51 protein-coding genes (2 of these 51 only partly in view) are annotated in these 56330 nt (G+C 70.9%); 19 read left to right on the top strand and 32 right to left on the bottom strand.

The window, feature by feature from the left end; genetic code table 11:
• A protein-coding gene (locus tag ACIOMQ_RS18815) for a crotonase/enoyl-CoA hydratase family protein (protein WP_362198889.1) crosses the window boundary here: on the bottom strand, positions 1–461 show its 5' portion. The gene continues 340 nt to the left of window position 1, outside the view; only the first 461 of its 801 coding nucleotides appear in the window; its start codon is at positions 459–461; the stop codon falls past the left edge of the window.
• 167 nt (positions 462–628) lie between these two features.
• On the opposite strand from ACIOMQ_RS18815, the gene ACIOMQ_RS18810 reads away from it, so the two are divergent.
• The 3 genes from ACIOMQ_RS18810 to ACIOMQ_RS18800 all read left to right on the top strand — a co-directional run bounded on the left by ACIOMQ_RS18810 (position 629) and on the right by ACIOMQ_RS18800 (position 4853).
• On the top strand, positions 629–2257 hold the full coding sequence (locus ACIOMQ_RS18810; protein ID WP_402189554.1) for an acyl-CoA synthetase: 1629 nt from the start codon (positions 629–631) through the stop codon (positions 2255–2257).
• Between the two features lie 398 nt (positions 2258–2655).
• Positions 2656–3726, top strand: a complete 1071-nt coding sequence (locus tag ACIOMQ_RS18805) for a right-handed parallel beta-helix repeat-containing protein (RefSeq protein WP_362198883.1) — start codon at positions 2656–2658, stop codon at positions 3724–3726.
• A 35-nt stretch (positions 3727–3761) separates the two neighbouring features.
• Complete coding sequence (locus tag ACIOMQ_RS18800; protein WP_401940208.1) at positions 3762–4853, top strand: methyltransferase; 1092 nt, start codon at positions 3762–3764, stop codon at positions 4851–4853.
• A gap of 73 nt (positions 4854–4926) precedes the next feature.
• Here ACIOMQ_RS18800 and ACIOMQ_RS18795 read toward each other — a convergent pair whose 3' ends face one another.
• The 7 genes from ACIOMQ_RS18795 to ACIOMQ_RS18765 form a co-directional block, all read right to left on the bottom strand.
• Positions 4927–5259 carry a TcmI family type II polyketide cyclase gene (locus tag ACIOMQ_RS18795; protein WP_362198877.1) on the bottom strand — a complete coding sequence of 111 codons (333 nt, stop codon included), beginning with the start codon at positions 5257–5259 and terminating at the stop codon, positions 4927–4929.
• Between the two features lie 76 nt (positions 5260–5335).
• Entirely contained in the window at positions 5336–5815 is a 480-nt protein-coding gene (locus ACIOMQ_RS18790; protein ID WP_362198874.1) for an SRPBCC family protein, read from the bottom strand.
• Between the two features lies 1 nt (position 5816).
• On the bottom strand, positions 5817–6074 hold the full coding sequence (locus ACIOMQ_RS18785) for an acyl carrier protein (protein WP_362198871.1): 258 nt from the start codon (positions 6072–6074) through the stop codon (positions 5817–5819).
• Positions 6075–6089: 15 nt separating this feature from the next.
• The gene (locus ACIOMQ_RS18780) at positions 6090–7340 is read right to left on the bottom strand and encodes a ketosynthase chain-length factor (RefSeq protein ID WP_362198868.1); all 1251 of its coding nucleotides are present in this window, start codon (positions 7338–7340) and stop codon (positions 6090–6092) included.
• Positions 7337–8605, bottom strand: coding sequence for a beta-ketoacyl-[acyl-carrier-protein] synthase family protein (locus tag ACIOMQ_RS18775; RefSeq protein ID WP_362198865.1), 1269 nt, complete (start codon positions 8603–8605; stop codon positions 7337–7339). The genes ACIOMQ_RS18780 and ACIOMQ_RS18775 overlap by 4 nt, the downstream gene beginning before the upstream one ends.
• The gene (locus tag ACIOMQ_RS18770) at positions 8602–9054 is read right to left on the bottom strand and encodes a cupin domain-containing protein (protein ID WP_362198862.1); all 453 of its coding nucleotides are present in this window, start codon (positions 9052–9054) and stop codon (positions 8602–8604) included. Before ACIOMQ_RS18770 ends, ACIOMQ_RS18775 begins: the two co-directional genes overlap by 4 nt.
• A 76-nt stretch (positions 9055–9130) precedes the next feature.
• Positions 9131–10252 carry a SchA/CurD-like domain-containing protein gene (locus tag ACIOMQ_RS18765; RefSeq protein WP_362198859.1) on the bottom strand — a complete coding sequence of 374 codons (1122 nt, stop codon included), beginning with the start codon at positions 10250–10252 and terminating at the stop codon, positions 9131–9133.
• A gap of 266 nt (positions 10253–10518) precedes the next feature.
• Here ACIOMQ_RS18765 and ACIOMQ_RS18760 point away from each other — a divergent pair, with 266 nt between their 5' ends.
• Positions 10519–12147: an FAD-dependent oxidoreductase gene (locus ACIOMQ_RS18760; RefSeq protein ID WP_402189604.1), complete on the top strand. Its 1629-nt coding sequence runs from the start codon at positions 10519–10521 to the stop codon at positions 12145–12147.
• 25 nt (positions 12148–12172) lie between these two features.
• Here ACIOMQ_RS18760 and ACIOMQ_RS18755 read toward each other — a convergent pair whose 3' ends face one another.
• On the bottom strand, positions 12173–13690 hold the full coding sequence (locus ACIOMQ_RS18755) for an alpha/beta fold hydrolase (protein ID WP_402189601.1): 1518 nt from the start codon (positions 13688–13690) through the stop codon (positions 12173–12175).
• Between the two features lie 189 nt (positions 13691–13879).
• Between ACIOMQ_RS18755 and paaK the strand changes: the two genes are divergently transcribed.
• Complete coding sequence (gene paaK / locus ACIOMQ_RS18750) at positions 13880–15169, top strand: phenylacetate--CoA ligase PaaK (protein ID WP_362198856.1); 1290 nt, start codon at positions 13880–13882, stop codon at positions 15167–15169.
• A gap of 76 nt (positions 15170–15245) precedes the next feature.
• Here the strand turns inward: paaK and ACIOMQ_RS18745 are convergent, their stop codons facing one another.
• The 16 genes from ACIOMQ_RS18745 to ACIOMQ_RS18670 form a co-directional block, all read right to left on the bottom strand.
• A complete protein-coding gene (locus ACIOMQ_RS18745; protein WP_362198853.1) occupies positions 15246–16745 on the bottom strand; it encodes an acyl-CoA synthetase in 1500 nt (499 codons plus the stop codon).
• A 108-nt stretch (positions 16746–16853) separates the two neighbouring features.
• Positions 16854–18146: an MFS transporter gene (locus tag ACIOMQ_RS18740; protein WP_401756660.1), complete on the bottom strand. Its 1293-nt coding sequence runs from the start codon at positions 18144–18146 to the stop codon at positions 16854–16856.
• A 264-nt stretch (positions 18147–18410) separates the two neighbouring features.
• On the bottom strand, positions 18411–19400 hold the full coding sequence (locus tag ACIOMQ_RS18735; RefSeq protein ID WP_401756462.1) for a hypothetical protein: 990 nt from the start codon (positions 19398–19400) through the stop codon (positions 18411–18413).
• A 53-nt stretch (positions 19401–19453) separates the two neighbouring features.
• Positions 19454–19960, bottom strand: a complete 507-nt coding sequence (locus ACIOMQ_RS18730) for an MOSC domain-containing protein (protein ID WP_362198847.1) — start codon at positions 19958–19960, stop codon at positions 19454–19456.
• Positions 19961–19991: 31 nt separating this feature from the next.
• Positions 19992–20255 (bottom strand): acyl carrier protein, encoded by a 264-nt coding sequence (locus ACIOMQ_RS18725; protein WP_362198844.1) that lies wholly within the window; start codon positions 20253–20255, stop codon positions 19992–19994.
• Positions 20231–21250 carry an NAD(P)H-dependent flavin oxidoreductase gene (locus ACIOMQ_RS18720; RefSeq protein ID WP_401269171.1) on the bottom strand — a complete coding sequence of 340 codons (1020 nt, stop codon included), beginning with the start codon at positions 21248–21250 and terminating at the stop codon, positions 20231–20233. The genes ACIOMQ_RS18725 and ACIOMQ_RS18720 overlap by 25 nt, the downstream gene beginning before the upstream one ends.
• The gene (locus ACIOMQ_RS18715) at positions 21247–22110 is read right to left on the bottom strand and encodes a hypothetical protein (protein WP_401269173.1); all 864 of its coding nucleotides are present in this window, start codon (positions 22108–22110) and stop codon (positions 21247–21249) included. The genes ACIOMQ_RS18720 and ACIOMQ_RS18715 overlap by 4 nt, the downstream gene beginning before the upstream one ends.
• Entirely contained in the window at positions 22097–23011 is a 915-nt protein-coding gene (locus ACIOMQ_RS18710) for a diiron oxygenase (RefSeq protein ID WP_401269175.1), read from the bottom strand. The genes ACIOMQ_RS18715 and ACIOMQ_RS18710 overlap by 14 nt, the downstream gene beginning before the upstream one ends.
• A complete protein-coding gene (locus tag ACIOMQ_RS18705; RefSeq protein WP_402189551.1) occupies positions 22999–23913 on the bottom strand; it encodes an inositol monophosphatase family protein in 915 nt (304 codons plus the stop codon). Before ACIOMQ_RS18705 ends, ACIOMQ_RS18710 begins: the two co-directional genes overlap by 13 nt.
• Complete coding sequence (locus ACIOMQ_RS18700) at positions 23910–25178, bottom strand: aspartate aminotransferase family protein (RefSeq protein WP_401269178.1); 1269 nt, start codon at positions 25176–25178, stop codon at positions 23910–23912. Before ACIOMQ_RS18700 ends, ACIOMQ_RS18705 begins: the two co-directional genes overlap by 4 nt.
• A gap of 132 nt (positions 25179–25310) precedes the next feature.
• The gene (locus ACIOMQ_RS18695; RefSeq protein WP_362198825.1) at positions 25311–25883 is read right to left on the bottom strand and encodes a hypothetical protein; all 573 of its coding nucleotides are present in this window, start codon (positions 25881–25883) and stop codon (positions 25311–25313) included.
• Between the two features lie 285 nt (positions 25884–26168).
• Positions 26169–27170 (bottom strand): phosphotransferase family protein, encoded by a 1002-nt coding sequence (locus tag ACIOMQ_RS18690; protein WP_402189548.1) that lies wholly within the window; start codon positions 27168–27170, stop codon positions 26169–26171.
• 30 nt (positions 27171–27200) lie between these two features.
• Positions 27201–28184: an ROK family protein gene (locus ACIOMQ_RS18685; protein WP_362198819.1), complete on the bottom strand. Its 984-nt coding sequence runs from the start codon at positions 28182–28184 to the stop codon at positions 27201–27203.
• Positions 28181–29254 (bottom strand): zinc-binding dehydrogenase, encoded by a 1074-nt coding sequence (locus tag ACIOMQ_RS18680; RefSeq protein ID WP_401756470.1) that lies wholly within the window; start codon positions 29252–29254, stop codon positions 28181–28183. Before ACIOMQ_RS18680 ends, ACIOMQ_RS18685 begins: the two co-directional genes overlap by 4 nt.
• Positions 29255–29588: 334 nt before the next feature.
• Positions 29589–31139, bottom strand: a complete 1551-nt coding sequence (locus ACIOMQ_RS18675; RefSeq protein ID WP_362198813.1) for an acyl-CoA synthetase — start codon at positions 31137–31139, stop codon at positions 29589–29591.
• The gene (locus ACIOMQ_RS18670; protein WP_362198810.1) at positions 31136–32245 is read right to left on the bottom strand and encodes a nitronate monooxygenase family protein; all 1110 of its coding nucleotides are present in this window, start codon (positions 32243–32245) and stop codon (positions 31136–31138) included. Before ACIOMQ_RS18670 ends, ACIOMQ_RS18675 begins: the two co-directional genes overlap by 4 nt.
• A 192-nt stretch (positions 32246–32437) precedes the next feature.
• Here ACIOMQ_RS18670 and ACIOMQ_RS18665 point away from each other — a divergent pair, with 192 nt between their 5' ends.
• The 3 genes from ACIOMQ_RS18665 (at position 32438) to ACIOMQ_RS18655 (ending at position 36786) form a co-directional block, all read left to right on the top strand.
• A complete protein-coding gene (locus ACIOMQ_RS18665) occupies positions 32438–34288 on the top strand; it encodes a serine hydrolase (RefSeq protein WP_402189544.1) in 1851 nt (616 codons plus the stop codon).
• 126 nt (positions 34289–34414) lie between these two features.
• Positions 34415–35290, top strand: coding sequence for a phosphotransferase (locus ACIOMQ_RS18660; RefSeq protein ID WP_401269190.1), 876 nt, complete (start codon positions 34415–34417; stop codon positions 35288–35290).
• A gap of 344 nt (positions 35291–35634) precedes the next feature.
• On the top strand, positions 35635–36786 hold the full coding sequence (locus ACIOMQ_RS18655) for an MFS transporter (RefSeq protein ID WP_402189598.1): 1152 nt from the start codon (positions 35635–35637) through the stop codon (positions 36784–36786).
• A 44-nt stretch (positions 36787–36830) separates the two neighbouring features.
• Here the strand turns inward: ACIOMQ_RS18655 and ACIOMQ_RS18650 are convergent, their stop codons facing one another.
• The 6 genes from ACIOMQ_RS18650 to ACIOMQ_RS18625 all read right to left on the bottom strand — a co-directional run bounded on the left by ACIOMQ_RS18650 (position 36831) and on the right by ACIOMQ_RS18625 (position 42873).
• Positions 36831–37730, bottom strand: coding sequence for a MurR/RpiR family transcriptional regulator (locus tag ACIOMQ_RS18650; RefSeq protein WP_362198798.1), 900 nt, complete (start codon positions 37728–37730; stop codon positions 36831–36833).
• Positions 37731–37798: 68 nt separating this feature from the next.
• Complete coding sequence (locus ACIOMQ_RS18645; protein WP_402189541.1) at positions 37799–39010, bottom strand: M20/M25/M40 family metallo-hydrolase; 1212 nt, start codon at positions 39008–39010, stop codon at positions 37799–37801.
• Positions 39010–39762 (bottom strand): amino acid ABC transporter ATP-binding protein, encoded by a 753-nt coding sequence (locus ACIOMQ_RS18640; RefSeq protein ID WP_401756478.1) that lies wholly within the window; start codon positions 39760–39762, stop codon positions 39010–39012. Before ACIOMQ_RS18640 ends, ACIOMQ_RS18645 begins: the two co-directional genes overlap by 1 nt.
• A 14-nt stretch (positions 39763–39776) precedes the next feature.
• Entirely contained in the window at positions 39777–40763 is a 987-nt protein-coding gene (locus ACIOMQ_RS18635; RefSeq protein ID WP_401756480.1) for an amino acid ABC transporter permease, read from the bottom strand.
• Between the two features lies 1 nt (position 40764).
• Positions 40765–41721: an ABC transporter substrate-binding protein gene (locus ACIOMQ_RS18630; RefSeq protein ID WP_401269206.1), complete on the bottom strand. Its 957-nt coding sequence runs from the start codon at positions 41719–41721 to the stop codon at positions 40765–40767.
• Positions 41722–42018: 297 nt separating this feature from the next.
• Entirely contained in the window at positions 42019–42873 is an 855-nt protein-coding gene (locus ACIOMQ_RS18625; protein WP_402189538.1) for a MurR/RpiR family transcriptional regulator, read from the bottom strand.
• A 62-nt stretch (positions 42874–42935) separates the two neighbouring features.
• On the opposite strand from ACIOMQ_RS18625, the gene ACIOMQ_RS18620 reads away from it, so the two are divergent.
• Positions 42936–43802: an EamA family transporter gene (locus ACIOMQ_RS18620; protein ID WP_362198780.1), complete on the top strand. Its 867-nt coding sequence runs from the start codon at positions 42936–42938 to the stop codon at positions 43800–43802.
• Positions 43803–43944: 142 nt separating this feature from the next.
• Here ACIOMQ_RS18620 and ACIOMQ_RS18615 read toward each other — a convergent pair whose 3' ends face one another.
• Positions 43945–45042 carry a LacI family DNA-binding transcriptional regulator gene (locus ACIOMQ_RS18615; RefSeq protein WP_362198777.1) on the bottom strand — a complete coding sequence of 366 codons (1098 nt, stop codon included), beginning with the start codon at positions 45040–45042 and terminating at the stop codon, positions 43945–43947.
• A gap of 226 nt (positions 45043–45268) precedes the next feature.
• On the opposite strand from ACIOMQ_RS18615, the gene ACIOMQ_RS18610 reads away from it, so the two are divergent.
• The 10 genes in view from ACIOMQ_RS18610 to ACIOMQ_RS18565 are tightly spaced (at most 44 nt apart) and all read left to right on the top strand, a layout consistent with a single transcriptional unit that may run on beyond the window.
• The gene (locus ACIOMQ_RS18610; RefSeq protein WP_401269212.1) at positions 45269–46537 is read left to right on the top strand and encodes an ABC transporter substrate-binding protein; all 1269 of its coding nucleotides are present in this window, start codon (positions 45269–45271) and stop codon (positions 46535–46537) included.
• Positions 46538–46549: 12 nt separating this feature from the next.
• Entirely contained in the window at positions 46550–47518 is a 969-nt protein-coding gene (locus tag ACIOMQ_RS18605; RefSeq protein ID WP_401940243.1) for a carbohydrate ABC transporter permease, read from the top strand.
• A complete protein-coding gene (locus tag ACIOMQ_RS18600; RefSeq protein WP_401269216.1) occupies positions 47505–48428 on the top strand; it encodes a carbohydrate ABC transporter permease in 924 nt (307 codons plus the stop codon). Before ACIOMQ_RS18605 ends, ACIOMQ_RS18600 begins: the two co-directional genes overlap by 14 nt.
• Positions 48429–48472: 44 nt before the next feature.
• Positions 48473–49237, top strand: a complete 765-nt coding sequence (locus tag ACIOMQ_RS18595; protein ID WP_362198765.1) for an SDR family NAD(P)-dependent oxidoreductase — start codon at positions 48473–48475, stop codon at positions 49235–49237.
• Positions 49225–51015: a heparinase II/III family protein gene (locus tag ACIOMQ_RS18590; RefSeq protein ID WP_362198762.1), complete on the top strand. Its 1791-nt coding sequence runs from the start codon at positions 49225–49227 to the stop codon at positions 51013–51015. Before ACIOMQ_RS18595 ends, ACIOMQ_RS18590 begins: the two co-directional genes overlap by 13 nt.
• Before the next feature lie 3 nt (positions 51016–51018).
• Complete coding sequence (locus ACIOMQ_RS18585; protein WP_402189535.1) at positions 51019–53004, top strand: hypothetical protein; 1986 nt, start codon at positions 51019–51021, stop codon at positions 53002–53004.
• Between the two features lie 2 nt (positions 53005–53006).
• A complete protein-coding gene (locus ACIOMQ_RS18580; protein WP_362198756.1) occupies positions 53007–53609 on the top strand; it encodes a DUF624 domain-containing protein in 603 nt (200 codons plus the stop codon).
• Positions 53606–54685, top strand: a complete 1080-nt coding sequence (locus ACIOMQ_RS18575; RefSeq protein ID WP_402189532.1) for a DUF1565 domain-containing protein — start codon at positions 53606–53608, stop codon at positions 54683–54685. Before ACIOMQ_RS18580 ends, ACIOMQ_RS18575 begins: the two co-directional genes overlap by 4 nt.
• Positions 54673–55827: an SGNH/GDSL hydrolase family protein gene (locus ACIOMQ_RS18570; protein ID WP_362198750.1), complete on the top strand. Its 1155-nt coding sequence runs from the start codon at positions 54673–54675 to the stop codon at positions 55825–55827. The genes ACIOMQ_RS18575 and ACIOMQ_RS18570 overlap by 13 nt, the downstream gene beginning before the upstream one ends.
• 10 nt (positions 55828–55837) lie before the next feature.
• A protein-coding gene (locus ACIOMQ_RS18565; protein WP_402127894.1) for a polysaccharide lyase 8 family protein crosses the window boundary here: on the top strand, positions 55838–56330 show its beginning. The gene runs 1931 nt beyond the window's last position; only the first 493 of its 2424 coding nucleotides appear in the window; the start codon lies at positions 55838–55840; its stop codon lies beyond the right edge, outside the window.

The following is a 56330-nucleotide window of genomic DNA, read 5'->3' as shown; positions in this document are numbered from 1 at the left end:
CGCACCGTCGACCCTCCGATGGGGAAGAGGCCGCGGGCGACCTCGAAGAGCCCGAAGGTGGCGCTCGCCCCGGCGATGCGGATGTCGGTGCCCTGCAGGATCTCGGTGCCGCCCGCCACGCAGTGGCCCTCGACGGCGGCGATGACCGGTTTGCGGGGGCGGTGGTGGCGCAGCATCGCCTTCCAGTGCAGATCGGGATCGGCGGTCATCCGGTCGCGGTACTGCTCGCCCTCCATCCCCTTGCCGGCCAGGGCTTTGAGGTCCATGCCGGCGCAGAAGCAGCCGCCCGCGCCGGTGAGGACGACGGAGCGGACCGCATCGTCCTCGTCCGCGGCCAGCCAGCCGTCGTACAGCCCGACCAGCATCGGCAGCGAGAGAGCGTTCTTCGCCTCCGGCCTGTTCAAGGTGAGCACCAGCGTGGCGCCCTCGCGCCGCACGGTGAGGTGTTCCGTACCACCCATTGCCTGCCTCCCGTCTCAAGACCTAGAACAGGTTGCAGTAGGCGGGGGTCCAGTTCAATAGTTTTCTGACAGGTAGTCAGATTTCTTCGGCGGCCCCTCTTCCCACTTGTGCCTCCCGGCGCTCTAATGACCGCCGAGCCAGTCAGCATCCGGGGTCAGGAGGAACGGTGGAGTACAACCTTGCCGACCTGTTCGAGTCGGTCGTCGACGCGGTCCCGGAACGCGAGGCGCTCGTCTACCTCGACCACCCCGGTACGGGTGCGGAGCGCCGGCTGACGTACGCGGAGCTGGACGCGGCCGCCAACCGTATCGCCCACCATCTGATCGAGGCGGGCATCGCCCCCGGCGAGCACCTGGGGCTGCACCTCTACAACGGGGTCGAGTACCTCCAGACGGTGCTGGCCTGCCTCAAGGCCCGCATCGTCCCCGTCAATGTCAACTACCGCTACGTGGAGGAGGAGTTGGCCTACCTCTACCGGGACGCGGATCTGGCGGCGCTGGTCTTCGACGCCGAGTTCGACGAGCGGGTCTCGGCCGCCGCGCCGAAGGCGCCGACGCTCCGCCACCTGGTACGGGTGGGGGTGCCGGCGGCGGGTGCCTCCGGTCCGGACGCCGTGGCGTTCACGGACGCCGAAGCGGCCGGGAGCCCGGAGCGCGGCTTTCCCCCGCGTTCGGCCGACGACCAGTTCATCATCTACACCGGCGGCACCACGGGAATGCCCAAGGGCGTGATGTGGCGTCAGGAAGACCTCTTCTTCTCCGGTCTCGGCGGCGGTGCGCCGACCGGTGAGCCGGTGAAGTCACCGCAGGAGCTGGCCGAGCGGGTGGCCGCCGGCGGTGACGGGATCACCTTCTTCCCCGCTCCCCCGCTGATGCACGGCACGTCGACGCTCACCGCGTTCATCGGGTTCAACTTCGGGCAACGAGTGGTGGTCCACCGCAAGTTCGTGCCCCAGGAGGTGCTCCGTACGATCGAGAAGGAGAAGGTCACCAGCGTGTCCCTGGTGGGCGACGCGATGCTGCGGCCGTTGGTCGACGCACTGAGGGGACCACTGAAGGGCACCGACTGCTCGTCGATGTTCTCCATCTCCAGCTCGGGCGCTATCATGTCGGACTCGGTGCGTGCGGAGTTCCAGGAACTGGTGCCGACGGTGATGCTGCTGAACAACTTCGGCTCGTCGGAGTCCGGATTCAACGGCACGGCGACGGCCGACTCCGGACCGGAGAAGGGCTTCCGGCTGCGGGTCAATTCCCGTACGGCGGTGGTCGATCCGGTGACCCACGACCCGGTGGCTCCGGGCGAGCCGGGGCGGATCGCGCAGCGCGGCCATGTGCCCCTCGGGTACTACAACGACCCGCACAAGACGGCGGAGACGTTCTTCCACAGGAACGGTGAGCGCTGGGTCCTGCTCGGCGACATGGCGACCGTCGACGCGGACGGCATCGTCACGGTCCTCGGCCGGGGCTCGCAGTGCATCAACACCGGGGGCGAGAAGGTCTATCCCGAGGAGGTCGAGCAGGCGCTGAAGGCCCATCCGGATGTGTACGACGCGCTGGTCGCCGGGGTGCCCGACGAACGGTGGGGAAACCATGTCGCGGCGGTGGTGCAGCTGCGCGAAGGTGCGGTCGCACCCTCGCTGGACGACGTCCAGGCGCACTGCCGGACGCGCCTGGCCGGCTACAAGATCCCCCGCCGGCTGGTGATCGCCGGGCAGATCCGGCGTTCGCCGAGCGGCAAGGCCGACTACCGATGGGCCCGCTCGGTCGTCGCACCCCGACGCGGGCCCGAGGACTGAGACCGGGCCCCCGGCACCGAGGGCCGGGGCCTGAGGCTGGGAGCCGGCGCCGGGGGCCGGTGCCGAAGGCCGGGAGCCGGGAGCCGGGGGCCGGTGCCGAAGGCCGGGAGCCGGGAGCCGGGGGCCGGTGCCGAAGGCCGGGAGCCGGGAGCCGGTGCCGAGCGTCGGGGGCCGGTGACACCCGAACGGCGGCGGGGCCGGCTTCCCCGAGGAACACCCGAACAGCGGCCGGAGCGGTACACCCGCGGCAGTGCCCTTCCGGATCACCCGGGTGCGACGTTGCGCGTCCGCCCCCGGCGCCTGGCGGCGCGCCCCGGCGCTAAGCCATTCGGGCACGCCGGGTACGCGTCCACTCACCCTATGTGGCAAAGGGGGGAAATTGCCCATAGCTTCGGTTCATGAGGAAACGACACATCAAGAGCCTTGTCCCGGTCGCGGTCGTCTCCGCCGCTGGACTCGGCGCGGCGATCCCCGCCGCCTCAGCCACGAGCGCCCATGTGGTGCGGCCCGGCCAGTCGATCCAGAAGGCGGTGGACGCCGCTCGGCCCGGTGACACCGTCGTCGTCATGCCCGGCACGTACCGGGAGACCGTCCTGATCACCAAACCGAACCTCACCCTGCGCGGCTTCGGAGGCCGGACCGTCGTCCGGCCGGCGGCGAAGGCCCCGCGGTCCCCCGACGCCTGCGCGAAGACCGGCAGCGGAGTCTGCGTCCTGGGCCGGAAGGGCCGGACCGTCGACGGCGTGAGCGTCGACTCGCTGACCGTCTCCGGATTCAAGAAGAACGGCGTCTGGGCCTCCTGGACCGACCGGCTGTCCGTGCGGCGGGTGACCGCCGAACACAACGGCGTCTGGGGCATCGCCCAGGAGCGCTCGACCCGCGGCACGTTCATGGGCAACACCGCCCGCGCCAACGGCGACGCGGGCATCTTCGTCGCGAACAGCGTCGACGAGGAGGGCGGCGCCACCGACACCCGGGGCACCGAGCTCCAGGACAACACGCTGTCGGACAACCGGATCGGCTTCACGGCCAGGCGCGTCAGGAACCTCTCCGTCCACGACAACACCTTCACCGCCAACTGCAGCGGTGTGTTCATCGTGGGCGACGAGGGCAGGCCGCAGGCCGGAGCCATGACGATCCGGTCCAACCAGATCACCGACAACAACAAGTTCTGTGCCAAGACCGAACGCCTGCCCGCCATCCAGGGCTCCGGCATCGTGCTCACCGGCGCCGCGGACACCCAGGTGCGCTCGAACACGATCAGCAACAACGTGGGCGCCACGCCGCTCTCCGGCGGCGTCGTGCTGTTCAAGAGCTTTGTGGGCACGAAGAACACCGGCCACACCATCAGCGGCAATGTCGTGCTCGGCAACAAGCCGGCCGACCTGGCCAATGGGGACACCGCCGGCAAGGGCAACACCTTCGTCGCCAACGTCTGCACGAAGTCCACACCGGCCGGGATGTGCTGATCGGCGCACCCCCGCACGAGGAGAAGCGAAACAGCATGACCACTGTGAGTCCCACCCCCGCCACCACCCCCACCCCACCGACCTCCGTCCACGCCGCCGTCCCCCACCCCGTCACGCCCCCCCAGCCGGCCATGCAACTGCGCGAGATCGTCTTCGGGGCGGCCCGCGCGGCCGCCGTGCGCGCGGCGGCCCGGCTGGGCGTCGCCGACGCACTGGGCGAGACGCCCGCGACCGCACAGGAACTCGCGGCACTGGTGAAGACCGAGCCGGTGCCCCTGCGCCGGCTGCTGCGCGCGCTGTCCTGCTACGGGATCTTCACCGAGACCCCGGACGGGGACTTCGCCCACACCGAGATGTCCCGCCTGCTGCGCGAGGACGACCCGAACAGCCTGCGCAACATCTCCCTGTGGTGCACCGAACCCTGGACCTGGGACGTCTGGCCGCGCCTCGACGAGGCGGTGCGCACCGGCAAGAGCGTCTTCGCGGACGTGCACGGCAAGGGGTTCTTCGACTACCTCCACCAGGACGCCCACGAGTCGGCCCAGATCTTCAACCGGGCCATGACCACCTCCAGCATGCAGTCCGCGCTGGAGGTCGCCGAACTCCTCGACCTCACCGGGGTGTCCGCGGTCGCGGACATCGGCGGCGGCCAGGGGCACGTACTGGCCAGTCTGCTGGAGAAGCACCCGTCGGTCCGCGGCACCCTGATGGACCTGCCCGGCGTGGTGGCGCGCGCCGACGCCCGGCTGCGGGACGAGGGGCCGCTCGTCGACCGGACCCGTATCGTGGCCGGGGACTGCCGCGAGGCCATCCCTGTCGAGGCCGATCTCTACATCATCAAGAACATCCTGGAGTGGGACGACGACAGCACGCGCAGGACCTTGCGCAATGTCGTCGCCGCGGCCCGCCCGGGAGCCAGGGTCGTCGTCATCGAGAACCTCGTCGACGACAGCCCCTCGATGCGGTTCACCACCGCGATGGACCTGCTGCTGCTCCTCAATGTCGGCGGCGCGAAGCACACGCGGGAGAGCCTGGTCGGCCGGATCTCGGACGCCGGACTGCTGATCGGCAAGGTCGTACCGGTCAACGCCTACCTCCACGCCTTCGAATGCGTGGTCCCGGACTGACTCCACTTCCCCGGGAGCAACGGAGACCGCCCCGGGTCCGGCCGACTGGCCGGACCCGGGGCGGTCTCCTGTCTCAAGCGGTGGCGCCGCGTTCCCACCGGTAGAACTCGTGGGCCATGGCGTCCTTGGGGCTGCGCCAGGTCTTCGGGTCGTACGCGCTCACATACGCGGTGAGCTTGTCGCTGATGTCCTTGAACTCCGGGTGCTCCGTCACCTTGGCGATCTCGGGGCCCGGCGGGCGCTCCGATTCGATCAGGTGCAGGTAGACGTCGCCGAACTGGAACAGCTTGCGCCTGGTGACGCCGACGAGGTGCGGCAGTTCGGTGCTGTCGGAGGCCGCGAACAGGTCGGCGATGTCCGGCGCCGAACCGGGCGCCATCCGGGCGACGATCAGAGCGTGGTGCATCGTGGGATGCCTTTCTGGTTCCCGGCCCGGCACCCGGCCGGACGGCGGGGTGCCGGGCCGCGGGGCGGACGGCGGGTCAGCGGGCCGAAGCCGAGGCGGTACGGCGCTCCCGGTCGCGCTGTTCGATCTTGTCCCGGATGAGCTCCATCTGGACCTTGGAGTTGCGGTTGATGTTGTCGGTCATCCACGCGTCGTCGACGGGCGCGTCGGGACGCATCGCGAACTCCTGGGTCCAGCGCATCTTCGTACCGCCGGGCGCCTCCGAGTACTCCCAGTGGATGTTCATGTGCTGGAACGGGCCCGGCTCGACCCGGCGGGCGCGGACCGTGCGGCCGGCGCGGTCGACGGTCCGCTCGGAGACCCAGCTCCATACCTTGTCGTTCTCGTCGGGGTGCATGGTCAGGCGGAACTTCGTCCTGTCGCCGTCCCGTTCGATGACCTCGACCGCGGCGTACTCGCTGAACAGCCGCGGCCAGTTCTCCAGATCGTTCGTCACGTCCCAGACGAGATCCAGGGGGGCGGCGATGGTGATCTCGTTCTCGGTGCGTCCAGGCACGTCAGGCTCCTTGCATGAGGGTGTTGTTGACGAGGTCCAGGAATTCCTGGGGCGTCTTGCAGCGGTCGGCGTCGGTCGGCAGCGCCCTGCCGTGCCGGTTCTCCAGCACGCCCACGATGCCGAGCAGGCCCAGCGAGTCGAGGCCGAACTCGTCGAAGGCGGACCCGGGGCGCTTCTCCATTTCGTGCGGGTCCACGGTGAGCCCGGCGCCCTTCTTCATCAGGACGGCGAGTTCCGCGTAGGTCAGTCGATCGGTCATGAGGACTTCTCCTTCTCACATGTGGGTGTCGGTGGAGCGCCGCAGCACCATCGCCGCGTTCGAGCCCATGAGCCCGCGGCTGAGCACCAGCGCCGTCCGCAGGTCGGCGGGGCGCGCACTGCCGGTGACGACGTCGAGGTCGTGGCACACCTCGAAGACGTTCGGCGTCGGCGGTATCAGCGCGTTCTCCATGGAGAGCACGGCAGCTGCCGCGTCCAGCACCGGTGCCCCGCAGTAGGCGCGCCCGATGCCTGTCTTGGGCGCCGTCACCGGTACCTGCCGGCCGTGCGCACCGAGTGCGTCCGCGATCGCGAGCGCCTCGGCACGGTCGGCCGCCGGTACGCCGAGGGCGTCCGCGAAGACGACGTCGATCTCGTCCGGAGCGCAATCGGCCTCGCGCAGGGCGCCGATGATCGCCTGGGCGAGGCCCTCCCGGGACTCCTCCCACCGCGACGCTCCGGTGAACGTGGCGGCGTGCCCGGCGACTTCGGCCCGGACATGGGCCCCGCGCCGACGGGCCGACTGCTCCTCCTCGACCACCAGCATGGCGCCGCCCTCGGCCGGCACGAAGCCGCAGGCGTCCGAGGTGAACGGCCGGTAGGCACGGGCGGGGTCGTCGCCGGTGCTCAGATCCTCGTACCCGAGCTGGCAGACCACCGAGTAGGGTGCCAGCGGGGCCTCGGCCGCACCGACCACCACCGCTTCGGTTCCGCTGCGGATCGACCGGGCGGCATGCGCCAGCGCGTCCAGACCACCGGCCTCGTCGCTGGCCACGACCGCGCACGGCCCCTTGAAACCGCCGCGGATCGAGATCTGGCCGGTGCTGGCGGCGTAGAACCAGGCGATGGACTGGTACGGACCCACATAGGTGGATCCCTGTCCCCACAGCCGTTGGAGTTCACGCTGACCGAATTCGCCGCCGCCGGATCCGGCCGCGGTCACCACGCCGACGTCGAACGGTGAGTTCTCGTAGTCGGCCCGGCCCAGCCGGGCGTCGTCCAGTGCGATGTCCGCGGCGGCCATCGCGAAATGTGTGAACCGGTCGGTCTGGACGATGAAGCGCTCTTCGATCAGCTCGGCCGCCTCGAAGCCCCGCACCTCGCCCGCGACCCGCAGCGGAAGGTGCTCACACCCCTCGCGGGTGATCCGGTCGAGGACACTGACGCCTTCGTGCGTCCTCTTCCAGAAGGCCTCCGTGTTGGTTCCGTTGGGAGCGACGACACCGATGCCGGTGACGACGGCGCGCCGGGCTCTACGGGTTCTCATGGTGTCCTCCCACCTGTTCGTGTCAGGGCCACCGCGGACTGGAAGCCGCCGAATCCGCTGCCGACCGAGAGGACGCTGCGCAGCTTCAGGGGGCGAGCGGTCCGCGGCACGTAGTCGAGGTCGCACTCCGGGTCCGGGCTCTCGTAGTTCGCCGTCGGCGGCACCGTCTGATGGACCAGGGCGAGTACGCAGGCCGCGATCTCTATGGCCCCGATCGCCCCCAGCGAGTGGCCGACCATGGACTTGATGGAACTCATCGGTACGTTGTAGGCGTGCGCGCCCAGCGCCCGTTTCACTGCGGCCGTCTCGTGCCGGTCGTTCTGCTTGGTGCCCGAGCCGTGCGCGTTGACGTAGTCGATCTGCGCGCCGTCTATCCGGGCGTGGTCGAGGGCCCGGTTGATCGCCTCGGCCATCTCCAGTCCTTCGGAGGTCAGCCCGGTCATGTGGTACGCGTTGCCGAAGGTCGCGTAGCCCGCGATCTCGCAGTAGACGGTCGCGCCGCGGGCGCGGGCGTGCTCCAGCTCCTCCAGGACGAGCACCGCTCCGCCCTCGCCCATGACGAAGCCGTCGCGGCGGGAGTCGAACGGCCGGGAGGCGTGCTCCGGGTCGTCGTTGTTCGCCGAGGTGGCCTTGATCGCGTCGAAGCACGCCACCGTGATCGGGGTGATCGGCGAGTCGGAGGCCCCGGCGACGCAGACGTCGACGCGGCCCTCCTCGATGGACTGGAAGGCGTACCCGATCGCGTCCAGGCCGGAGGTGCAGCCCGTGGAGACGGTCTGCACCGGGCCGTGCGCGCCTACCTGTTCGGCCACCGCCGAGGCGAGGGAGCTGGGTGAGAAGGCCCGCTCCAGATGCGGGCCGGCCGGCCGGTGGTCGACGTCCCAGCGGGCGCCGCTGCCGCTGACGGCGACGTAGTCGTGCTCCAGTCGGGTGGTGCCGCCGACCGCGGTGCCCAGCGACACCCCCATGCGCCAGGGGTCCACCTTCTCCGGGTCGAGGCCCGCATCCGCGAGGGCCTCCCTGGCGGCCACCAGCGCGAACTGGACGTACCGGTCCGACCTGGCCACCTGGTCCGCGTCCAGTCCGTGTGCCGCCGGGTCGAAGTCGCACTCGGCGGCGATACGGGAGCGGAAGCCGGCAGGGTCGAAGAGGGTGATGCCCCGGGTCGCGGTGCGGCCGTTCGCGAGGAGGTCCCAGAAGGCCGGTGCACCGATGCCGCCGGGGGCGACGACACCGACGCCGGTGACCCCCACGCGGCGGGTCATGAGACGGCCTCCGTTCGTTCCGGCGGCGCGACGCGTCCGGCGGACTGCGTGTGCTCGGCGGACTCCGTGTGCTCGGTGTCGACGTGGCCGAGTTCCGGGCGCGGGGCGAGCGGGCCGAGGTGGAAGACCATGCGTGCCTCGACGTCGCCGACGTTCCGGAACCGGTGGCGTACATGGGGAGGGATCAGCAGGCCCTGGTCGGGCTGCATCCGGTGCGTTTCACCATCCAGATCCACCTCCAGGAGGCCGTTCACCACGTACACGAACTCCTCGGAGTAGGGGTGGTAGTGCTCGCCGATGCGGTCGCCGGGCTGAACGATGGCCAGCCCCATGAAACCGCTGGTGGCTCCCACCGCTGTGGGCGTGAGCATGGCGCGAAGGTCGCCTCCGCGCCTGCGGTTGGGCTGCGTCTCGCTGAGGTCCACAATGCGTGGCCGGTGCATGGTCATGACTGGTTTCCTCCTGGCGCGTTGCGCGTTGTATTGACGGGTTGAGCGAGAACCCCCCAGGGTGCGGATGCGCGGTTCAGGACTCCGTGGACCGCCGATCGGTGATCAGGGTCATCTCGGACTGCGCGAGGAACTGCGCGATCCCCCGGTCGTCCGTGGGCACGGCGTTCGCGCCGCTGTCGAGGAGGCGTCCGAGCCTGGCCACCTTGCCGGGGCCGTCGATGCCGACCGCCTGAGCCGCCTGGGCGTCGATGGGTTCGACCGCTTCGAGGAGGCGGACGACGACGTCGTCGCGCTGGAAGATGGTGCTGCTGTCGATGATGCTCGCGGGGTCGTCGGCCGCCTCCTCGTCGTGGCCGGCGAGCAGCCGGGCGAGTGCCATGCCGCACCCCTCCTTGGCCTGGTAGAAGAGCGCGTGGCGGCGGATGTCCTCGGCCTTGTGCCGGCCCGCGGTCACGTGGTGGACGGTGGGGAGCGCCGCTCGGGTGAAGAACATCCGGGCGGAGTCCGGGTCGCTGAGGTCCCGGTCCTGCTCCAGGTAGGGGTTGATGGCCTCTTCGACGGCTCTGACCTCGGGCTGACGGGCGACGTGGCGCAGGGCCGCGAGGAGGTCGCCCTCGACCTCGACCGCCCGCACGACGCGGTTGCCGTGCATGAAGAGCGAGGTGCGGCGCAAACGGGTGTCTTCGTCGACACGGGCGTTCGGTGACTCGTAGTCGGCCAGGATCTTCGCCACGATGTCCTCGGTCCCGGGCTTGACAGTGAAGGTCAGCGCGTGGCGCACCACTCCGTCGCCGAGACGGGGTGACGTCTGGAGCCTGCCCTTGGCCGCCTCGACCGCCGACTCGAATGCCTTGCCGGTCTCCCGCAGGACGCTGAACCGGAGCGAACGGGTGTCGCGCACGCAGTTGTGCAGCGGCTGCACCGTCGCGACGTGCTCCTCGCTGTTCACCCAGGCGAGGAACGGAGGTGCGCTCTCCCATTCGCTCGTGATCAGCCACTGCGAGGGGTTCTCGATGGACTGGCACAGCTGGTCGCTGATGTGCCCGGGAACGGATGCCACCTGATTGCGCAGGTGCTCATACGCCTCCAGGAACTGTTTCTGGGCACCGTCGTACAGGTCCAGCAGCAGGACGACCCGCAGCCTGGAGCCGTCGAAGGCGGACTGGGAGATCCGTTCCGAGAGGGTGGTGGTCATCTTTCGGTCTCCTTCGAGACGGTGTCGTGGACAGGCCGGATGGCATGCCGTCAACCGTCGGTTGGCGAGTGGTTCGGAGCGGGGACTCTTCCGGCGGATGCGAGCGGTCCGCCCCCGTTACCGCGGGCATCGTCTCCGTGACCGATCGTGAAACGCTGGTCCGGGCGGCGCGAGATTTATGAACCGTTCAGGTGAGCGGCCGTCCGAACCTCTCCGACAAGGGCATGGAACAAGGCAACAGAACAGCGTCCGAGCTGGAGCAACTGATGAACGAGAACGTCGACATTCGCGTACCGGTCCTCATCGTGGGCGGCTCCTTGGTGGGCCTGTCCACCTCACTTTTCCTCGGCCGGCTCGGCATCGAGCACCTGCTGGTCGAGAAGCACCGTTCCACCTCGACGCATCCGCGCGGGCGCGGCAACAACGTGCGCACGATGGAGGTCTTCCGCACGGCGGGTGCCGAGCCGGGCATCCGGGAGGCGGCTTCGGTACTCGCCGACAATCACGGCATCCTGCAAGCCGGCTCCCTCACGGGGGAGGACCAGGAGTGGCTGTTCAAAGAGATCGACCCGGGTGGCGGGCTCGCCCGTTTCAGCCCGACCGGCTGGTGCCTGTGCAGCCAGAACGATCTGGAACCCGTACTGGTGAAGCTGGCCCGCGAGCAGGGCGGTGACCTGAGGTTCTCCACCGAGATGCAGAGCTTCGACCAGGACAGGTCAGGGGTGGAGGCGACGCTCAAGAACCGGGAGACCGGAGAGCACATCGGTGTGCGCGCGGACTACCTCGTCGCGGCCGACGGGCCGCGCAGCCCCATCCGTGAGCAGCTGCGCATCGACCGGACGGGGCCCGGTGATCTCTTCCACAACGTGAGCATCACCTTCCGTTCCCATCAGCTCGCCGATGTGCTGGGCGACCGGCGCTTCATCGTCTGCTATCTGACCAACCCCGCAGCGGACGGTGCCCTGTTGCCGGTGGACAACAAGAAGGAGTGGGTGTTCCACGCACCGTGGCAGCCCCAACTCGGCGAAACCCTGGAGGACTTCACCGACGAGCGGTGCACGGAGCACATCCGTGCGGCGGTCGGCGCTCCGCACATCGATGTCGAGATCACCGGCAAGGCCCCGTGGCATGCCGCGGAGCGGGTCGCGCAACGGTACTCGTCCGGCCGGGTCTTCCTCGCCGGGGACTCGGCCCACGAGATGTCCCCCACCGGGGCGTTCGGTTCCAACACCGGCATTCAGGACGCGCACAACCTGGCCTGGAAGCTCGCCGCCGTGCTGCGGGGCGAGGCGGGCCCGGGACTGCTGGACACCTATGGGGCGGAGCGGCTGCCGGTGGCGCAGGCGACGAGTGCGCGGGCTTCGGCGCGTTCCAGCGAGCACAGCCACCCGGGATACGCCGCGGCGCCGGGTGCGGGCCGCGGGAAGCAGGGCGGCATGCTCACCGTGGCCCTGGGCTACCGCTATGTCCGCGGCGCCGTGCTGGGCACCGACCCGGAGCAGCCGGTGGTGCCGGAGGGAATGCAGCTGAGCGGTCAACCAGGCAGCAGGGCACCGCATCTGTGGGTGCGTCAGGCCGGTGATCGCAAGTCCACTCTGGATCTCTACGAGCGTACCTTCGTACTGCTCACCGACGGTGAGGACGTGGTGTGGCGGCAGGCGGCGGCACAGGTTGCCGGCCGGCTGTCGGTACGGCTCCCGGCGTACGGCATCGGCCCGGGGGCCGATCTGGAGCCGGAGGACGGGGCCGACTGGGCCGAGCTCCACGGCACGACACCCGAAGGCGCCGTCCTGGTGCGACCCGACGGATTCGTGGCCTGGCGGTCGACGGGGTCCGTGGCCGATGCGGAGGCCACTCTCCAGGAGGTCCTGACCTCGCTGCTGCATCGGTCCTGACCCGCCGCCGGCGTCCGGGGGTTGTTCAGGCCAAGCCGAAAGCCCGCAGCTCCGCGAGGAATTCGTCCGGTCGCCCGGTGTGCACGAGGTGTCCGGCGTCGATGGTGACGAAGCGGCCACGGGGTATCCGTTCCGCCATCCGGGCGAGCCCCCGCTGGGCGATCCGGCCGGCGGGACCGCCGCCGATGACGAGGGTCGGGGCCGTGATCGAACCGATCCGCCCCCACCACTCCGGGTCCGGTTCGTTCAGCTGGGCGTCGGTGGACGGCACCACCGGCCAGTCGAAGTCCAGCTCCTCGTCGGGGCGTTCCGCGGGGCCGCGCGGCGGATCGAGCGGGAACGGCGGCGGGGGCTCCTCCAGGACGAGCCGGCCGATCAGTCCGGGTTCGCGCTCGGCGAGCAGACAGGCGGCAGCGGCACCCATGGAGTGCCCGACCACAGTGGCGCCGGCCAGATTGCGGGCCTCCAGGAAGGCGTGCAGATCGTCCCGGAACAGCTCGAAGGAGTAACGGCCGGGCCAGTCGCTGAGGCCGTGCCCGCGGAAGTCGAACGCGTACACCCGGTGCGCGTCGGCGAGGTGTCCGGCGATCCGTGTCCAGGTCCTGCTGTCGCCGCAGCGGCCGTGGACGAGCACGACGGGCGGCGCGGACGGATCGCCCCACGCCCGGTGTGCGAGCCGGATGCCGCCGGCCTGCACGCTGAGCACGTCCGGGTCGAGGAAGGCCTCGACCGTCCGGACGAAGGCGCCCGGGTCGTCGAGCCACGGGTAGTGCGCGGCGCCTCGCTGCACGGCGAACTCGGCGTTCGGGAAGAGCGCGGCCAGTTCGGCGGCCCGGTCGAGGGTCGGTCCTCCGTCGCACTCCCCCGCGAGGACGAGCACCGGCGCGGTCACGTCCCTCAGCGCGGCGGCGGTGGCGGTGGGGTCGAACGCGCCGTCCCGGCAGTGGACCCGCGCCGCTCCGGAGTCCGTCTGCCCGGATGTGGTGGCGGCGTGGACGCGGGCGTCCCGGCGCCCTTGGGTGAACGGCTCGGCGGCGGAGGTGACTTCACCTGCGTCGCGCCCCGGCCGGGTGGCCTCCGGGGCGTCCCGTCCGGCCGCGTACCGCGGTTCGTCGCGGCGCAGTTCACCGGCGCCGCGCCGGTCCTTGCCGGTGACCTCGGTGCCGACGGCCCGGGTGCCGGGTGCGATGAGCACGAGCGAACGCAGCCGCTGCGGATGGCGGGCGGCGTACAGCGCGGCCAGGCCGGCGGACGCGGAGTGGGCGAGCAGGTCGACACGCTCCTGGCCGAGGTGCTCGCGCAGCGCCTCGACGTCGTCCACCAGCCGGTCGCGGCGGTACGTCGACGGGTCGTCCGGCACTGCGGACTCCCCTGTCCCGCGCAGATCGAGGACCACGAGCTGCCGGCGGGCCGAGAGGCCGCCGAGATCACCGAGGTACCCGCCGGCCCCCATCGGCCCGCCGGGCAGACAGATCAGCGGTACCCCCTCTCCCAGGAGGCGGTAGGCGAGTTCGGTCCCGTCGTATGCGTGGAGGATCGGCATGCAGGTCATCCGAACAGGGTGGGCCCGGCGGCGCAGCGCTGTTCGGTGTGGGCGTATCCGCGCGATGCGGGATGCTCGCGAGGGGGTGGTGTGCGTCACCCCTCTTGCCAGGAGGCGGAACATCCTGAATTACTGCTACCGAAAGATCGACCGAATGATCGGTCGCCTGCTCGTAAGAGGGAGATCCGGATGACGGCTCTGCTGGACGCGGCGGAACAACTGGGCCGGGACGAGCTGGAGGCACTCCAGCTGAAGCGGTTGCGGACCACGTTGCGCCACGCGTACGAGAACGTCGGCCACTACCGGGCCGCATTCGACAAGGCCGGGGTGCACCCGGACGACTGCCGTACGCTCGCCGATCTCGCCCGCTTCCCCTTCACGACCAAGGCGGACCTGCGGGACAACTACCCCTTCGGCATGTTCGCCGTCCCCGAGGAGCGTGTGCGCAGGATCCACGCGTCCAGCGGGACGACGGGCCGTCCGACCGTCGTCGGCTACACCGAGCGGGACCTCGACACCTGGGCGGACGTCGTCGCCCGCTCGATCCGGGCGGCCGGCGGCCGACCCGGCCAGAAGGTCCATGTGGCGTACGGATACGGGCTGTTCACCGGCGGACTCGGCGCGCACTACGGAGCGGAACGGCTCGGCTGTACGGTCATTCCCGCCTCCGGTGGCATGACGTCCCGTCAGGTCCAGCTGATCCAGGACTTCCGGCCCGAGATCATCATGGTGACTCCGTCGTACATGCTGACGCTCCTCGACGAGTTCGAGCGGCAGGGCGTCGATCCGCGGACGACCTCCCTGAAGGTCGGGATATTCGGTGCCGAGCCCTGGACGGAGGAGATGCGGCGCGAGATCGAGGAGCGGTTCGCGATCGACGCGGTCGACATCTACGGCCTGTCGGAGGTGATGGGGCCCGGTGTCGCACAGGAGTGCGTGGAGACCAAGGACGGGCTGCACATCTGGGAGGACCACTTCTATCCCGAGGTCGTCGACCCGTTCACCGGTGAGGTGGTGCCGGACGGCGAGGAGGGCGAACTGGTCTTCACCTCGCTCACCAAGGAGGCCATGCCGGTGATCCGCTACCGGACGAGGGACCTGACCCGGCTGCTGCCGGGCACGGCCCGGGTGTTCCGGCGGATGCAGAAGGTGACCGGGCGCAGCGACGATCTGGTGATCCTGCGCGGGGTGAATCTCTTCCCGACCCAGATCGAGGAGATCGTGCTGCGCACACCGGGGGTGGCACCGCACTTCCAGCTGCGGCTGACCCGTGAGGGCCGCCTCGACGCGCTGACGGTGCGGGCGGAGGCCCGCGCGGGGGCCACGCCGGAGCAGCGGATGGCCGCCGCGGAGTCGATCACGGCGGCCGTCAAGGACGGGATCGGGGTGTCGGTCGGGGTCGAGATCGTCGACCCCGAGACGCTGGAGAGGTCCCTGGGCAAGTTCAAGCGGATCGTGGACGAGCGCGGCGGCCGGTAGCGCCTCCCCCGCCCGGCTCGTGCCGGGCGGGGCCCGTTCACCCCGGTCGGGCGCCGCCGCGGGGCCCGGACAGCCCTTACGCGAACCGTTCGCGCAGCTCCCGCTTGAGGATCTTTCCGCTCGCGTTGCGGGGCAGTTCGTCCACGAAGAGGACCCGCTTCGGGGCCTTGAAGTGTGCGAGCCGCTCGCGGGCGTGGCGGATGAGTTCGGCCTGCGTCGCCTCGCCGCGCAGGACGACCACGGCGGTGACCGCCTCGATCCAGCGGCCGTCGGGCAGGCCGACGACTGCGGCCTCGGCGACGGCGGGATGAGTGTAGAGGGCGTCCTCGACCTGCCGGGAGGCGACGAGGACGCCGCCGGAGTTGATGACGTCCTTCACCCGGTCGACGACGGTGAAGAATCCCTCCGTGTCGCGCACGGCGAGATCCCCGGAGTGGAACCAGCCGTCGCGGAAGGCCTCCGCGGTCTCCTCGGGCTTGTTCCAGTAGCCCTCGCACAACTGGGGCGAGCGATAGACCACTTCACCGGCCGTGCCGTCGGGGAGCTCCGCGCCGTCCTCGTCGACGACCCGGGCCTCGACGAAGAGGACGGGCCTGCCGCAGGAGTCCATGCGGCCCTCGTGCTCGTCCGGTCCGAGCACGGTGGCGAGCGGGCCGATCTCGCTCTGCCCGAAGCAGTTGTAGAAGGCGAGCGCGGGCAGCCGCTCCCGGAGCCGTTCCAGTACGGGCACGGGCATGATCGACGCGCCGTAGTACGCCTTGCGCAGCCCGCCGAGTTCGCGGGTGGCGAGAGCGGGGTGCCGGGAGATGCCGACCCAGACGGTCGGCGGCGCGAAGAGGCTGTCGGCCTGCCCCGTCTCGACGAGTTCGAAGATCCGGTTCGCATCGGGTGCGTCGAGGACGATGTTCTGTGCGCCGACCGCGAGACAGGGCAACAGGAACACGTGCATCTGCGCGGAGTGGTAGAGCGGCAGTGAGTGGACCGGCCGGTCGGTGGCGCGCAGATCGAGCGCCGTGATCGCGCTGACGTACTCGTGGACGAGCGCGCCGTGGGTCATCATCGCGCCCTTGGGGAGTGCGGTGGTGCCCGAGGTGTAGAGCAGCTGGACGAGGTCTCCGGCCTCCGGTTCGCGCTCCGGGGCGAAGGGGCGGGGCGTGGCGGTGGCGTCGAGGAGGGAGTCCGGTGCGTCGCGCAGCGGGCGTACGGAGAACGCGGCCGGAATACGGCCGGTGAGGTCCGGGTCGGTGAGGACGAGGCTGCTGCCGGACTGTTCGAGGATGTAGGCGAGGTCGTCGCCGGTGAGGTTCTGGTTGACCGGCACGTGGACCAGGCCCGCGCGGGCGCAGGCGAGAAAGCCGATCAGATACGCGTCGGAGTTGTGCGCGTAGCAGGCGACCCGGTCGCCGGGGCGCAGCCCGTGCTCACCCGTGAGGAACGCCGCCGCGGTACTGACGGCCGCGTCGAGTTCCGCGTACGTCCAGGACCTCTCCGCGTACCGCAGGGCGGTGCGCTCGGGGGTGCGCCGGGCGCTTCGGGCCACGACACCGTCGACTGTGCTGCTCCGTACACCTGTCATGGCGTGATCCTGTGCGGCCGGAACCCGGTGGTCAAGAGGTCGGGTCCCGGTCATGATGCCGGCGGGGGTGCGGGGAGGCCGGCAGGGTGCGGGGTGCCGGGGGTTCGTTCACGCGCTGCGGGTGCGGGTGGCGAGCAGGGCGGCCAGGGCGCAGGGCACGAGCAGCAGCCCGAAGGCAGAGCCGTAGCCGGCGTGGTCCGCCACGCCGGCCCCCAGGCAGGCGTTGAACACGGCGGAGGCGACGCCCAGAACCGTTATCTGGCCCAGGTTCTGGTTGGTCTGCATCGCGCTGCTGGCGTAACCCTGCCGACCGGACGGGGCGTGGGAGAGCGACAGCACGGTGAGGGACGGCGAGAGCAGGCCCATGCCGACGGCGGCGACGACCATGGCCGACGCGGCGGTGAACGCGGGCAGCGCGGGAAGCGTCCCGACGGCGGCGACGGCGACCGCCGCGGACAGCACCAGCGCACCGGCCACGACCAGGTGGTGCCGGGGGCGGCTCTCCAGCAGACGGCCCTGGACCCAGGAGGAGGCGGCCCAGGCCACGGCGGCCCCCGTGAAGGCCAGACCGATCGAGACGGGAGGCACGCCCCGCTCCGTCACGAGCAGCAGCGGCACGAGTGCCTCCAGCGTGAAGAACACCCCCGAGCCCATGCCGCACAGCAGCACCGTGGCCGGCAGGCCGCGCGCGGCACGCCAGGTGCCCGGCGGCAGCAGCCGTGGCGCGAACAACACCAGCAGGGCGAGCCCTCCCCCCGCGAACAGCAGGTGGCGCAGGTCCCAGCCCGAGACGCCGTACTGCCCCGACGCCGCGCCCACGCTCACCGCCGTCGCGACCAGCAGCGCCGGGCGGGGCGGCGCGTCTCCCGACGGTGCGGGGGCCACCGGCCTGAAACGGCCGCGCAGCACGGCCACCACGGCCAGCGCCGGCAGCACGGTCAGCGCGGCCAGACCGAAGAACACCGCCCGCCAGGACCACCATTCGGCCACCACGCCCGCCAGTGGCGGACCGACCAGCGACGGAACGACCCAGCAGGCACTCATCAGCGCCAGGACGCGCGGTCGCAGCCGGTCGGGGTAGGCCTGCCCGATGGCGGTGTTGATCGACACCGCCACCATCCCGCTCGCGAGTCCGTCCAGGAAGCGGCCGGCCGCCAGTTGCCAGATGGAGGTGCTGGCGGCCGAGACCAGCAGGGTGACCACCGCCAGCACCATGCCCGCCGCCAGTGGGCGGTGTGCCCCGGAACGGTCCGCCCAATGGCCGCCCAGTACTCCTCCCAGCAGGCCGGCGGCCACGAAGCATCCCGCCACCAGCGGGAAGAGCGACACCCCGTCCAGGTCCCGTGCGGCCGTCGGCAGAGTGGGCACCACGGCCAGTGCGGCGAGCCCGGTCAGGAACATCACCGCGGCAAAACTGGCGGTCGCGGCCGCATACGTTCCGGAGAACAGTCCGCCGGCGGAATCGGAACGCACCGGCGGACGGTCGGCCGTCGCCGCCGGCTCGCCGGAGGCGGACTCGGGCGGCCGCGTGGATGTCGCGGGCGAGCCGCTGGACGGGCGCTTGGGGGTATCGGTCACGAGCGCACAAGGTAGGTGGAGTCCGCGTCTGCCCGCCACTTGTTTTCTCGGGCCGACTCGCGAGACCCCGGCCGGGCCGACGGTGCGTCAGAGTCCTGCGGGGGTGGGGATGTCGGGGTTGCCCAGGGGCCGGTCCCGGTGGGTGATCAGCTCCGTCAGGGTGTCGGCCCAGCGGGCGAGCAGGAGGTCCAGGTGGGTCTGGCGCACCAGGCGTCCCGGTGCGGTGGCACGCAGCCGAAAACGCCCCTCGGTTCCGGTCAGCGAGCAGTGGACCGCGTCCGCCACCAGGCAGGTCCATGACTGGAGGAGCCAGCCGTCCGGCACCGCGGGCGGGCCCGAGTAGTCGAACACGAACGCCGGGTGGGGCGGCGCGGGGCGGTCCTGGGGGTGGCGGTGCTCCCGGTGCGGGTGGGCCAGTGCCTGCGCTCCCGTGACGGACGGGCCGAGGTCGAGTGGGTCGGCGACGAGGCGCGGTTGTGACCGGGACGCGGTGGTGTCCGCTCCGGTGGCGCCGTTGCCGGTCAGAATCGCGAGGCCGCCGCCGGGGCGGAGGTCCGGGGCGCGGAGCATCACGTGCAGGGCGGCGTGGGCGGCCTCGGCGGGTGAGCGGACGGCGCCGTGCTCGCAGAGCCCGGACGGCAGACGGTACGTGGCCGACACCACGGGCACGGGGGGCGGTATCCGGGGAATCAGGGCGTTGCCGCCGGCCGTCCCGGCAGGTGGCGTGGACGGGGCAGGGCGGGGTCTGTGCCGTGGTCCGCCGGGCAGCCTTCGGGCGATGTCCGCCAGCAGGCGGGTGACCGCCGCCGGTCCGGCCGTGTCGACGCTGCCCGCGATGCGCAGCTCCGGGCCGTCCCAGGGCACGCTGAGCTCGGCCCGCAGCCCGGCCGCCGCCAGCCCCCAGTCGCCGCAGGTGGTGCGGTGCCACTCGGCCGCTGCCGGGGGCGCGGACGGGGCGTGGGCGGCTCGCACGGCTTCGCGCACGGCGTCGCGCAGGTCGGCGGGGCGTGCGGCGGGTATGTGCACCCGGGCCTGCGAGGAGTGGGGGTTTCCGGGAGGTGTGCCGGTGTCGGTCATGGGCGGTGCTCCTCGGTGCGGGGTGGTCGTGTCATCGGTGCCGGGTGGTCGTGTCATCGGTGCCGGACCGCGATGTCGCTGTCATGGCCCACCGGGTCCCCGACGCGGATCGGTCCGCCGTGGACGATTTCGGCGCGCAGTCCGCCCCGGTGGAGGAGACCGCGCACCAGGCCGGGGCGGGTCAGCTGTTCGAGCCGGGCACAGGGTTCGCTCAGCCGAAGCCCGCGGAGCGTGACCCCGCCGACCTGGAACTCGGTTCCCACCAGCGGATTGAGCCGTACGCCCCGGCATACGACGTTGCGCCTGCACTGCGCGGGGGTCAGCTCGATGCCGGTGTCCCGGGCGAGGGCCTGGAGTGCTTCGAGCTCGATCAGGGTGATGTCGCAGACCCCGGACGCGCGGCCGGTACCCCGCTGTCCGGGACGCGGCCCGGCCCCTGCCCAGTAGTTGCGGTCGCCCTCCAGTCCGCGCCCCGCTACGGCGCGGGCCTGCGTGACGGGAAACGTGGCGGCACCGGCGACGGGAGCCAGGTGCAGGGAGACGACCTGTCCGTGTTCCACGATGTGACCTCCGGCCGGCAGCCCTGGCGTACTACGGGGTGTGCTCCGCGACGGCCGGAGCCGGCGGAACCAGGAAGTTGTCGTGGATCGCCCGGAGCGAGCGGAAGCGGTCCACGTCCAGTTCCTCCAGGGGGAGCTCGCGGCCGACGAGGTCCTCCAGCATCAGGATGAACTCCATGAAGCCGAGGGAATCGACGAGCCGGTTCTCGATCAGGTCGAGATCGGCCGGGATCTCCCCGGCCTCCGGATTCCTGGCCCGCAACCAGTCGGTCACCGGCTTGAGCGCTTCTTCCATGGCCCACCTTCCGTGGATGTCTCGTGGGACCGGCCGGCCGCCTCGTACGCGCGGCGGAATTGCTCGACGACGGCGGCGACCGGGTGCTGCCCGGCGACCCGGGAACAGGACCGGCCGCAGTACATGGCCATCTCCTCGACACGGCCGACCGTCGCGGCCACCGGAACGGCCGCGCTGTAGCGGGGGACGGGCAGCCGGCTGCCGCCCGCCCGGGTCGTCGCGATGAAGGTCGCGGGGCGGCGGGGCACCTTCCCGGTCAGGGAGTTCCGCAGTACGCGATGCGGCCGGCCGGGCCAGCCGATGTCGAATCGCGTGGTGACGACGGTGTCGTCCGCCGACGCGTCGGCCACGCGCTGTTTGTAGTACGGATGGGCGGCGGACTCCACCGTGGGGACGAACAGGGTTCCCGCCATGGCTCCGTCCGCGCCCCGGGCCAGCATCCGTGCCAGATCAGCACCGGTCGCGACGCCGCCCGCCACCGCCAGCACGGCGTCGGAGTACCGGGCGCGGGTCTCGTGCAGCAAGCGCGCGGAGGGCAGTTCACCGAGAAGGTGCCCGCCCGCCCCGGTGCCCTGGAGGACGAGGACACCCGCCCCCAGCCGGAGGGCCGCGCCGGCGTCGTGGAGCGTGCCGACCTGGATCACCAGTACGCGGCCCGACCGTACGACGTCGTGTGCCGCCCCGGCGTCCGGCAGTCCGAAGCTGGTGACGAAGGCGTGCGCGGGCAGCTCCTCCAGGGCGGCTCGGAGCTGCGCCCGGCAGAGGGCCGGGCCGCTCACCTCGGGGATGACGTTCACCGCGAAGGGGCGGGAGGTCGACGCCACCACGGCACGTACCAGCTCCCGTGCCCGTTCCGGAGGCTCCTTGTACAGCGCGAGGGCTCCTCCGGCCCCGGCCCGGGAGACCGCGGCACACAGTTCGGGCCCCGCGATGCCTCCCATGCCCGCCTGAAGCAGCGGGAGTTCGAGGCCGAGCACGGACTGGAGGCGGTTCATTCCTCCTCGCCGGCCTTCCGTACGGCCGCTGCCGCGACCCCGAGGTCGCCCTCGAATCGTTCGTTCAGCACATGTACCCAGCGTTCCAGCCCGAACGCGACACAGCCGGTGAACGCGGGCTTCCCCGCGTAGGCGATGGAGCGGCGTTCCCCGAAGAAGTTCCGGTGGTTGTTCATCGAGGCCACGGCGGTGCCGTCGGTGTGGACGTACTCGTCCTTGACCGGGGCGAGCAGCTGCATGACGGTGCGCGATCCCTCCTTCTCGAAGAAGGGATCGGTCGCCGGCTGCCGGGAGAGGGACAGGCCGAGACCGGCGGCGAAGGCGGCGAGCCGCGCATGGTGGTGCCCGAGGTGGTCACGGACCTGCTCGGCGGAGCCGATGCAGATGATCTCCCGCATGGTGAAGCCCCAGAGTCTGCGCAGTCCGTCGTAGTGGTCCTCGTGACGGAAACACCGGGCGGCCGTGGTCACCCGCACAGGGGTTTCCGTCGTGGTTCCGGAGAAGTGCAGAAAGCAGCCGTAGCAGGCGGCGGAGGGCAGCAGGTGTCCGGCGTCCGCGAGATCCCCCGCGGGCACGGGGCCACCGGCCCTCCCGCGGCTGTGGGCGTCGAGGCGGTCGGGCCGGATGCGGGAGACGGGGCTGCCCAGGTGAGGGAAGTTGCGGAAGTAGTCGAGAGTGCGGAGGTCGTCGGCGGCGAGCAGGGGCGGAAACGTCATCCGTACGGCGCCCGCCCGGGTCCCCCAGCCGGTGAACACCTCGTCCAGGGCGTGCAGCAGCACGGTCGCGGGCTCCCCGAAGGAGGCGAGTCCGTCGCGCACGGTCCAGGGGCCGGTGCCGGCCGCGGATTCAGTACCCGGCATCGAGTACTCCGATCCGGGTGAGGAAGTCCGTCGTCTTGTGCAGCACCCGGGCGTGGGCGGCCTGCCGCGCGGGGTGGGCGAGCAGCCGCTGCCGGAGCGCGTAGCCGTCCGCGATCCCCGCGTCGCGGTAGACGGCGGGGTTGTAGAACGACTCCATGCTCGTGGTGATGTAGCGGCCGACGTAGCTGCCCGTCTCGCGGCGGGTCCGTTCGTCGATGCCGGCCTGCGCGAGCCGGTTCCACAGCAGTTGCACCAGTCGGCGTCCGAAGGCGATGTGGCGGGATTCGTCCTGGTGGTGGAGGCGGTTGATGTGGCGGATCGTCGTGTGCAGCCGTTCGTCGGCCGCGAGCCGGACGTTGTAGTGGTCGACGATCTGCTCGAAGACCAGAATCCGGACGAACACCAGGAAGTTCTCGATCGCCGCGTCCCGTGGGGTCTCGGGCAGTTTCAGCTTCTTGTCGGGGTAGATCCTGCCGGCGTACTTGAGGCAGAACGTGGCGAAGAACCACATGTGGTCGTTCTCCTCGCCGACGAAGTGGTGGAAGAACTCCGAAGGAGTCTCGAAGCCGGGCGTGTGGATCCGCCGCATGACCTCGATGAGCAGTTCCCTGATGCCGTGCACGTTCAGGCTGTAGAAGTGGACGCTCTCCCACCGGCTCAGGGCGCGCAGTTGCTCCGGGCTCAGGGTCTCCATCGCTTCGGTGCCGTGGACCGTCAGCAGTTCCGGCGACATCCAGAAGTCGTCGGTGGGAATCGTCCGGGGCCAGTCGAAGGTGGTGTACGGGTTGTAGTAGTCGGCCGTCGCCTTGTCGGAGAGCCGCTCCAGGAGTGCGCGGAACTCGGCTGTGTCGCCGGAAGCGGGTGCGTGTGTGTCGTGTCCCTGCCGGGTCAGGCCCTCCACCGGATCTCCTCCAGCAGCGCCTTGTGGAGTTCGGGGGTGGAGGCGGCCACGCAGGAGCGCTGGTTGTCGACGCCCAGGTCGGTCAGCGCGGTCTCCCCGAGCGGCTCGCCGTAGCCGTCGGTGATGACGGCGCCGGCCTTCTCGGCGAGGAAGACCGCCGCGGCGATGTCGTAGGGGAACAGGTGGAGCACGCTTCCGTTGCCGACCCGCTCGAACTCGGGGAGGAGCGCGGGGTCGTCGCGGAGCAGCCGGTTGCCGATGTCGACATAGGCGTCGAGCTGACCGGTGAGGAGACGGGAGATGGAGTACGTGGCGCTGTTGAAGACGAACACGCCGCCGGTGTTGGCGGAGCGGTCGATGAGGTGGCCGTAGGCGTCGGTCATCAGCCGTGCGGGATGACCGTTGAATTCGAGGGACCAGAACATCCGGGAGAGGTCGGTGGTCGTGGTCAGGGACGGTACGGGGTGCGTGTAGCCGTGGGCGGTCATCGCGTCCGAGCCGCGCTCCCCGTAGAGGTAGGCCCCTGTCCTCATCTCCATGAGCAGCGCGTGTTCCACGTCCGCGATGCGGGGGCGGTCGGACAGCCGGGCCACGGCCACGGAAACGGTGGCCGATTCGAGTCCGGCGACGGCGGGCCTGGTGCCGTCGATGGGGTCGACGACGAGCAGGTATTCGGGTGCGGCGCCGTGGAATTGCAGCCCCCGGTCCTCGGAGTAGACGGCGACCGGTACGCCACCGTCGACGACGTGCTTCCAGACGGCGGCCTCCGCCACGTCATCGAGGCCGAACTGCGCGTCGCCACCGGGCGAATGGCCCCGCACGAGCCGGCTGTCGAGCCGGTTCTGTGCGGCCAGCACCGCACCGCGCACCGCTGAGGCGAGCTGTACGACGTAGTCCTTCATGCTGTCTCCGTGGTGAAGAGTGCGTCGAGCCGGTCGCAGAGCAGATCGGCTTCGGCCCGGGTGATGACGAGCGGCGGCCGGATCTTGATGACGTTGCCGCGACCGTAGCGCGAGGTCCGCAGGATCAGGCCGTGCTCCATCCCCCGCCGTGCCAGGGCCTGGGCCCGGTCGCTGTGCGGGCGGCCGTCCTCGTCACCGATTTCGATGCCGATCATCAGGCCGAGTCCGCGCACGTCCACGATGCACGGATGAGCCGCGGCGAGGACCCGCAGGCGGTCCATGATGTGCGCACCCACCTCGCGTACGTTCGCCAGGAAGCCGGGGCGGCCGATGACGTCGAGGGTCGTCGCCGCGGCTGCCGCCGCCAGGGTGTTGCCGCCGTACGTGAAGGAGTGGTGGTCACTGCTGAGCCCGGACATCCGTTCGTCGGCGATGATGGCGGCGACCTGGGCGCCGGAGCCGCCGAGCCCCTTCCCGGTGGTCAGGATGTCGGGTCGGACGCCGTAGTGTTCGGCGGCGAACATCCGGCCGACCCGGCCGATGCCGGTCTGTATCTCGTCGAAGATCAGCGCGATGCCCCGCTCGTCGCAGAGGGTGCGAAGCGCGGCGAGGTACCCGTCGGGCGGCACGATGTTCCCGCCGCTGCCCGAGACCGGTTCGACGACGACACAGGCGACGCTGCCCGAACTGGCGTGGTCGAGGAAGTCGTTGATCCGCTCGACGCAGAGCAGTCCGCAGCTGTCGGGGGTCTGCCGGTAGAAGCAGCGCAGGCAGTAGGGGTCGGGGACCTGGAGCACGCCGGGCATCAGATGCGGGAACGGAGCCTTGCGGAAGGATTCGCCCGACATGGTGGTCGTCATCATGGTCTGGCCGTGATGACTGCGGAAGAGGGTGATGACATCGCGCCGTCCGGTGCTGATCTGGGCCATCTTGACCGCGCCCTCATTGGCGGTGGACCCGCCCGAGACCTTGAGGTGCACCTTGGTGAGGTTCTCGGGAGTGACCTCGACCAGGCGTCGCACCAGGTCGTTGACCGGCTTGGTCTGGAACGTCGACGTCGCGTGCACCAGCCGTTCGATCTGGTCGCGCATCGCCTTGACCACTTCGGGGTGGCTGTAGCCGAGGCTGAGGTTGAAGGTGCCGGACGCGCAGTCGATGTACTGATTCCCGTCCGCGTCGTACAGATAGATCCCTTCGCCGTGATCCATCAGGTAGTCACTGACCGGGTAATAGATCAAATTCTGGGCGTGCGTCAAGTCGACCATGTCTCTCCCGCTGCTCACGACGTGGCATTTCGACGTGCCCTGCACGGGACCTTCGGCGGGGGCAGCTCCATCCGTACAGAACGGCCCCCGCACATCAGGGTTCCCGCGCGAGGGAATCCCTGTGCCGGAATTTCAGATGTCCAGCACGAAGGTGAACGCGGCATCCCAGCCGTCCCCGGTCCGGCGGACATCCATCAGGCACTCCGGCCGGAAATATTTGTCCAGGTGATTGCGCCGTTCGCCCGGGAAGTACAGCATCGTGGTCAGCACCTCGCCGCCCGGGGGCTGCACCTTGACGTGCACGTGGCGCGTGCGGCCCGGGTACATGGCGGGCAGCACGGTCTGCAGCTGCCAGTTCCCGTCGCTGTCGGCGAACAGGTGGCCCCGGAGCCGGAACCCCTCCTCGTCGTAGACGCCCTCGTCCCCGACCTGCCAGAAGTCGAGGAGCGCGCCGCCGACGGGCTTGCCCTCGGGGGTGACGATGCTGCCGTGGAGCAGCATCGGCGTACCGTCCTCCACATCGCCCCTGAAGTCGGGCTTGTGGGGGGTGTCGGGCTTGTAGAAGGGTCCTTCCGTCTGCTCGGGAGTGGGCGGCGTTCCATTGCACCTGACCGTCGGCGTCGGCGTCAGCCTCCCGTCACCGGATTCCGGAAATGCTTCCCCGGAAGCGGGGCGTGAGACGCTTTCCGGCCTCGTGTTCTCCACGGCGAATTCTCCCTTGTCCAAGGATCTTTCGGCTCACGGAAGCATAACGGCCCGACTTTGCACTGAACAGAATGTATCGGCCTGTTGATGAGTCTTTATCGGCCAAGAACATCAACGATTCGGATGACGATCTCCGCATTCCTGGATGCGGAATTACCCCTGGCATAGGCGGCAGCGTCCGCACCGCTTCATCGCGTGGTTTCCGGCATCTGAAGCCGGCCTGTCCCCGTGAAATCCGGCGCAGGCTCGTGCAAATCCGTGCACGTTCGTGAAGGTCCGTGGAGCTCAGGCGGAACGGTGCGTCGCCGGTCCTGGTTCGTCCGACAGGTGGCGGAGCAGCACCGTCCGTGCCTGGGCGAAGCAGTCGGCGTCCGGCGGCGCGGTGAGAATGTCCGCCAGGGTGAACAGGTCCAAGGTCCGGCTGAGTTCGCGCCAGTCGCGCGGCAGCGGACCGCCCGTGTCCCTGTAGCCGGAGACGAACCCGTCCACGAATGCGGGCGGATACAGATGGGCGAAGCGCAGCATGTTGCCGATGTCGTAGAGGGGCGAGCCGCTGAACGCCTGCTCCCAGTCGAGCACGGCCACCACGTCCCACCGGCCGCTCTCCCGCGAGACCAGCACGTTCTTGGGGTTGAAATCGCAGTGGACCAGTCGGCTGTGTCCGCTCACTTCGGCGACCCGGGGCCCGGTCCGCGCGGCGAGTCCGCGCAACGCGTCGGCCTCGTCGGGCGTCAGGGCGTTGCCGTCGCCGCTGGTGGCCAGGCATCGCTCGACGAACCCGGGCAGGTCGGCGGTCTCGTCACCACCCGGGGCCGGTACGAGGGTGGTGTCGTGGAAGGAACCCGGCCGGGGCAGCCGTACTGCGGCGATCCGGGCCAGGACCCCGCCCACCGCGGCGCCGAGTCCGGCCGCGTCGGCCGCGGCCGGCCGCTCGGCGAGCGCCCGGCCGAGCGGAATGCCGTCGGTGAAGCGGTAGACCAGCGTGGGCCAGCCCGTGGCCGTCCCGTGCGGATCGGACGCGACGACGTCGACCACCGGAACGGTCGGCGCCGCCCGCTCCAGGACCGCCGTCTCCACGGCGCAGGTGTTGCGGCGCATCCTGGTTTCGCTGGAGAGGTAGCGGCGCAGGACGTACCGCTCCCCCTGCCGTGTCGTCACCAGACGCATGTCGTTGGTGAACCCGCCGGGCAGCGGGCTCACCTCCGACAGGCTCAGGCCGGGCAACGCCCGTTCCGTCAGCCACGCACGGGTCGGGGCGTCGAGACGGACCTGGTCACCGATCGTCATGACGGCGAGCCTTCCCGTTCGCGGCTCCGCTCATTCGGGCTGCGCCGCCATTGGCGGTGCGTCCGCGCTCGTGCCGTCCGCGGCCGGTCGCGCCGCCGCGCCGCCGGCCGCGCGCCGCGCCTCCTCGGCGGCCCGCTCGGCCAGCACCAGGCCGCCCGCCGGTCCGGCGAGCCGGCCGAGGGCGGCGGGGACCACGAAGTCGTCGGCGGCGTGCTCCGGCAGACCCGGGTAGCCGGCCAGTGACCGGGTGAGTCCGGCCCGCAGCAGGGGGAACAGTCCGGGCAGTACGGCCATCCCTCCCCCGATCACGATGCGTTCGGGCGCGGTGGTGTAGATGATGTCGCGCAGCCCCGAGGCGAGATAGGCCGCCTCCAGGTGCAGGGCGCGGCGGAGCGTTTCGCCGCTCAGCTCCTGGGCCGGTCGCCCCCAGCGGGCGGCGACGGCCTCGCCGCCCGCCATGCCTTCCCAGCAGTCCCCGTGGAAGGGGCAGGATCCCGGGAAGTCGTCCCCCGGTACGCGGGGGACGCTCAGATGCCCCATCTCCGTGTGGACCAGGCCGTTGATGACGCGTCCGCCGATCACCGCGCCACCGCCGATGCCGGTACCGACCGTCAGGTACACATAGGTGTCCCGGTCCCGCGCGGCGCCCCAGCGGCCCTCGCCGAGCGCCGCGCCGTTGACATCGGTGTCGATGCCGACCGGCACGCCGAGCGCCGCCGCGACCGTCCCCGCGACGTCCACCCCGGTCCATCCCGGCTTCGGCGTCGCTGCGAGGCGGCCGTACGCGGGATGCGAGCGGCGCAGTTCGAGCGGGCCGAACGACGCGATGCCCACGGCGTCCAACGGCCCCTTCACCGCGGCCTCCTCGAAGAAGGCGACTGCCCTGGCCAGGGTCGGTTCCGGATCCCCCGTGGGGAAGCGGATCTCGTCCTCGATCCGGTCGGGCGTCGATCCCACCAGGCAGACGAACTTCGTCCCGCCGGACTCGATCGACCCCAGCCGCGGCCCGTTCACGCGCCCACCGGCCAGCCGTCGGCGCCGGCCGGGCCGGTGTCGGAGCGGATGACGACCTTCATGGCGTCGTACCGGCCGCCCGCCCCCTCACGGCCGACCCCGCCCAGCGCGCCGAGCGCGTCCTCGTACGCCTCCAGCGGGAATTCGTGCGTCACCAGGCGCTCCAGTCCCAGACCGCCCGCGAGGTCGACGGCCACGGGGAAGGTGTCTCCCCGGAAGTCACCGGCTCCGATCAGCCGGATCCCGCGATTGGTCAGCTGGAGCGGCCGCAGCGGGACGCTGTAGCTGTCGTCGAAGCCCATGAGCACGACCCGACCGCCGTCGTCGACCAGGCGCAGGGCATCGTCCAGGCCGCTCCCCGTGGTGTCGAACACGACGCCGGGCCGCTCCCCGCCCGACGCCTTCACGAGGGCCTCGGCCGCGTCCGTTCGGGACACGTCCACCACATGCGCGAACAGGTCGCGTGCGCGGGACAGCCGGTAGTCGTCCGTCTCGGCCACCGTGACGCGCCGCGCGGTCCGAGCGGCCACCAGGGCGACGAGCATGCCGATCGGTCCCGCGCCCAGCACGGTCACGGTGTCGTCGACCGTCAGCCCGGCCGCCCGCACGTTGTTGAGGACGCAGGCGAGCGGTTCGATGAGCACCGCGCCGCGGAAGGGCATCCCGCCGGGAACGCGCCGTACGAACCGCTCCGGCAGCACCACACCGTCGGCGTACGTCCCGTCACGGTCCACGCCGACCTCCGTCCCGGCCTTGTTCCGGCAGAAGTTCGTCGCCCCGCGCATGCAGGGCACACACCAGCCGCAGTACAGAGTCGGGTTGACCACCACCCGGTCCCCCACCGCGAGCGACCGCACTCCGGCGCCCACCTCCTGGACGAGACCGACCGACTCGTGGCCGAGCACCACGCCCGGCCGGGCCGGGAAGCGGCCGAGCAGAATCTTGCGGTCGGTCCCGCAGATCCCGGTGCCGACGACCTTCACCACCACGTCGTCGTCGGCACCGACGCGTGGCGCCGGACGCTCTTGAAGCTCGACGGAACCGGGGCCCAGGTAGACGAGTGCGCGCACAGGTACCTCCCTATCGGTGTCGCGGCAGCGCCCGCTGCCGACGCCGTGCAAGGCGAAGCTGTGTTCGGTCATCGACGTTAACCCAGGGGCCCCTGCTGGGAAACAGTGCTTCTGAGCCGTTGAACGCACCGTTCGGACGGCGCTCGCAGGGCCCCGGCCGGAACCACTCAACAGAGGCCCGCGGCCGGGACGAAGCTCACAGGACCAGGGCTGGGACGGTCCGCCGGAACCACTGCGAACGCGCTGCCGACGGCGGCGGTCAGGGCCCTGGCGGGGCATGGAAGGAACGGCGGCCGTGGATGGCGTCCCCGTCGGCCGGGGCCGCGGGCGGGTGTCACAGGGCCCGTCGGTGCCCTTCCCAGTACGGGTCGCGCAGCCGGCGTTTGTACAGCTTGCCGTTGGGATCGCGGGGCATCTCCGCGATGAAGTCGATGCTCCTGGGACGCTTGTACCCGGCGAGACGGTCTTCGCAGTGGTGCAGGATCGCGGTGGCGAGCGCGTCCCCCGCCTCGTGCCCCGGGGCCGGTTCGACGACCGCCTTGACCTCCTCGCCCCAGTCGGGATGCGGAATGCCGAAGACCGCCGCGTCGGCGACCGCGGGGTGGCCGAGGAGAGCGCCCTCGATCTCGGCGGGGTAGATGTTGACGCCACCGGAGATGATCATGTCGATCTTGCGGTCGCGGAGGAAGAGGTAGCCCTCCTCGTCGAGGATGCCGAGGTCGCCGACGGTGAAGAAGTCACCGATGCGGTTCTTCCTCGTCTTGGTCTCGTCCTTGTGGTAACTGAAGCCGCCGGTGTTCATCTTCATGTAGACGGTGCCGAGTTCGCCGGGCGGCAGGCGGTTGCCGTCGTCGTCGAAGACGGCGAGTTCACTGATCGGCCAGGCCCTGCCCACGGTGCCCGGCTTCGCCAGCCAGTCCTCGGCGGTGGCGAAGGCGCCGCCGCCCTCGCTGGCCGCGTAGTACTCCTCGACGCACCTCCCCCACCAGTCGATCATGGCCCGTTTGACGTGGTCGGGGCAGGGGGCCGCGCCGTGGATGGCGTGGCGCATGGCTGTGACGTCGTATGCCTCCTTCACTTCGCCGGGGAGGGCGAGGAGGCGGTGGAACTGGGTCGGGACCATGTGCGTGTGGGTGCAGCGGTGGGTGTCGATGAGCCGCAGCATTTCCTCGGGCGTCCACTTGTCCATGAGGACCAGGGGGTGCCCGATGTGCAGGGACGCGCCCGCGAACTGGAGGACGGCCGTGTGGTAGAGCGGCGAGCAGACCAGATGGACGTTGCCGTCGAAGGGCCTGATGCCGAAGATGGCGAGGAATCCGCCGAGATGGCTCTCCTCGGGAGGTTTGCCGGAGAGCGGCCGCCGGATGCCGCGCGGCCGGCCCGTGGTGCCGGAGGTGTAGTTCATGACCCAGCCGAGGGTGCGGTCCTCGGGGGGTTCGCCGGACTGCCCTTCGAGCAGTTCGGCGTACGGGCGGAAGCCGTCGACCGCGCCCACGGCGTAGCGGTGGCCGGCCGGGAGCTTCGCCTCGTCGGCGGCCGCGGTCGCCGCCTGCGCGAACCGCTCGTGGGCGATGAGCACCTTGGCGCCGGAGTCCGAGACGATCCAGGCGATCTCGGGGCCGACGAAGTGGTGGTTGACCGGTACGAGATAGAACCCCGCCTGGGTGGCCGCGAGGTAGGCGGTGAAGAACTCGGGGCCGTTGGGCAGGACGACCGCGAAGGCGTCGCCCCGCCGGAGCCCGGCCGCGCGCAGCCCGTGGACCAGGCGGTTGGCCGCGGCGTGCAGCCGGCCCGCCGTCCAGCTCTCGCCGTCGGGTGCGGTCAGGACCGTACGGCCGGGGTCGGCGGCGGCCTGGGCCCAGAAGCCGTTGGGCGGCCGGTTCATGAGGCGCTCCGTCCGGCGATGCGGTTGATCCGGTCCACGGCACGCTCGAAGCCGCGGGTCAGGTCGTCGAATACGGCCTGCACGCTGCGCTCGGTGTTCATCCGGCCGACGATCTGTCCGACGGGGGTGCCGAGCAGCGCGCCGGTCTCGTACTTCTGTATGCGGGAGACGGCTTCGGCCACCAGCAGCCCCTGGAGCGGCATGGGCAGGGTGCCGGGCCCCGACGGGTCGTCCCACGCGTCGGTCCATGCGGTACGGAGCTGGCGTGCGGGTTTGCCGGTCAGCGCGCGGGAGCGGACGGTGTCGCCGGAGCCCGCGGCAAGGAGCTTGCGGGTCAGCGCGCGGGAGTGCAGGTCGGCCTCCTCCGTCGTCAGCCAGAGGGAGCCGAGCCACACGCCCTGGGCGCCGAGGGCGAGCCCGGCGGCGATCTGCTCGCCGCTGCCGATGCCGCCGGCGGCGAGGACGGGGAGCGGTCCCACCGCGTCGACCACGTCCGGGACCAGGACCATGGAGGCGATCTCACCGGTGTGGCCGCCGGCCTCGTACCCCTGGGCGACGACGATGTCGATGCCCGCGTCCGCGTGGTGGCGGGCGTGCTTGGCGCTTCCGGCGAGAGCGGCGACGAGGACGTCCTGGTCGTGGGCGCGCCGGACGACGTCTGCGGGCGGTGAGCCGAGGGCGTTGGCGAGGAGTCCGATGGGGTGGTCGAAGGCGACGTCGAGCTGGTTGCGCGCGACTTCCTCCATCCATCCGGTGATGCGCCAGCCGGACGCCTCGCCCTCGGCGAGTTCCGGTACGCCGTGCTCGGCCAGGGTGTCCTGGACGAACCGGCGGTGTCCGGCCGGGATCATCGCCTCGACGTCGGCCTCGGTCACCCCTTCCACCTTCTTCGCGGGCATGACGACGTCGAGGCCGTACGGCCTGCCGCCGGCGTGCTCCTGCATCCAGTCGAGGTCGCGTGCCAGGTCGTCCGGGGCGGTGTAACGGACCGCGCCGAGTACGCCGAATCCGCCCGCCCGGGAGATGGCGGCGGCCACCGCGGGGAACGGCGTGAAGCCGAAGATGGCGTGCTCGACCCCAAGTTTCTTGCTCAGCTCCGTCTCCATGGGCCGCAGGATGCCGTAGTCGGATCTGCGAGGGAAGAGATTTTCTGATGCAGTGTCAGATTCTTTGTGACGCCAGGGACCTCCGCGACGGCAGAGGTGACAGTAATCTCTGCCCCGGAAAGAAATTTCATCTTCGGGCACGAATTCGAAAGTTTCTTTCACTCGACAGGGAACGGCAGAAAGGGGCTCCGCATGACCGAGGACGCGGCCGGGAGAGGGATCAGCCGACGCAGGCTGGGCGGTGGGATGCTGGCCCTGGGCGGAGCACTCGCCCTGGCGCCGATTCCGTTCGCGGAGCGGGCGTCGGCCATGGAGTCGGAGGCGGAGTCGTCGGGTATGCACACAGGGACCGGGACGAACGCGGCGTCCGCGCAGGGCCGGCCCACACTGCGGCGCGGATCCGCCGCCCGCGCCGGGTTGCTGCAGGGCCCCCTGGATCAATTGGTCGCCGATGCGGAGAAGTTCCTCTCCGACTCCCCCAAGCACCCTTGGTACGCCGGTGCGGTGCTGCTCGCCGGGCGAGGCGGCACGGTGGCCCTGCACCACCCGATCGGCAAGGCCGTGCGCTACGCGGCGTACGACGAGAAGACCGACACGGGGGTGGAGTTCCCGCCCGATCAGCAGATCGCCATGGCCGAGGACACGGTCTTCGACCTGGCCTCGGTGTCCAAGCTGTTCACCTCGATCCTCGCCGTGCAGCAGATCGAACGCGGCAGGCTGGAGCTGGAGGCCGAGGTCGCCTCGTATCTGCCCGAATTCGCCGGTGGCGGCAAGCAGGGCATCACGGTCCGTCAACTCCTCACGCACACCTCGGGTTTCCGCGCCTGGATTCCGCTGTACAACGCGCCGACGCGGGAGGGGAAGCTGGAGCTGCTGTGGAACGAGGTGCCGGCCAACCCGCCCGGCACGGTGTACCTCTACTCCGACCTCAATCTGATCTCGCTGCAACTGATCCTGGAGAAGATCACCGGCCGCACGCAGGATGTACTGCTCCGCGAGCAGATCACCGCTCCGCTCGGCATGCACCGCACCCGGTACAACCCGCCGGCCTCCTGGAAACCGAAGATCGCCGCGACCGAGGACGCCCGGCTCCCCTGGTCGGGCCTCGACCGCGGACTGGTCTGGGGCGAGGTGCACGACGAGAACGCGTACAGCCTGGACGGTGTGGCGGGCCACGCAGGGGTCTTCTCCTGCGCCTGGGACCTCGCGATCCTCGCCCGTACGCTGCTCAACGGCGGGGTCTACGGCCGCGCGAGGATCCTCTCCGCAAAGTCGGTGGACCTGCTGTTCACGGACTTCAACACGGCGTTCCCCGGCGATGCGCACGGTCTGGGCTTCGAGCTGTACCAGCACTGGTACATGGGGGCGATGGCAACACCTCGTACGGCGGGCCACACCGGGTTCACCGGCACCAGTCTGGTGCTCGACCCGAGTACCGACTCGTTCCTGATCGTCCTCGGCAACTCGGTGCACCCGGTGCGTAATTGGCGCTCCGGCAGCGCGCCGCGCGTCGCCACCGCCAACCAGATGGCGCGTGCCGTCGCGGTCCGTCCCGCGCGTGGCCGCACGGCGTGGTTCTCGGGGATGGCGAGCTCCGCCTCCGCCACGCTCACGCTGCCGGCACTGCGTCTCGCCTCCTCGCACGCCCGGCTGAGCTCGGCCCTGTGGTGGGACACCGAGCCCGGGTCCGACTTCCTCTTCCTGGAGGCGTCGGCGGACGCCGGGGCGACCTGGCAGCCCGTACCCTTCACCACCGTACCGACGGCGGGGACACCCCGCCCCCAGCCGGAGCCGCACCCCACCGGCGCGGTCTCCGGCTGGTCCGGCCGGGTCTGGCACCGTCTCGACGCGGACCTCGCCGCATGGCGCGGCAAGGAGGTGCGGCTGCGGTGGCGGTACGCCACGGATCAGCTCTACGTCGGACGCGGGGTGTACGTGAACGCCGTCCGGGTCGAGGACGGCAACCGGACGGCCTTCGACGAGAGCCGGTCCGGCGACGCCGCGCGCATCGAGGCACTCGGGTGGACGGCGTCGGCGGACTGAGTCGCGCCGGGCCGGGCCGACGGTACACCGTGCCGGGGAAGGGCCGTCCCCCTTCCCCGGCACGGGCAGCGGCACGACGCGGCCCCCACGGAGGGAACAGGCGGCGCCGCACCGGAGAATGTCCCGATGACCGCATCACCGCAGAACTGGAGGCGTGCCGAGCGCCTGGACGCCGACCGGATGGCAGCCGCCGTGTACGCCGAGACAGGCGTGCGGCTGGTGGTCGAGGGGCGATGTCCGGGCGGTGAGACCGGTGCCGCTCATGTGCGGTGGCCCGACGGCCACCGGTCGGTCCTCAAGTCGCGGCCGGACACCCGGATCGAGGAGCTGCGGGCGGGTCCGCTGACGGTGTGCGAGGTACTGCGCGCCCGCGGATATCCCTGCCCGTCGACGGAGTTGGCGCTCCAGGTGGACCGTGCGGTGGTGCTGGTCCAGCAGCTTCTGCCGGGGACACCGTTGGAGTGTCTGGACCATGACGGGCTGGATCGGGCACTCGCCCTCAACGCGTCGCAGGCAGGACTGCTGACCGAGCACCCGCGTGTCCCGTCGATGAACCTGTATCTGCTCGACGACGGCCCCGGCTACTGTCTCCACGAGCCGCTGCGTCGGCACAACCGGCGCAGCAGCGCCCTGGAACAACGGATCAGGGCGGTGGGGGCCGGACATCCTCGCCGACTGGCCGGACACGACGTCGTGCACCAGGACTTCCACCACGGCAACCTGCTCGCCGTGGACGGTACCGTCACCGGGGTCGTCGACTGGGACGGCGCCGGACGGGGAGACCGCCGTTTCGACCTGGTCACCCTGCGCTTCGGACTGCACGCGAAGGAGCAGGCGCCGGGGGTCGTCCGTCGCCTCGACGACATCCTGGACGCCCTGCCCGAGGACATCCTGCGTCCCTGCTGGGCCCATATGAGTCTGCGCATGACCGACTGGGCCGTCCGGCACTTCGCGCCGGGCGACGTCGCGCACTGGCTGGATCTGGCCGAACAGCGCCTCTGACGGCGGATCCGTGCCCGTCGGACGCTGTAGGTTCCGGTGGTGATGTCCGCCCGGAAGAACGAGCGAACAGGCAGGGCTCTGCGGGCGGGAACCCGACCGTCCTGCGGCGCCCGGGGGCGGGATCCGCCGCGATCGGGGACGTTTCGCGCTCGGCCCGCGACACGACGCGCTGCGGGCGGCGATCGGCAGGGAGCCGTCCCGGGTGGCGCGAGGCAGAGCAAGAAAGCCCGGACACCGGAGCCCGGACTACCCACCGCACCGATCGCAGGAGAAACGTGAAGACCGCCACCGAAGCACCCGCGAACCGGCTGGCGCCCTTGCGGGTTGCCGCCTTCCGGCGGTTCATGCTCGCCAATCTCGTCTCGGCGACCGGGTCCGCGATGGCTCCGATCGCACTGGCCTACGCGGTGATCGGACAGGGCGGCGGCGCGGGTTCGCTCGGTGTCGTGCTGGCGACGAATTCGGTCCCGACGATCGTCTTCACCGTCGCGGGTGGTGTTCTCGCGGATCGTCTGTCGCGCAGCCGGATTCTGTTCCTGGGCAATCTCCTGGCCGCGGCCGCGCAGGGGGCGCTCGCAGTGCTCGTGGCCACCGGCCATGCGGCAACCGCTTCGATCGCCGTGTGCGGCTTCGTGTCCGGGATCGCCACCGCCTTCACGGCTCCGGCCGCGACGGGCGTCGTGGCGCAGGTCGTCGCGGCGGAGCACCTGCAACAGGCCAACGCGCTGCTCCGGCTTCCGAGCAACGCCGTCAAAGTGCTCGGTCCCGTCGTCGGAGGAGTGATCGTCGCGATCGGCGGACCGGCGTGGGCGCTGTCGTGGGACGCCCTCAGCTTCCTGGTCGCGGCGCTCCTGCTGCTCGGCCTGCGGCTGAGCGCACCGGTCACGACGAGCAGCGCCCTGGCCGATCTGCGGGCCGGCTGGTCCGGGTTCCGGTCCCGCACCTGGCTGTGGACGTACACCGCCGCGGGCACGGTGGTGGTCGCCGCGTGGCTGGCCGGATTTCAGCTCCTCGGTCCGGTGATCGCGGCCGAGCACTACTCGGGGGCGCGTTCCTGGGGGTTCGTCCAGGGCGCGTTCGCGTTCGGGCTGCTGGCGGGAACGGTGGTGTGCCTGCGCTGGAGGCCGGACCGCCTGCTGGCCGTCGCCGTCCTCACCGGCGCCGGACTCTGCCTGCCACCGGCGGCACTGGGCTTCGGCCTGGCCCTGCCGTGGGTACTGCTCGCCGCCGTGCTCGCGGGCATCGGGCTGGATGTCGCCGTCGTGGCGTGGAACACCGCACTCCAACAGCACGTGCCCCAGGAGGAACTGGGCCGGATGAGCTCGTTCAACGGTGTCGGGGAACGGGTCGCCATCCCGCTCGGCTATCTCGTCACCGCGCTCGCCGCGCATGCCTGGGCCGACCGGACCGTGCTCCTGGTCTGTGCCGGTGCCATCGTGGCCACCACGGCCCTCAACCTCTGTGTACGGGACGTGTACCGCGTCAAGCGCGTCTGAGCGTGCGGGCGCGCGCCCGGCGGCGCACCGGGTACGCCACCGTCTCAGACCGGCCCGGAGTCGTCCGGCTGGATGCCGGCCCGGCGGGACACGTCCTCGCTGTGCGCCAAGTGGTCGCGCCCCTCCTCGCCGAGCTGTCTGAGCACCCCGGCGAGCACCGTCTCGACGGTGGCGAGCGTCGGGACCATGCTGTCGTACGGCGAAGGCGCGGCGACATGGCTGGGCAGGACGACATCGGCGAGGCTGGTCACCGGCGAGAGCCAGGCGTCGGTGAACAGGACGACTTTGCTCCCGCACTGCGCGGCCATCTCGGCGATGACGATCTTGTCCGGTTCGTAGCGCCGGTAGTCGAAGACCACGAGGACGTCCTGCCGCCCGAGACCCGCCAGGACGGCGGTCCGCTCCACGTCACGGTCCGGCAGGATGACCACGTCGCCGCGAATCTGCATGAGGTGCAGCCCCAGGTACTGCGCCAGCAGATGCGTGAACCGGCCACCGGCCAGGATGATGCGACGCTTGGGGTGGCTGAGCAGCGAGATCGCCGCCTGCACGTCGTGGGGCGGCAGTTCCCGCAGCGTACGCGCGACCTCGGAGCTGAACACATCGTGTCCGCCTCCGGGGTGCGCGGTGTCCCGGCCCTCCTCGTCCGGTGCGCCGGGGGACGCGGCGCCGTATCCCCGTGAGCTGTAGAGCTGCAGAGGTGAGGCGCTGCGTTCCTCCAGCTCCCCCCGCAGCGCCGCCTGGAAATCGGGGAACCCCTTGTAGCCGAGCCGGTTGACGAAACGGATCACCGTGGGCGCGCTCACCGCGGCGCGTTCGGCGAGCGTGGCCACCGTCTCGAAACCGGCCGACGGGTAGCCGGCGAGCAGCACCCGGGCCACCTTGCGTTCGGCGGGGCTGAGGTCACCGAACCGTTGCCGGATCTCTTCGGCGAGTGAGGACATGGGCCGGACGCCACCTTTCTGAAGGGGTTCAGATTACGCGGACCGGCGGCGTGCTCCGGATGTCCGGGTCAGCCGTCGTCCCGGCCGAGGGCCGTGACCAGCGCCGCGAGCAGGGCAACCCTGTGCGGGACCGTCGTCACGTCCAGCCACTCCTGCGGGCTGTGGTCACCGCCGCCGACCGGGCCGAGGCCGTCGAGCGTCGGCACCCCGGCTCCGGCAATGGTGTTGGCGTCGCCGACGCCCCCGGTGGCAGCGGCGCCCAGGTCGAGCGCGAGCTCCGCCCCGGCCTCCCGGGCGCGGGCGAACACGGCGCGTGCCGCCGGGGTGTCCTCCATGGCCGGGCACGCTTCCGTCTGCCGCACGGTGGCCGTGGTCCCCGGTACGGACAGCTGGGCGGCGGCCACGACGATGGCCTGCCTGGCCTGCTGGATGCCCGACTGGGTCGAGGACCGCACTTCCACGTGCAACTCGGCCTCGGGACAGACGATGTTGATACGGCTGCCCGCCCGGACCATCCCCACATTGACCGTGACGTCGCCCCAGCGCCCGTTCATCTCCTGGCAGGCGATGAGCAGATGAGCAGCGGCCAGTGCGGCGTTCGCCCCGCGTTCCGGTTCGATGCCGGCGTGGGCGGCCCGTCCCGTGACGGTGATCAGGAAGTCCGCCACCCCCTTGCGGGCGATGACGAGGTCGCCGTTCTCCCGGGCGCACTCCAGGCCCAGCCCGTAGTCGACGGCCCCGGCGAGATCCGCGGTCACCGGGCGGCTGGCCGGGGAGCCGATCTCCTCGTCGGGGGTGGCGAGGAAGGCGATCTCCGCGAAGTCCGTCATCCCGCGGCGCAGCAGGATTTCCACGGCGGTGAGGCCGGCCAGCAGGCCGCCCTTGTCGTCGCTGACTCCGGGGCCGTGGGCGAGCCGGCCGTTGCGGGTGAAGGGGCGCCGCGCCGCCGTCCCGTCGTCGAAGACGGTGTCCATGTGTCCGGCGAGCAGGATGCGCCGTCCGCCCTGTTCGACGGGGAGCCGGCCGCGCAGCCGCCCCACGACCAGGTCACCGAAGCGCCTGTCGTGGCCCGGGGACGTGACGGGCGACCGGTCCACCTCGAAGCCCAGGCCGGTCAGGCGCCGCACGGTCCAGTCCGCGATGCGATTGACTCCTTCCGGGCTGTACGAGCCGGAGTCGATGGACACCAGGTGTTCCAGGTCCGCCAGGTAGCGGGGCTGGAGGGCGAGGGCGTCGGGGAGCAGCAGGGCCGCCGTGCTCCGCTGCCGTGCTTCGGGCATCACAGGACCTTCGACAGGAAGGTGCGGGTGCGTTCCTGCCGGGGCTCGCCGAGCACCTGGCGGGGGTCGCCGGCCTCGACCACGACACCGCCGTCCATGAAGACGGCCGTGTCCGCGACCTCCCGGGCGAATCCGATCTCGTGTGTGACGACGACCATCGTCATCCCTTCCGCGGCCAACTGCCGCATCACGTCGAGCACTTCCCCGACCAGTTCCGGGTCCAGGGCCGACGTCGGTTCGTCGAAGAGCATCAGTTTGGGCTTCATGGCGAGCGCTCTGGCGATCGCGACGCGTTGCTGCTGGCCGCCGGAGAGCTGGGCCGGATAGCGTTCGGCACGGTCGGCGAGGCCGACCCGTTCCAGCAGCCGCAGCGCGTCGGCACGTGCCTCGGCCCTGGTGGCGCCCGCGACCTTCACGGGCGCCTCCATGACGTTCTCCAGCGCTGTCATGTGCGGGAACAGATTGAACCGCTGGAACACCATCCCGATGTCGCGACGGGCGCGGGCGATCTCGCGTTCCTTCAGCTCGTACAGCCGGTTGCCCTGCTGCCGGTAGCCGACCGGGGCGCCGTCGACGGAGAGGCTGCCTCCGTCGATCTTCTCCAGATGGTTGATGCAGCGCAGGAACGTGGACTTCCCGGAGCCGGAGGGGCCCAGCAGGCAGCAGACGCGGCCGCGTTCGACGGTCAGGTCGATGCCCCGGAGCACGGAGACCTTCCCGAAGTGTTTGCGCACGCCCTCGGCGTGCACCATCGGCGTTTCCACTCTCAGCCCTTCGTGTCGGTCGATGGGGCGGGGCCGGTCCGGGAGATCCGGAGCGCGGCGCCCGCGACGAGGCGTCGCAGCGGCCCGGGGGCGGGGGCGGCGGGTGCCGTGCCGCGGCCGTAGCGGCGCTCCAGCCAGGACTGCGGCAGGCCCAGTGCCGTGACGAGGATCAGGTACCAGATGCTGGCGACCACGAGCATGGGGATGACCTGGTAGTTCTGGGCGTACACGTCCTGGATGTTGGACATCAGGTCGTGGGCGGAGATCACCGAGACCAGAGCGGTCATCTTGAGCATGTTGATCGTCTCGTTGCCCAGCGGAGGGATGATGACCCGCATGGCCTGGGGCAGCACGATGCGCCGGGTGGTGAGCGCCGGTCGCATGCCGAGCGACTGGGCGGCCTCCGCCTGTCCCGCGTCGACGGACTGGATGCCCGCGCGGACGATCTCGCTGGCGTAGGCCGCCTCGTTCAGTCCCAGTGCCAGGAGTGCGGCGACCGCGGGGGTGAGCACCGCGTTCGTGTCCATGTCCAGGAAGGTGATGTGGGTGAACGGAATGCCGATGAGGATGTGTTTGTAGAGGGCGCCCGCGTACCCCCAGAAGATGATCTGAACCAGGAGCGGGGTGCCGCGGAAGACCGAGACGAACGCGTTGGCCAGGGCGCGGAGTACGGGGTTGGACGACAGGCGCATCACGGCTACGAGAACGCCCAGCCCGAGGCCGACGGCCATGGCTGCCGCGGTGAGCCACAGGGTGGTGGCCAGGCCGTCGAAGACGAGATGGGCGAAGACGTAGTGCCCGACGATGTCCCAGTGCAGGTTCTCGTTGCCGGCGAGGGAGCCGATCAGGCCGACGAGGGCGGTGAGGGCAGCCGCGGCGGCCAGCCATCGGCCCCAGTGGCGGATCGGTACGACGGTGAGGCCCGCCTCGGCAGGCGGTGCGGGGGCCTGGGCGCCGCGTACGGCCCCGGCGGGTGTGAGGGCGGCCATGTCAGGACACCGCCGCGTTCTTGGTGGCCTGCTTCACGGCGATGGAGGCGGCGCCGTACTTGTCGCAGATCTTGCCGAGCGTGCCGTCGTCGACGAGTGCCTGCAGGGCCTTCTGGATCGCGTCGGTCAGCCCGGGAAGCTGTTTACTGACACCGATGCCGTTGGGGGTCGCCTCGTAGCCGCCGCCCGCGGCGGGGTCCTCGGCGACCTCGAAGGCGCGGCCGCCGTCGGCGGTCTTCGCCGTCCAGCCGGCGCCGGGCTTCGTCACCAGATCGGCGACCACCTTCCCCGAGCGCAGGGCGAGTTGGGCGTCGGAATCCTTGGGGAACGTCTGGATGGAGACGGCGTCCCTGCCTGCTTCGGCACACGTGGACTGGTGCCTCTTCAGCACCTCCAGCTGGTGGCTGGCCGCCTGGGTGGCGACCTTCTTGCCGCAGAGATCGTCGAGCCGTGCGATCCGGTCCGGGTTCCCCTTGACCACGAGGATTCCCGAGCCCGATACGGAGTAGTCCACGAAGTCCAGGACCCGCTGGCGTTCCTTGGTGTCGGTCATGGCCGACATGACCGCGTCGAACTTGCCGGCCTGGACGGCGGGCACGATGCCGTCGAACTTCTGGGCGGTGAAGGCGAATCGCACCCCCAGCTTGGCGCCGAGCGCCTGGCCGAGGTCGTAGTCGAGCCCGGTGAGCCCGGACTGCCCCTCGGTCTTGAACATGACGAACGGCGCATACGGTACGTCGGTGGCCACCCGGACCGTGCCGCTGGACCTGACGGCAGCGGGCAGGGAGGCGTGGAGTTCCGCGTCGCGGGTGACGTGCACACCCGCGACGGCGACATCGCCCGCGGGAGCGCCGGCACCGTCGGTGGCGCCGTCCTTTCCACATGCGGACAGCGCCGTGGACGATGCGATCAACAGTGCGGTGGCCGCTGCTGCGCGGCGGACTGGGCGGGTGTGCAACACAAACCCCTCTCGCGGAACTGCCGTGCGGCTGGTTCACCGCCGACCGGATGCCCGCACGTTACACGTCAGATCCATTTCGGCCATACTGTAATGCCTGTAACGGATCAATAACGGTCGAGCCGGTAACGATGCAGGCCGCTGGCTACGGAAACTCCACTCCCCGAGGCGGCCCTCACGCCACGACCCTCACCGCAACGTCGTTTCAGAACGCCGATTGCAACGGAGATATGTAACGCGCCCAAGTGCGGCGTTGCCGTTGCCCGCCGCCGGGCGGCACTCACAGCCCCGACCGGGTCAGTAGGAGTGGTCGGCGGTGACGTCGGCAGAGAGGCGGAGGGTCTGCTGCGCCGTGGTTGCGCGAAGGGCGAGAAGGGTCTGCATGAGCGCGTCGACGGCGACGAGGTGGGCGATCCGGCTGGCCGTGGTCTCCAGCCCGAAGACGAGGTCCTGCCCGCCGGCGACGAGAGTGTGCGTACAGGTCTCACTCAAGGGCGAGTGTGCGTAGCTGGTGAGGCCGACGACCTCGGCCCCCGCATGTCGGGCACGGCGAGCGGTGTCGACGGTGCTGCGGGTGGCGCCGGTATGACTGATGGCCAGGCACACCGCACCCGGGGGCAGTTGGGCGGCGGCGAGCTGAGCGGTGAGGGCGTCGGCAGGGGCGTCGACAATGCACCCGAGGGCACGCAGGCGGTAGGCGGCGTCGATGGCCACGGCGGCGGAGAGGCCCCCCGCCGCGACCACGACGCGAGGCGCGGCGTTCAGCGCGGTGGCCGCGGCGAGCAGCCGGTCGGCGGTCAGCGTGGTGGCGAGGTCGTCGAGGGCTTCGCGGGAGGCATGGATCGTGTCGGCCAGGGCGCGGGCGGCCGGGTCGTCGCGGGGGTCCGGTGCCGGTGCGCGGGTGGGGCCCTGGCGGGCTGCCGCGATCTTCAGTTCCTGGTAGCCGCGGAAGCCGAGGCGCTGGCAGGCGCGGACGACCGATGACGGCGCGGTTCCGGCCAGGGCGGCGACGTCGCTGACGCTGAGCCCGACGAGGTCGGCCCCCTGGTCGAGGATCACCTGCGCGACACGGGCCTCGGTCTCGCGGAGCTCCGGCAGCTTGGCCCGTACGTGAGCGCCGAGCCGGTACGCATCGGCGGAATTCTGTTCCATATGATTAGAGTAGCGCGGAATCTCATTCCAGATAGTCTGCTGCCGCCTGGAGCCCTTTCGTCATGCCCTCGTTCCTTCCTGCGGGCACAGCTGTGCCCGCAGCCGTGCTCAGTGCCGCCGTTCTGCATGCCCTGTGGAACGCGATGGCCCACCGCATCACCGACAAGCTCGTCGGGTTCACCCTCATCAACCTCGCGTACACCGGCTGCGCGGCGGTCATGGTCTGTTTCACACCGATACCCGAGGCCGGGGCGTGGCCGTTCATTCTGGTTTCCGCCGCGTTGGAGGTGCTCTCCCAGCTCTTCCTCCTGCGCGCCTACCAGCTCGGGGACTTCGGCCAGATGTACCCCCTGGCCCGCGGCACCGCCCCGCTGCTCGTGGCCGTCGCCTCCGTGACCGTGCTGGGCCAACCGCTCACCGCCGCCGAGATGGCGGGGGTCCTGGTGATCTCCGCGGGCCTGGCCGGCCTGGCCTTCGCGGACGGGTGGCCCCGGCGCGCCCAACTGCCCGCGCTCGCCGCGGCGGTGGCCACCGGAGTCGTCATCGCCGGTTACACAGTCGTCGACGGCACGGGGGTCCACCGGTCCCAGACCGTGATCGGCTACATCGCGTGGCTCTTCCTGTGCCAGGGCCCCGTCCTGCCGCTGCTGGCACTCGCCCGACGCGGCCGCCCCCTGCTCGCTCAGCTCAAGCCGGTCTGCGGGATCGGCCTGACGGGCGGCGCCATTTCGTTGCTCGCCTACGGCCTCGTCATCTGGGCCCAGGCCCACGGCGACCTGGCGACCGTCGCCGCCCTGCGTGAAACCAGCATCCTGATCGCGGCGCTGATCGCCACGCTCCTCTTCCATGAGCGCTTCGGCCGTCTGCGCCTCACCGCCGGCGCGGTCGTCCTCGCCGGCATCACCGTTCTCGAACTCGCCCACCCCTGAGCGCGACGCCTCCTGCGAACCGCTCCCAGGACACCCCGCGTGCCGCCGCCACGGAAGGGCGACTCCCCGTACGCGGCACGGCCGCGGCATGCCTCACCGGCGCGGCGGGGGCGGGGGCCCGGGACCCGGAACATCGGCGCCCCTAGGCCGACCGGCCCGCCACCCGCTGCCCGGCTACGCCCGGCCCGTCGGCCGACGTCGGCGCCGGGGCCGTCGACTCCCGTACGACCAGCCTCGGCCGGATGAGCAGAGACCGTCCCGCCGCGGGGGCCGAGTCGATCCGGGCCCGCAGCTGCTGGAACGTCTCCGCGGCCATCTCCGGCAGCGGCTGGCGGACCGTGGTGAGCGGCGGTTCGAAGAGGTCGGCGAGGAGGATGTCGTCGAAGCCGACCACGGAGACGTCCTGCCCCGCGCTGCGTCCGGCGTCCTTGGCACCCCGGCAGATCCCGATCGCGCACATGTCGTTGATGGCGACGAACGCGGTGGGCGGGCGCGGACCCCCGAGGAGCTCCCTGGCCGCGTTCCGCCCCAGTTCGGCGGCGTCCTTGTCGCCGAACTCCGCGGTGTCGGCGCCGGGCCACACGATCGCGTCGGCCGGGTCGAGGCCCGCCGCCTCCAGGGCGGCCCGGAAGCCGCGCAACCGCTCGCGGCGGTTGACGCTGTTGACCGAGCCGGAGACGAACGCCAGCCGCCGGTGGCCGAGTTCGACCAGATGGCGGGTGGCGAGCTCCGCGCCCATCGCGTTGTCGACACTGATGGAGGCCAGCGACGGCGGGTCGCCCGCCTGCGCGGTGCGGTCGAAGGCGACCATCTTCAGTCCGCGGCTGAGCAGCGGCGTCACATGGTCGAGCGAGGGCAGCGAGGAGCAGAGCACCACGCCGCTGACCCCGTCCGCGAGCAGCTCCTCGCCGTACTTGAGCTCACGAGCCGGATCACGCTCGCTGTTGCAGAGCAGTACGTGATAGCCCTCGGCGAGCGCGATGGCCTCCAGCTCGCGGGCGAGCGCCCCCCAGAAGGGGTTGGCGACGGACGGCACGATGAGACCGATGACCTTGATGCGGCCGGTGCGCAGCATCCGGGCCGCGCGGTTGGGCCGGTAGCTGAGCTGCTCGATCACCTGCTCCACGCGGGCCAGCGTGGCCGCCTGCATGCGGTCCGTACGCCCGTTGAGGACGTTGGAGACCGTGCTCGCGGAGACCCCCGCGGCCTCCGCGACCTGATGGATCGTTACCCCGCTCATGCCACCTCCGGTTCGGAACCAGTCTGACCCTATCAGTGTATCGATTTACTGAACCCTGTTGACCGGTACACCCGTTAACATCCCCGAAAATTCATGTGCATCAGCTGTTGACGTCTCTCTGAAGGCGTTCCTAGCATCAGTGCATCGATTTACCAGCGCTTCCCAGCCATGGCCGGGATGTCATCGCTGGATCGATCCACAGCCTCCACCTCAAAAGGGGTGTCCCATGGAACTCAAAAGACGGTCGCTGCTTGCCGCCATCGGCGCCGGCACCGCTGCCGCAGCCCTCAGCGGGTGCGGTACCGGCACTTCGGCGGCCGGCTCCGCCAACGGCCCCGCCGAAGGTGAGATCACGCTGCTCACCCCGATCTATGAGGGTGCCGACGGCAAGAAGCTGCTGGAGAAGGAGATCCTCGGCGGGTTCCGGAAGAAGTACCCGGACGTCAAGGTGAACGTGGACTACACCACGTACACGCAGCTCAACGAGAAGATCACCACAGGCCTCGCGGGCGGGCTGCTGCCCGATGTGCTGATGATGGGGGTGGGCTGGATCCCGCCGTTCGCCGCGAAGAAGGCGATCGCCGAGCTGCCCGAGAGGTTCGCCACCGCGCACGACTACGAGAAGCGGGTGCTGGAGCCGTCCCGGTACGACGGCAAGCTGTACGCCCTGCCGGTCGTCCTGGACACCCGCATCGTCGTCTACCGCAAGGACCACTTCGCCGAGGCCGGGATCAAGAAGACCCCGGCGAACTGGGCCGAACTGCGAGCCGTGGCCAAGCAGCTGACCAGGGACGGCCGGATCGGGTTCGACCCGTTCTCCATCGAACTGCGCCAGTGCTGGGAGGCCTTCCTCTTCGCCAACGGAGGCCAGTTGTTCAGCGCGGACGGCAAGAAGGTGCTGTTCACCGATGCCCGCGGGGTCGAGGCGCTGCAGTTCTTCAAGGACCTCGTCAAGGACGGCTCCGCCTCCTACGCCAAGAAGACGGACCTCGGCGCCCCGACCAACGTGCAGACCGGCAAGGCGTCGATGATGATGACGACCAGCGCGTTGTGGAAGCAGGTCGGCGACCAGGCACCGGAACTGATCAAGGACGACAGGCTCGGGGCGTTCGTCCTCGCCAACCGCAGGCCCGCGATGCTCCAGGGCGGCACCCTCGTCACCCAGTCCGCGAGTTCGAAGCATCCCGCGGCGGCCCGCGCACTCGTCGAATACCTCGCCTCGCCGGAGTCGATCCTCGGGGCGGCCAAGCAGCGCGGTTCGGTGCCCGGACTGAAGGACCTCAGCGACACCGGCTATGTGAAGGAGAACAAGTTCGTCGACCTCTCCCTGCAGAGCATGGGCGACGCGTGCTCCGAAGGCGGCACCGCAGCCTGGATGGAGATCCGCGAAAAGATCAAGCCCACGCTGGAACCCGCGATCGTGGGCAACCAGTCCGCGAAGGACGCCATCGCGGAACTCGGCCGGCTCGCCGAGGCCGCCATCGGCCGGATGTAAGGACCCGTCACTGTGGGAGCGACATCCGCATTGAAAGCACGGCCCGCGCCGCCTCCTTCCCCGGCCGGGCATCCGGTCGCGAAGAAGCCCACCGGCCGCGCACCGACGGGACCGGGGCGCCGCAGGCAACGCGCCGGCATGCTCATGGTGGCGCCCGCGCTGCTGCACGCCTCGCTCTGGATCGGCCTGCCGGTCGTCGCGTCGGTGGTTCTGGCCTTCACGAAGTACGACGTGCTGACGGCGCCGCAGTTCGTGGGCCTGGACAACTTCCGGGAGATGATGGGCGACGCGGTCTTCCGCAAGTCCATCGTCAACACCGTCGTCTACACCTTCTTCACCGTCCCGTTCGGCATGATGCTGGGGCTGCTCGTGGCCCTGGCGTTGCACACGGGTCTCAAGGCGCGGGGCATCTTCCGTACCGCGGTCTTCCTGCCGCAGGTCACGGCGACCGTCGCGATCGCACTGGTCTGGCTGTGGATCTACAACCCGGGCAACGGTCTGCTGAACACACTGCTGTCGTTCCTCGGGATCGACGGCCCGGCCTGGCTCGCCTCGACCTCGTGGGCGATGCCGTCAGTGATCCTGGTCGGCATCTGGCAGGGCATCGGCATGAAGATGCTCATCTATCTGGCCGCGCTGCAGTCCCTGCCGAAGGAGCTGTACGAAGCCGCTTCGGTGGACGGCGCGTCCAAGGTGCGGCAGTTCTTCTCGATCACCCTGCCGCTGCTGAAGCCCGCGACGTTCTTCGTGCTCATCACGTCGATGATCAGCGCATTCCAGGCGTTCGACCAGATCTACATCCTGACCGACGGCGGCCCGGCCAACAGCACCACGATGATGACGTTCGAGATCTACAAGTCCGCCTTCCGGGAGTTCCGCGTCGGCTACGCCTGCGCGCAGTCACTGGTGCTGTTCGTGCTGCTGATGGGCTTCACCCTGGTCAACCGGCGGATCATGGGAGGCACCCGTGGCCACAACTGAGCTGCAGAGGCCGGGGGTTGCGAAGAAGGCCCGGCCCCGGGCCAACGGCAGACCGCTGTCCGCCGGCCGGATCGCGCTCTATCTGACACTCACCGTCGTCTCGCTGCTGATGGTGGCGCCGTTCGTCTGGATGGTGCTCACCTCGCTCAAGACTCCGGTCGAGATCGCCTCGCAGGATGCCGGAATCCTCCCGGAGCACTGGGAATTCGGGAACTACCTCGACGCGCTGAAGGCTGCGCCGTTCGCGACATACGCGCGCAACAGCTTCATCATCGCGTTCAGTCACACCGCGATCAACGTGGTGGTGGCGTCGATGGCCGGGTATGCGCTGGCACGGATCAGGTTCCGCGGCAGCGAGGTCATCTTCTACCTCTTCATCGCCGCACTGATGATCCCGACGTACACCAAGGTGCTGCCCGAGTTCCTGATCGTCCGCTTCATGCCGCTGGCCGGCGGGAACGACATCTTCGGCCAGGGCGGCAGCGGCTGGCTCGACTCCTGGTGGGCGCTCATCGTTCCCGGTGCCGTCACCCCGTTCGCCGTCTTCCTCTTCCGCCAGTTCTATCTCGATCTCCCGGTGGAGCTGGAGGAGGCGGCCAGGCTCGACGGTCTGGGCGAGTTCAGGATCTACGCCCGGATCATGACGCCGCAGGTCAAGCCCGCGCTCACCACGGTGGCGCTGCTGACCTTCGAGGCGTCGTGGAACAACTTCCTCTGGCCGCTGCTGGTGACCCGTACGGACAGCCTGCGGGTGATCCAGGTCGGACTCTCCGTCTTCAAGACGGAGAACGGCCCCCAGTGGCACTTCCTGATGGCCGGCACCACCCTGGCCACCCTTCCCATGGTCGTTCTCTTCCTCATCGGCCAGCGCTATTTCGTGCAGGGCTTCGCAACCGCCGGTCTCAAGTGACCGGTTCCGGTCCGAGCGGCCGGCTATCGAAAGGTTTCCACTCCATGTCTGCTGATCTCAATGGCTCCTGCGCGCTGGTGACAGGGGCGGGCCACGGAATCGGCCGCGCCATCGCCGTCGCTCTTGCCGAGGCCGGCGCCGATGTCGCCGTCCACTACCACTCCTCCGCCGACGAGGCCGCGAAGACGGTCTCCGCCATCGAGGCGCTCGGCCGCAGGGCGAAGGCGTTCAAGGCGGACGCCACCGTGACCGCCGAGGTGAACCGGCTCGTCGAGGAGGCGACCGGCTTCCTCGGTGGTCTGGACGTCCTGGTCTGCAACGCGGGCCATCTGATCGGCCGGGCCACGATCGCCGAGATGTCCGACGACCACTTCGAGCAGGTGCTCTCCACCAATCTGACGTCGACGTTCCGCACCGTGCGGGCCGCGCTGCCGCACCTGACGAAGTCGTCGGCCGGGCGCATCATCACCATGTCCTCGCTGGCCGCGCACAACGGCGGGGGCCCCGGTTCGGTCGCCTACGCGGCGGCCAAGGCCGGGATCCGCGGCTTCACCAAGGGCCTGGCCAAGGAGCTCGGCGGCACCGGCATCACGGTCAACACCGTCGCACCCGGCTTCATCAAGGGCACCGCCTTCCACGACACGTTCACGGCGCCCGAGGCACAGCAGGCGATGGAGGCGGGCATCCCGGTCGGCCGGGCCGGCACCCCGCAGGACGTCGCCGCCGCGGTCGTCCATCTGGCGTCGCCGTCGTCCGGCTTCCTCACCGCCACCACGGTGGACATCGACGGTGGCGTGTGGCCGCGTTGAGGAGGATCGCCCGGGAGCGCGGCGGCTGGTGGCACGCGTACGTCTGCCCGGCGCACGGCGTGGAGCTCGACCACGGTGATCTGCTCGCCGGGGTCTTCCCGGCGGGCGGTGCGCGCTGCGCGTACGGCTGCCGGGTGGACGACGAGGCGGTGCGCGGTGCCTGGCTGGTGCTGTCGCACCAGGCGTGGGCGCGGCATCTGCGGGTGCTCGCCCACCGGGGCGAGCGCGCGGAGGCCGTGGCCCGGCTCGTCGAGTACGCCGGTCTGTACGCGGAGCTCGCCACCGAGCGGCACGGCGAGGCCCAGACCTGGATGCTCCGCGGCCGCCTCTTCCACCAGGCGCTGACCGACGCCATCTGGGCGGTCACCATCGGGCACACCGTGATCACGCTCGCCGAGGACTCCACGGAACACCTGGCGGCGGTGCTGCCGCTCCTCGACGACCTGGAGCAGGCGGCGCTCGACGCCCGGGACGTGCTCACCGGTCAGGGCCGTCTCGCCTCCAACTACACCGCGTGGCTCAACGCCGCCGGCGTGGCGACGAGCCGGGCCGCCGCCGCGGCGCGTGGCCGGGAGTGGGACGGTGGCAGGCGGTGGCTGGAGGGCGACCACGGGCTGTACGCGCATCTGCGGGTCGCGGTCGCCGACGACGGCTGGGAGTGGGAGGGCAGCACCTACTACCACGGGTTCGTGCTGCGGGCCGCGCTGCTCGCGCTGCGGGGCAGCGACCCCGCGGCCGTTCCGTCCGATGTGGTGGACGTGCTGGCCGGCATGACGGATGTCCTGGCAGCGATCGCCACGCCGGGCGGCATCCTGCCCGCGCTGCACGACGGCCCGTATCTGCGCGGCCCGCTCGCCCTGGAGTGGCTCGAACTGGTCGCGCTGGTCCAGCAGTTGATCCCCTCCCCCGCCCTCGAAGCGGTGGCCGGCCGGGCCCGCGAGGAGCTCGGCGCGCACGACGACGGGCTCGACCGCGAGCTGGGCGGCTGGTTCGCGGGGCCCGCGTTGCCGGAGCGGCCGGCGCCCGACCCCGTCACCGTGTTCCCGACAGCCGGATACGCGGTGCTCCACCACGCGGGCGTCCACGCACTGCTGGACTTCGGTCCGCACGGCGGCTCGCACGGGCATCGCGACAAGCTGTCCCTCTATCTGTACGGGGACACCACTCCGTGGCAGCCCGATCCCGGTCAAGTGCCTTACGCACACGCCGAGTTCCGTGACCTGTACGCGTCGACGGAGGCACACCCCGCGTTCCGGGCAAACGGCGCGGAACAGGCCGAGTGCGCCGGGCAGCTGCTGGACTCGGACGGTTCGTCCGTCACCGCCGGGGCGACCACCGCGTACGAAGGTGTGCGTGCGGTGCGCCGGCTCGTCCTCGGCGGCAGCTATCTGGTCGATCTGCTGACCGTGAGCGCCGAGGACACACGGCGGTTCACCGCGCAGCTGCGCCCCGGCGTCGCGCTGGACATCCAGCTCCAGGCCGCGGGTCCGGTGCGCACCACCTGGTACGGCGACGAGACCCTGCACGGCTGGCACACCCACACCCCGGGACGGTCGGTGCGTCCGGTCACCCGGCCCGGCCCCGGTCCGGCCGACGATCCACAGCGCGTGCGTACCCGGGTCGACTTCACCGCGGAGGCCGACCGGATCACCTTCGCCTCGGTGTATCAGGCGGCTTCGGCGGGCCCCGCGGTGACCGGCGTACAGCTGGAGGGTGACGGGGTGCTGACGGTCGCACTGACCGACGGCAGCACCGCGCGCTTCCGGACGGAGGACTGACCCTTGCTGCTCTCGGCGACCCCGCCGCCCGGCCCGCGCCCCGCGCAGGAGGTGCGGCTGTACGAGGAGGCCGCCCGCCACCGCGGGCTGACCCCGCCCCGTACGCACCCCCTGGCCAGCATCACCTGGCTGGGCCCGGCCGCCTCCAACCCGGCGCTGGCCCACCGGGTCGGCGGCGACCCCGCCCATCTGGCGGAGAGCCGGCGCTGGATCGAGGCCGCGGTGCGGCTGCCGCACTGGGGCAGGGCCCATATGCCGGACCACGATCTGGACGCCGGCTGGCTGCTGCACCATCTGTCACTCGCGTACCGGTGGATCGGTGACGAACTGCCGGACGGGGTGCGGGCGCTGCTGCGGTACAAGCTGCTCCTCCAGGGGCGGCGGATGTACGAGTACGCCGTGGCGAGCGAGGGCGGCTGGTGGTCGTCGTCGTACTGGCAGAACCACAACTGGATCTGCTACGCGGGTCTGGCGACGGCCGGTTACGTGCTGGGCAAGGAGGAGTGGACCGAGCGCGCCAAGGAGAACCTCGGCACGGTACTCGACCTGATGCCCGAGGACGGTTCGCACGCCGAGGGCGTCGTCTACTGGCGCTACGGCGTGCCCTTCCTCGCCATCCATCTGGACCTCCTCCAGGAGGCGGAGGGCATCGACTGGTGGGGGCGGGGCGGATTCCTCTCCCGCACCTTCGACTACCGGCTGCACCAGATGGCCCCCGGCTTCACGTTCAACGTCGACCACGGCGACTGCCACGACCGGCGCAGTGGGCACAGCGCCGGCCTGTACTACCGTCTCGCGGCCCAGTACGGCATCCCGGAGGCGCAGTGGATGGGCGATCTCGCCTCGGGCGAACTGCTGTGGCAGGAGGCCGCGGAGAGCGGGGTGCGACCGGGGATCCTGCCGGAGGCCTACCTCGAATACCTCTGGTACGACCCGTCCTTGGCCGGTGCCCGCCCCACCCGGACGAGGGCGTTCTTTCCGGATCTGGGTCTGCTCGCGGCCCGTACCGGATGGGACGACGACGCCACGCTCGTCTCGTTCAAGGCGAGCCCCGGCGGTGGCCACAAGGCATGGGAGACATCGGCGAAACACCGGGCCGAGCGGGGCTGGGACACCCTCGACCAGGGGCACCACCACCCCGATTCGGGCTCGTTCGTGCTGGTCTCCCAGGGGGCGTTCCTCGCGGTCGACGAGGGCTACAGCAACCGCAAGCGGGCCGCGCACCACAACCTGCTGCTGGTGGACGGGCAGGGATACGCGGACGAGGACCGGTACCACGTCTACAAGGACCTCCCGTACGAGCGGCAGGCCCGGCAGCGTGACGTACTGGTCACCCCCGACTGCGGCTGGGCGCACGCCACGGCGGAGATCGCCGCGATGTACGACCCCGGACTGGGGGTGCGGCGGCTGGACCGGACGCTGGTGTTCACCCCGTCGGGGCGGCTCGTCCTGCTGGATCTCGCCGAGGCGGACACCGGACGGGAGTGGACGTTCCTGCTCCAGACCGACCGTCCGACCGAGCCGAAGCCGGACGGCAGCCGGCTGATCCGGTCCGGGACGGCTTCGGCACTGGTGCGGCAGTTCGCGCCGCACCACGCCTCGGTCGTCTCCGAGGTCACCGAGGTCGAGGCCAATCCGACGTCCAGCACGCCGGAGCTGCGCCTCACCCGCACGCTGCACACGCTCCGTGCGACAACCGCGCGCTCGTCGCACGGTCTCTTTCTCACCGCGATCACCCCGGGCGCCGAACCGGTCGCCGCGGAGCAGGTCGTGTGTGCGGAGGGTGAGGGCGTGGCCTTCGAAGGGGAGACCGTGCTCCTCTCCCCCGCCGCCCGTCGCATCCGCACCACGGGCGTCGTGGCAGACGCGGCGGCGGTGCTTCTCGGCGGCGACGGCTGCGCCCCGTACGTGGTGGCGGCCACCCGGCTGGAGCTGGACGGCCGCCTGCTGCTCGATGTCCCGGAGCCGTACACAGGAAAGGTCGGCTGATCATGCAGGCAACCCTCTCGTCCGGCTGGCCGACGCTGCTGCGGCGGCTGGAGTTCGTGGCCTACCCGGCGGCCGCCGGAGCCGCGTTCGCCGTGCTGTCGCTCGGTGTCGTGACCTGGCTGCCGGCGCTCGCCGCGATGGGGCACGCCCTGCAGCGGTGGCGGGCGGAGGGTGACAGCCGCTGCTTCACCCATGCGTTCACCGCGTTTCCGCGGTACTGGCGTGCCCTGTGGCGGCACTCCCTGGCGTCCACCGCGGCGGGGCTCGTCCTGACCGCCAACATCGTCCATCTGCTGGGCCGTTCGGAGCCGTGGACGTTCGTACTGCTCGCCGCGCAGGTGGGCATCGCGGCCGCGCTGGTCATCCATCATGTGGCGCTCGCGGCCGAGGCCGGCCGGTCGCCGCACGGCACGGTCCGCGTCTGGTCGCGCGGTGCGCTGGTCCTCGGCTTCGGGTCGGCGGCCCGCGGCACCGCACTGCTCGGCGCGGTGATCTCCGCCGCGCTGCTCTCCCTCGTCGTACCGCTGGGCCCCCTGCTCCTCGGCCCCAGCATTCCCGTACTGCTCGCTCTGTCCTTCGCAGACCCCAGGAGGCACACCTCATGAGCCGTGTACTGCGCACCACTCTCGTCGCCGCACTCGCCGTCGGCGCCCCGCTCGCCTTCCCCCCGGCGTCCGGGGCCGCCGAAGCCGCCACCGCGTACTACGTGTCGCCGTCCGGCAGCGACTCCAACGCCGGTACGTCGGCGGGCGCCCCGCTCGCCACGATCCAGCAGGCGGTCGATCTGGCGCCGACGGGCGCGGTGGTGAACCTCGCCGCCGGTACGTACAAGCAGGACGTCGTGACCAAGCGTGCCGGTGTCACCATCACCGGCCCGTCGAACGCCGTGGTGAAGGGGGCGGGCGACGCCCGGATCGTCCAGGTGCGGCACGACTCGACGACGCTCAGCGGTTTCACCGTGGACGGGTTGCACGGGTCGTCCACCGATGTGTCGGGGTACCGCCTCAAACTCATCTATGTCATGAGCACGACCCCCGGAAACGGTGTGGGCGGTCTGCGGATCACCGGGTTGACGCTGAAGAACGCCGCCGACGAGTGCCTGCGGGTGCGCTATCTGGTGACCGGCGCCGACATCTCCGGCAACACGATCACCAACTGCGGGGTCAACGACTTCAAGTTCGGCGGCGGCGGCAAGAACGGCGAGGGCATCTACCTCGGCACGGCCCCCGAGCAGCAGGGCACGAACGGCGCCCCGGACGCGGCCCCCGACATCAGCAGGAACAACCGCATCCACCACAACACCATCGCCACCCAGGGCAACGAGTGCGTCGACGTGAAGGAGAACTCGACCGACAACTACGTCGAGTACAACGACTGCAGCGGCCAGAAGGACTCCAGCTCCGGCGGGCTCGACGCCCGCGGCAACGGCAACATCTTCCGCTACAACACCATTCACGACAACGTCGGCGCGGGCATCCGGCTCGGCGGCGACGCCGCGACCGACGGCATCGGTACCAGCGTCTACGGCAACACGATCACCGGCAACGCGGGCGGCGGCATCAAGTTCATGCGCACCCCGCAGGGTCCGGTGTGCACCAACACGATGAGCGGCAACACCGGCGGCGACGCGGTCGGCACCTACGGCAGCGAGTACGACCCGACCGGTGCGTGCCCCCAGTGATCCGGCGCGGACCCGCGAGACGCGGGGTGCTGACGGCGGCGGCCGGTCTCGCGGCCGTCGCCGCGACGGCCCCGGGGGCCCGGGCCGCCGGGGCGGACAGCGGCAACCGCTCGCGCTGGGCGACGTCCTGGGCGACCGCGCAGACCGCGCCGACCGCCGCCGACGCGGTGGCGAGCGCCGGGCTCACCGACGGCACGTTCACCGCCGGCGTACGGCTGTCGGCGGGCGGAGCGGTCCGGCTGCGGTACGGGCATGCCTTCGGCACGGTCCCGGTCCTGATCGGCCCGGTGACGGCAGGCGGGCGGCCGGTGACGTTCGGCGGACGGCGGCAGGCGTGGCTCGCCGCGGGCGCCTCGCTGACCAGTGACCCGGTCGCCGGTCTGCGTACCACCGAGGCGGCGGCTCTCACGGTGGAGACCCGGCTCCCCGGCCCCACCGGGCCGCTGTCCTTCCACCGCAACACCCATGCCTCGCACTCCGTCGACGGCGTGCGCACCACATCGGTGTTCCTGCTGACGGGCGTCGAGGTGACGGGCGCCCACGGGCCGGTGGTCGCGGTGCTCGGCGACTCGATGGCGGAGGGCGTCGGAACACCGGACGACACCGATCTCCGCTGGCCCGACCAGCTGGCCCGGCGGCTGCCCGGTTCGGCCGTCGCCAATCTCGGCATCAGCGGCAACCGGGTGCTGCTGGACGACGCCCGGTTCGGGCCGAGCGGACAGGCGCGCTTCGACCGCGATGTGCTGGCGCTCCCGGGGCTGCGGACCGTACTCGTCCATCTCGGCGTCAACGACCTCCAGCAGCCGCCGAGCCAGACGGATCCGGCACGCGTCCTGGCCGGCTACCGGCAGCTGGTGCTGCGCGCCCGGAACGCCGGACTGCGGGTGGTCGGCGCGACCGTCACCCCGTTCGAGGGCTGGACCCGCTGGACACCGGAGCTGGAAACGGTACGGCAGCAGATCAACGCCGCCATACGGACGGGCCGGGTCTTCGACGCCGTCGCCGACTTCGACGCGGCCCTGCGCGACCCGGAACACCCGTCGCGGATGCTGCCCGCGTACGACAGCGGCGACGGACTGCACCCCAACCCCGCCGGTCACGCCGCGCTGGCCGCGGCCGTCGACCGCCGACACCTTCTGTGAGGGCCGCATCATGAACCCAGCAACCACCCCGGGCACCACCCGGCGCACCGTTCTCGCGGGGGCGGCGGCGCTCGGCGCGGCCGCCGCCCTGCCGTTCACACTCGGCGCGGCCACCGCGCACGCGGCTGCCGGGGACACCGCCGTCGACGACGCCGCCTCCCTCCGCAGCCGGTGGCACACCCTGCTCACCGGCGGCCCCGGTCTCGACCTGACGGACCCGCAGATCGCCGCGGCCGTGGCCAGGATCGGCAAGGCGGCGACCACCTCGGTCAAGGGCCTGGACCCGACGCGTACCGACGGGCTGTTCCCCGATCTGACCAGCACCACGCTCTCCAACCACGTCACGACGTCGTTCAAACGGCTCGCCACCGTCGCGACCGCGTGGGCCGTCCCCGGCACTCCCCAGTACGCGGACACCGCCCTGCGCGACCTGCTGCTGGCCGGCCTCGACTGGATGCTGACGAACCGGTACGGCCCCGGACACACCCGGTTCGACAACGACT

The organism is Streptomyces sp. NPDC087845, from assembly GCF_044742755.1.
GTDB lineage: Bacteria > Actinomycetota > Actinomycetes > Streptomycetales > Streptomycetaceae > Streptomyces.
The sequence above is the reverse complement of the archived record's forward strand: the minus strand, read 5'-3'. Positions and strand labels throughout refer to the sequence as shown.

What these genes read in the sequence shown, in the direction of transcription:
- ACIOMQ_RS18805 (WP_362198883.1), top strand. Translation starts at nt 2,656, where the DNA reads ATGAGGAAACGACACATCAAGAGCCTTGTCCCGGTCGCGGTCGTCTCC.
- ACIOMQ_RS18800 (WP_401940208.1), top strand. Translation starts at nt 3,762, where the DNA reads ATGACCACTGTGAGTCCCACCCCCGCCACCACCCCCACCCCACCGACC.
- ACIOMQ_RS18795 (WP_362198877.1), bottom strand. Translation starts at nt 5,259, where the DNA reads ATGCACCACGCTCTGATCGTCGCCCGGATGGCGCCCGGTTCGGCGCCG.
- ACIOMQ_RS18785 (WP_362198871.1), bottom strand. Translation starts at nt 6,074, where the DNA reads ATGACCGATCGACTGACCTACGCGGAACTCGCCGTCCTGATGAAGAAG.
- ACIOMQ_RS18780 (WP_362198868.1), bottom strand. Translation starts at nt 7,340, where the DNA reads ATGAGAACCCGTAGAGCCCGGCGCGCCGTCGTCACCGGCATCGGTGTC.
- ACIOMQ_RS18775 (WP_362198865.1), bottom strand. Translation starts at nt 8,605, where the DNA reads ATGACCCGCCGCGTGGGGGTCACCGGCGTCGGTGTCGTCGCCCCCGGC.
- ACIOMQ_RS18770 (WP_362198862.1), bottom strand. Translation starts at nt 9,054, where the DNA reads ATGACCATGCACCGGCCACGCATTGTGGACCTCAGCGAGACGCAGCCC.
- ACIOMQ_RS18765 (WP_362198859.1), bottom strand. Translation starts at nt 10,252, where the DNA reads ATGACCACCACCCTCTCGGAACGGATCTCCCAGTCCGCCTTCGACGGC.
- ACIOMQ_RS18760 (WP_402189604.1), top strand. Translation starts at nt 10,519, where the DNA reads ATGAACGAGAACGTCGACATTCGCGTACCGGTCCTCATCGTGGGCGGC.
- ACIOMQ_RS18755 (WP_402189601.1), bottom strand. Translation starts at nt 13,690, where the DNA reads ATGCCGATCCTCCACGCATACGACGGGACCGAACTCGCCTACCGCCTC.
- paaK (WP_362198856.1), top strand. Translation starts at nt 13,880, where the DNA reads ATGACGGCTCTGCTGGACGCGGCGGAACAACTGGGCCGGGACGAGCTG.
- ACIOMQ_RS18745 (WP_362198853.1), bottom strand. Translation starts at nt 16,745, where the DNA reads ATGACAGGTGTACGGAGCAGCACAGTCGACGGTGTCGTGGCCCGAAGC.
- ACIOMQ_RS18740 (WP_401756660.1), bottom strand. Translation starts at nt 18,146, where the DNA reads ATGTTCCTGACCGGGCTCGCCGCACTGGCCGTGGTGCCCACTCTGCCG.
- ACIOMQ_RS18735 (WP_401756462.1), bottom strand. Translation starts at nt 19,400, where the DNA reads ATGACCGACACCGGCACACCTCCCGGAAACCCCCACTCCTCGCAGGCC.
- ACIOMQ_RS18725 (WP_362198844.1), bottom strand. Translation starts at nt 20,255, where the DNA reads ATGGAAGAAGCGCTCAAGCCGGTGACCGACTGGTTGCGGGCCAGGAAT.
- ACIOMQ_RS18720 (WP_401269171.1), bottom strand. Translation starts at nt 21,250, where the DNA reads ATGAACCGCCTCCAGTCCGTGCTCGGCCTCGAACTCCCGCTGCTTCAG.
- ACIOMQ_RS18715 (WP_401269173.1), bottom strand. Translation starts at nt 22,110, where the DNA reads ATGCCGGGTACTGAATCCGCGGCCGGCACCGGCCCCTGGACCGTGCGC.
- ACIOMQ_RS18705 (WP_402189551.1), bottom strand. Translation starts at nt 23,913, where the DNA reads ATGAAGGACTACGTCGTACAGCTCGCCTCAGCGGTGCGCGGTGCGGTG.
- ACIOMQ_RS18700 (WP_401269178.1), bottom strand. Translation starts at nt 25,178, where the DNA reads ATGGTCGACTTGACGCACGCCCAGAATTTGATCTATTACCCGGTCAGT.
- ACIOMQ_RS18690 (WP_402189548.1), bottom strand. Translation starts at nt 27,170, where the DNA reads ATGACGATCGGTGACCAGGTCCGTCTCGACGCCCCGACCCGTGCGTGG.
- ACIOMQ_RS18675 (WP_362198813.1), bottom strand. Translation starts at nt 31,139, where the DNA reads ATGAACCGGCCGCCCAACGGCTTCTGGGCCCAGGCCGCCGCCGACCCC.
- ACIOMQ_RS18670 (WP_362198810.1), bottom strand. Translation starts at nt 32,245, where the DNA reads ATGGAGACGGAGCTGAGCAAGAAACTTGGGGTCGAGCACGCCATCTTC.
- ACIOMQ_RS18665 (WP_402189544.1), top strand. Translation starts at nt 32,438, where the DNA reads ATGACCGAGGACGCGGCCGGGAGAGGGATCAGCCGACGCAGGCTGGGC.
- ACIOMQ_RS18660 (WP_401269190.1), top strand. Translation starts at nt 34,415, where the DNA reads ATGACCGCATCACCGCAGAACTGGAGGCGTGCCGAGCGCCTGGACGCC.
- ACIOMQ_RS18655 (WP_402189598.1), top strand. Translation starts at nt 35,635, where the DNA reads ATGCTCGCCAATCTCGTCTCGGCGACCGGGTCCGCGATGGCTCCGATC.
- ACIOMQ_RS18650 (WP_362198798.1), bottom strand. Translation starts at nt 37,730, where the DNA reads ATGTCCTCACTCGCCGAAGAGATCCGGCAACGGTTCGGTGACCTCAGC.
- ACIOMQ_RS18645 (WP_402189541.1), bottom strand. Translation starts at nt 39,010, where the DNA reads ATGCCCGAAGCACGGCAGCGGAGCACGGCGGCCCTGCTGCTCCCCGAC.
- ACIOMQ_RS18640 (WP_401756478.1), bottom strand. Translation starts at nt 39,762, where the DNA reads ATGGTGCACGCCGAGGGCGTGCGCAAACACTTCGGGAAGGTCTCCGTG.
- ACIOMQ_RS18635 (WP_401756480.1), bottom strand. Translation starts at nt 40,763, where the DNA reads ATGGCCGCCCTCACACCCGCCGGGGCCGTACGCGGCGCCCAGGCCCCC.
- ACIOMQ_RS18625 (WP_402189538.1), bottom strand. Translation starts at nt 42,873, where the DNA reads ATGGAACAGAATTCCGCCGATGCGTACCGGCTCGGCGCTCACGTACGG.
- ACIOMQ_RS18620 (WP_362198780.1), top strand. Translation starts at nt 42,936, where the DNA reads ATGCCCTCGTTCCTTCCTGCGGGCACAGCTGTGCCCGCAGCCGTGCTC.
- ACIOMQ_RS18615 (WP_362198777.1), bottom strand. Translation starts at nt 45,042, where the DNA reads ATGAGCGGGGTAACGATCCATCAGGTCGCGGAGGCCGCGGGGGTCTCC.
- ACIOMQ_RS18610 (WP_401269212.1), top strand. Translation starts at nt 45,269, where the DNA reads ATGGAACTCAAAAGACGGTCGCTGCTTGCCGCCATCGGCGCCGGCACC.
- ACIOMQ_RS18595 (WP_362198765.1), top strand. Translation starts at nt 48,473, where the DNA reads ATGTCTGCTGATCTCAATGGCTCCTGCGCGCTGGTGACAGGGGCGGGC.
- ACIOMQ_RS18580 (WP_362198756.1), top strand. Translation starts at nt 53,007, where the DNA reads ATGCAGGCAACCCTCTCGTCCGGCTGGCCGACGCTGCTGCGGCGGCTG.
- ACIOMQ_RS18575 (WP_402189532.1), top strand. Translation starts at nt 53,606, where the DNA reads ATGAGCCGTGTACTGCGCACCACTCTCGTCGCCGCACTCGCCGTCGGC.